We start from the raw sequence: 55,249 nt of genomic DNA on the forward strand, positions 1-55,249 counted from the left end.
CCTGTGAGGGTAGGCCTTTTTCTTTTACCGGAAATATTGGACTTCGTAGTAAATCGCGATGACAAATACGATCACCGTCAAGATCGTTAGTAGCAGATCCATCCGCCTTTCTTGCTTACTTGGCCGCTGCTTCATCAATCAGCCCCTCCATCATCAACACTTGTTTTCGACTTTTTCGCCGTTTCTATTATGGCAAAGTCAATAGCTACTACTGCATTAGTCAAGGCTTGATCGCCCCATGCTGTGCTTAAGTTTTGCCGTTCAGCTTCTTCACGGCAGTTGTTAACAATGCTCTTTGCCCGCTTTAATCTCTCTTCAAAACTCATAGCCATAATTACTATTCCTCTGCGTGCTTTCGTGATTTGTAATAGGCCCACAAGGCTTCGATTTCTGCATCCTCAAAGTCCGCAAGCTGTAGCCCTTGATAGCCATCATCGTCGAACGCTGCATCAGCGCAACGATCTAAGAAATCGCCAAAACCGGTTTTAAGTTTTTGGGTAGCTTCGAAAGCTTGCACAATATCATCATAATCAAGTCGGTAGTATAGCCGCTTGATGTCATCGTTGATCTTTGTCATGTTAAATCTCCTCCACATCCGCCAGTGGCACGTTATACATAACCACCAGTCCATCTTGCATTAAGTCGCAGGTGTCATCGTCCCATGTTCCGGATACGATAAAGCGACCACCCAGATATTTGACTTCTTGGCCGACCAAGAAGATTGATTTTTCGCTTGTCGTCATTGCTATTTCCTCGCTTTCTAGTTGCGCCGCATATCAGGCATGCCGTTGAAAAAAATGGCATGGTTAGGGTCTTGAGTGATCAAGCGCGAGATTGTCCGCTCGGCATAGATCCGGTTAAGTTCCGAGATCTGGTTATTAGACGTGATGATGGTTGAGTGAACCGGCTTCAACAGTCGCTTGCCTGCTTTGCGGGCGGAATCTTGTTCTGCCTTAGTGCCGTTATAGCGGGCATTAGCGACCTTGTACATCCGCTCCTGCATATCGCGGCGCACGCCCTTGAAATCCTTGTCGTTGACTTGAGCGTACGTCCCTACTTCCGATCCCAAGTCGTCCAGCACTAGCACTTCGACCTCCTGCATTGCCCGCAGAGTATCCGCTAGTTTCTCAGCCACGTCAGGGTACTGGATCCGGTCGTTGACTAGATTAGCCAGTTCTTCCGTCGACACAAACATGACACTACGCCCCTGCTTGCGAATCTCGGTCAGCATAGCCAGAGCCAGCGAGGTCTTACCTGTGCCTGCATTGCCCGACATAAACACCGACATGTTAGTACCTGCCGCAATCTCTTGGGCTAGCTTATAGGCCTTGTTGCCAATATTATTGGCTTGGCGCTTGTCGCCATGCTCTTCCGGGTGCCAATCGCTAAACTCAAACGATTCATCACCGGCCCCCAGCAGTGAGTGTGACCAGTACACATCGGCTCGTTGGCGTTTAAGCTGCTCCACCCATGCTTGATGTTGCTGCTTTTTCTTCGCGGCTACTCGCTCAGCAAGCTGTGGGTCATCAATCGGTACGCCCTTGCTGGCAAAGATGGCCCGGCTATTTTCTGGGTCGAATGCTGCTCGGCGTAACGCTGCTGGCATCCTAAAATCAAATTCATCAGCCATTCAGTTCACCCCCTACATGTTCATGCCGTAGATCCGTTGGGCCGGTTGCTGCGGCTGGTTCTTTGGCCGTTCGTTCAAATAGCCTTCAAACTTGGTACCAAACAACGTTTCAGGCCGCATAAAGCCACCAGTCACAAACCATTCGTCCTGATTTTTCTTGTCGATCACAGTCTTAAAGTCGGCTACCGTAAACCCTTCCCGCATTCGTGCTTTGATCTGTTGCTGTGTCTTCGGGGTGGTCGGCTTATAGTGGCTCCCGGTGACTTCGTTTAGGTAGGCCACGATTTCTGCCACGTCACCAGGCACGGACTTGGCGGGCCGTGGCCCGTCTTCCCCCCTCTGGGGGGTTAGGGGGGTATTCTCTTTTGTTTTGTTTAGTTTAGTTTGTGTTTTGTTTTGTTTATATAATGGTGTACCAACTTGTGTACTACCTTGTACACCATCTTGTGTACTGGTATGTGCACTACTTTGTACACCAACTTGTGTACTACCTTGTACACTAGGTTGTGCACCATCTTGTGTACTATCTTGCGTTAGGCTGATCATACGGTATGATGTTGCCTTTCGTCCGTTTGTCTGGAAGTCGATGTACCCTAGCTGCTTTAACTCATTCCGTGCCTTAATGACACCCGAACGTGATAAGCCGCTTCGGAATTCGAGCGTGGAGCTTGCAACCGTAAACCAGGTTTTCCAGCCGGTCAGATTGTTGATGTACATCAGCACATACCAAAGCCGAGCTTGGCCGGGTGAAACTAGGTTAATTTCTTGCAGCTTCTCAAAGCTCAGAATTTCTTGCAGGTAATTCATGACTTCACCTCCCTTGGATTCCGATTCTCTTTAGTGTTGCGTGATCAACTTTGACTCCTAAATTAGTTAAGTGGTACTTATTGCAAAAGACGCTGGACCCGACCTGGTGGAACTCAGTATGGTGTTCCCGGCAAAGGGCCGCTAATCGGAATTGCGTGTGGTCAAGCTGGTTACGATTGCGGCCAGCGCCAATCTCATCGACGTGGTGGATGTCAGCGTGCTGGCCGCAGATTAAACATTTGCGGTGCGCAATACATTGATACTGAAAATGGTTCTCGTCTTTGGGCAGCAAGTACATACCAGCCTTAATTGGCACGTCAAACTCAAAGATAAAGTCCACAACGTCATTAATTAGCTCTGTAGCATCGCTGACGGTGCTTTGACTGGTATCTGCTAGACTAATTGCTTTGCCACCAGTGCGGGCCATGTAGCGGCTGTAAAAGTACGTCTTGAGGTAATCCTCATCTTCGCCGCTCCAGTTCCAGATGTCGTGTAAGAGGGCAAAGAAGAGGGCCCGCTGCTTAGGCCGAACCTTGCGCGGGTCAGTTTCTTCATACTGCACTCGGAACCAATCTGCTTTGCCGTTGTTTAGTGTCTTGATATGCTCAAACCACCCGTCGCCGGGCGGTTGGTCGGGCTTTATGATCAAAAACCCGTCCTGGAAAACTGCGCTCCCACTAAGCATTAGTTGAACGGTAATTGGTCAGCCGTCATGTTAGCAAAGTTGTTTTGTGGTGCTTGCACTGGTGCACCAAATGATGGTTGCGCCGGCCGTGAGGTAGCTTGTTGACGTGGTGATTGTTGGCCCTTACCTTGTGGGCGAGTAATACCATTTGGTTCTGATGCTTGCTTAGCTGGGCCAAATGACTTAACTCGTAAGAAGTAATCGCCGTTTTGGTTTTCCTCCCAATCAACTGTTACTGACAAGACTTTGCCAATGCAAGCCTTGAGTAGCAATTGTAAGCTGGCAATTTCAACCCCATCTTGCGCTCCGGACGCCACTGCTAACGTGTTAAAGCGGCGGATCGATTGCTCGCGGCTTTGTTGGCTGTCGATATTCCAGACCAGATAGTGGTAACGGATTTGACCGCCTTTGTACTTACCATCAGCCACTTCATAGTTCAACACCATCATGTCATTACCAGAAGACTTGGATTGTGTAACTTGTGAGGTTGGTAGAACAGTGACGTTGTAAGTTCCTGCTTCTTCAACCGTTGCGCCCATGATGTTGTTGTGATCTACTTTGAATAACATATTAGTGTTCCTCCTGTTGGATAAGTTCGTTTGCTTTGATTAGTTTTCGATCGTCAATCCGGTTCTTGGCATGGTTGCCTTGTTCCGGATCTAGGTCGATCCAGCGTTGACCGTCCTTAATGTAAATCCGGCCAACCAGATCAAAAGTACTGGTAAATGCGTTAAAAGTTTTCTCGTTCATATCGGCAGCATAGCGTCCTTCTGCCGTTAGACCGTTGGCTCCGTTGTCAACTTGGTGGGCCGTGGCGTAAATACTCTTGCCGCTAGTCCGTAACAACATCGACAATTCCCGGAACCAGAGTTGTAATTTTTGATAGTTCTGCCGGTTGTCTTTGGCTCGATTATCAATGTTTTCAAGCACTAGATTTTGCAAGGCTGATAGATTATCTAAGGCAATTGCTTGATAATCACTAGAAGCGATCGCTCCTTGCACCCAGTACATCACCAGTTCTTGAATTCGTGGTCCGTCACTGCTCTCGATTACCGCTACATCGACTGATTCATCACCAATCAACGGGTTTGTGGAAAGGTCAAAGCTAATTAGCAGCTTACGACCAGGGAATTGCTTAAACAGTGTCGTTTTACCAGTGCCACCGTCGCCATAGACGAAATACATATGCGGGGTTGGCGGAACTCGCCCTTGTTTGTAGAAGCGCATCTAATCATCGCCTTTCGTGGGCTTGATCGTAACGTTAATTACGCTGGTAGCTGTTACGCCTGCAACGACTTCGCCGTCTTCATTGACCACACGGCCATCATCAAGTGGGGTAAGCGTCTTTTTGTAGTCGCCCCATTGCAGCTTCTTAGTGGTCTTGACGTATTCTGCCGGTACGTTGTCGATTAATTGCTGGTCATCGTGCGTCCATTCCACAGATTTGCGCTTGCCTACGCTACCGTTACGGCTCTTGTAGCGATAGTGAGGGTTTGCTTCGTACTGAGTCAGGTAGAAATCCTTAATTCGGCTTTCTACGGCTTCTCGTTCGTCTTGGCGGGTTTTCGTTGCTGGGACATACCAAGCATTCGTTTCGTCCAGTTCCTTTTGCCGTTGCACATCATCGTGAGCCTGTTCTTCATCAAGCTTCCGCAGTCGATACAGTGCTTTGTAAAGGCCTTCTTCATCAGTAATCCGCATATCAGTCATGGATCTTCATCTCCTCGTAAGGTTCTTCCTGTTGGATCTCTTCTAGGTCGTCTTGCATGTCAATGAGTTCGTGCATTGCAATCCCTCCTAGCGGTGTTCTAATTCTGATAAGCCATTCGCCATATTGATTAGGTGGCCGTAGCCATCGATCAGGGCAAACTGCTCATGCAAACGTCGGACGTCTGCAACTGTTAATTCACACAAAGCTGTACGTTCTTGTTTTTGCTTTTTAACAAAGTATTTTGCTAAATCCAAATTCATGGTACAATTACCTCGAAAATTCTTTTAATATTGTGTTTTCACTTGGGACTAACGGTGGCGGCCGTTGGTCCCTTTTTTATCGATAGTTGGGTCAAACCAGGGATCCATCCAAGGCGATAGTGCATCACCAAGGTCGCATGCCGCGACAATGATCCAAATCAACGCTGGTAGCCCAAACCAATCTGTTAGCCCGTTAAACCAGGCGTAGGTCATGCCCCACGCGCTAGTCGTATAGGCGATTGCCTTAATTACCTTCATTTTCATTTTCCTTCCATTTCAGCTTTCAGCATTTCAACAGTAGCGATAATTAATGTTCTTGTATATTTATCGTGTTTAGCTAATTCGTAGATTCCATAACATAAATCTGTGTTATTAATATTGCGGACAATTTGGACCCCATCTTTACTTTTACCAATAAGCGCCCATCCTTCAGAATGACGTCCCTGTGCAACCATTTTCTTTGCTTCAGCGATTAAATCCATCTCAATACCATCCTTTACTTTCTAAATCCAAACTTGCCTTGATCAAGGTACCGTCAAGCGTATGCACTTTTTGGGACCCGATGATCTTTCTCACATCGCTACCTTTGCCTCGATAGGTGCCCTTTGCGATCAGCTTATCGACCCGCTTTTCATACTGCACGGCGTTCTCGCCATAGTAGCGGTCTAACACAATCGTTGTCATCACTGTCCCTCCTATACGTGGCCTCCTCGCACATTAAGCCCCAAAATATCTTGCTTGGACTGATCTGAGCGCCAATCCAAAAATTCTTGCCAGATAGGCTCCACGATAAATGTTTTACGTTTACCATCCGTAATGATCGCTTTACGGAACCTTGGGTTAGCCAAGCATTCTGCGCGACGACGATAAAACGCTGATTTGCTGTATCCATATTCAGCAATGATTTCGTCAACGCGTTTCCAATCGTTCATCATATTCATCACCTCCTAACGTACATATCCAACCGAATTTGTTTAATTTTTGTCATCTGTGTCCTCCCGCAAATCATCTAAACTAACACCCAAGGCGTCAGCAATTTTACATACTTTACTAAAAGTAGGCTCAATGCCATAGTTCTTATAAGCATAGAGGGTATTGTCACTAATTCCAGTTTGCTTGGATAGCCAATACACGCTTTTACCTTGCCTCTTCAATTCATTTTGAATTTGCGACCACATGATATTGTCACTTCTTTCCCACTTGCCACGATATGTTGTGGTAAGATAGTTCTTAGCGTTTACGTTGTCTTACTCCTATGAAAGGAGGTGATTAATTATGGATCGTGAATTAATGAAAATGGCTATTAACCTTGCATCAATCCAAATCAAAGCCAATGCAACCATTGCTACTCAAGATCCTAACTTTGACGGAAAATATTTAGGAATCGATACTCTCCAAGACGTAGTTTCTGAAAACTATGATTGGCTTAAGAAATTTGACGCTGATCCTCATAGCGCCCTTTAGCCCAATTGAAATTGCGCTCAGAATCCTTTGTTACAAGCTCTTTGCCGGCTAACTCGGCAAGGAGTTTTTTTACTTCTTCTGGTGTTCCTGTAATCTTAATTTCCATATTTGTCCCTCTTAAATTCCTTTCGCAGTCCCTCGGGGCTGCTTTTTCTTCTTCCATTGGACTGCATATCGGTGACGCGCAGCTGCTGCGCAAAATCCATAGAAGCCTTGCGCTAGTGGGTCAGATGACCGGAGCGCGTTCTTAATGTTCTTCTCGTAGCGCACCATAATGTGATGCGCCTTTGCTCTTCGTGTGGTCATTAGCACCTCCCATTCTAACAACTATACTTTACTTAAATTCTCATATTATAAAGTTCGATTGTTAAAAACTGCATCAAAAATAACATTGGGCTTTACGCCAAAAAAATCGGCTAATTTTTTAATGTTTTTTCCGCTTGGAATAGAATCACCGCGTTCCCAAGCGGAAATAGTTACTTGGGAAATTCCAATTTGTTTTCCCATTTCCTCTTGATTTAATCCCTTGCGAACCCTCAAAACTTTTAACTCCGTAGCCAAACTGTTACCTCCTTTCGTAGTTCATGAATATATAATATCATGTTTACTTTATAAGTCAATGCTAAATACTGATTTTTTTTATAAGATTCCTAAACTTCTTTAGTTTATACAAAGTTAACTATATAATCTAACTAAATAAGTATATAAGCGGAGGTGTCTGTAATGAATATGGGATCAAAAATTAGAGATCTACGTAAGGAAAAGAGATTATCTCAAACCGAACTTGGTAAATTAATTCATGTATCACAGCAAACAGTAACTGCATGGGAAAATAACAAAGCTGAACCAACAAGTAGTGCTGTAGTTCAGCTTGCAGAAGTATTTAATGTATCTACAGATTATCTTCTCGGACGTCCAGAAAAGCACAAAGAAGATAATTCAGGCCTATCAGAAAATCAAAAGCTGGTGGCCTACTCTATCGATCCGGATATCTCTGACGAAGAACGCAAAGCCATCATTGAAATGGTCGAAGCAGCAAAGAAATTTCGGAGACGAATCTAAGGGGTGACGCTTCATGACCGATTTGGAAAAGCTCGAAGATTTGTATCCAGAGTTACGATTCTGGTCAATTGACGTCCCTAATCCGCATTTTCACGGACAAATTGATGGTCATGACGTATACGTTAATTCCAACGATGATGACCTTACACAGCTTAAGACGATTTTACACGAAATTTATCACCATGAAGTTGATTACGGAGATTTATCCAATAGCAAAAAGACAGTTGTTTTGCGTGAAGAAGGATATGCTACACGTTTCGCTGAGCGGTACTTACCATTAATGCTAAATATATAAAGGAGTTAAACTTATGAATTTTAAATCGAAAGAATGTATGGGTTGTGGTAAGCGGTTAAACTTTTTTACATCAGCCAAAGAAGTCTATTATGAAAACAAGGATAAGAAAGTTATCTGCAGAGAATGCGCCAATAAAGTTTTCCCTGATAACAAAACTAAAAAATTGTTTCTTAATAACAGTGTGAGTTGGTGGCTACGAAACCACTCTTCCATCGAGTTTCTCCACTACTACAACAAAGGTGCCACCCTTTCAATCGACAAGAAAGGCAACGTCACTGGCGAAGAGCTCTTCTGCCCCTTCTGCGGCAGCGAAGACGTAACACCCCTGAGTAAGCACCGCGAAGGCTTCAGTGCGGGCAAAGCAGTCGCTGGGGCGGTGCTGGCCGGTGGTGTTGGTGCACTAGCTGGGTTTGCTGGGGAGAGCAGCAGTAAAGTGGATTGGCTATGCAATGACTGTCATAAGGCGTTTACGAAGTAAATAGTCGTTGGGAGGAATTTGACTTATGAACCTTAAATCAAAGGAATGCTTAGGCTGCGGCAGGAAATTAAACTTTTTCACGATCTTTAAAGAAGTCTACTACGAAAATAAGGATAAGGATGTTATTTGCGGAGAATGCGCAAATGCAGTTTTTCCTGATAATAAAACCAGAAAAACTCTTCATAACAATAAAGTCATTAATTGGTTTCAAGCCCACAATTCCATCGAGTTTCTCCATTACTACAACAAAGGTGCCACCCTCTCAATCGACAAGAAAGGCAACGTAACCGGCGAAGAACTCTTCTGCCCCTTCTGCGGTAGTGAGGACGTAACACCACTGAGTAAGCACCGTGAAGGTTTTAGCGCAGGCAAAGCAGTTGCTGGGGCGGTGCTGGCCGGTGGTGTTGGTGCATTAGCGGGCTTTGCTGGGGAAAGCAGCAGTAAAGTGGATTGGTTATGCAATGACTGCCATAAGGCGTTTACGAAGTAAAAAATCCCGAACAGCAATGAGCTGACGGGAGATGTTTAGTGCTAGTAAATTGTTTGAGAAAAGGTGATGAATGTGAGCGTTGATCCAAACCAAATTAAAGATCTAGAACAGGTAATTCCAAAATCTACATTAGAGTTACTGCTTAATCCTATAGCGCAAGAGATTGGATATAGTCTTGGCGGACTGTATTATGCGATTTTTGGTAAATTAATTCGCTATGGTGCTGTCAAGAAGGCAGAAACAGACGCCCTCATAAAACAAGTTAGCGAAAAATACACCCAAATTCCCGAAGAACGGCGTACTGACGCAAATAAAGGCCTCATTTTTAAGGCATTCGAAGATTCCAGATACTCTCTTTCAAGTGAAGAATTACGAAATCTTTTTGCTAATTTAATCGCGAATTCGACTGATAGCAAATACTTGAATAAAAATTCCCCATACTTTTCTACTGTTCTAAAAAATCTTAGCGTAAATGAAGCTTTATTTTTAAACAAGTTCAAATATACTCAATCAATAGCGATTACAAAAGTTCGATTTACCGATTCGAAAGACCGCCAATTTTTCACTGACTATAAACAAGACTATGTTTTAAATAAGAATGATAACCCTAAAAAAGAAACAGTTAGCATATATTCGAAAGAAATCGATACTTTAGAATCTTTAGGGATTGTTAGAAGAAAATACGGTCAATTTAATAATTCTGAACGCAACGACCTAAGTAAAATTAAAAAACATATAAATAATAAACATCTAGAAAAGAATTTGAACGGTCATTTTGAATTGGATATCAATTCTAAAAAAAGGCCGGAAATCTTTTTAACGCAGCATCAATATGACACTGTTAATATCATTCCGGGAAGCCTTGAATTAACCGAATTAGGTCAATCATTCGTTGAAATTATCTTTGCGTAAATTTTCAATTTTATTTAAAAGTTCTAATTTATTATCATAACGCTCTTCGGTATCGGTAAGTAGTTTTGCCAAAAAATCGGAATATACTTTTAAGACAAATCCAACTATCAACAGTGTTATAACAATGTTGATGGCTATGGAAACAATAATAGCTAAGAACACATTATCACCTCAGTTACTTTTTATTTATTGTATTCCAAAAATTTCCGCCTGTAACTTATTTGGAGAAAATACATGATTTTTAAAAGAATTATTACACTAAGCAGCATACTTATAGTTGGGACTGGTCTTGCTGCTTGTGGACACTCGACTACAAAAGACAGCCATTCTGCATCGTCGAGCAGCTCAAATAAAGTTGTTAAGCATAGTCACAAAAAGAAAACGCAAACTGCAGAAACGTCAGTATCATCATCCGCTTCGGCCAGTCAGAACGTGCAACCAAGTCCTGCGTCTACCCAAACTGCCAATCAAGCTACCGCTCCGAGCCAAGCCTCACAAACTGGTGGCGCTATTACGGAAGATCAGGCACGCGCAATACTCGGCGGTGCCAACGGTGACCTGTAGGCAACGAGAACATCCAACGGCTGGACCTTTTCTGGAGATGGCTACACAGCCACTGTCGGGGACGATGGGAGTGTATCGCATAACTAAAAGGTATCCCCTACTGATACAAGGGATACTAAGTGAATTGATCATTGGTTAAAACTTGATCAAATTGATTATAAAATTTCTAACAATAAAGAGGTAATAGAATGTCATTGTCAATTAATATAAAGTGCATCATTTTATTAATAGTATTTTTGGTTTTCTTTTTTATGATTATATTCGCACTATTTCTTCCTTTAATTCGTTTATTATGGGGATACATTAAAGATTTTTCTACTCCTTCTAAATATTTAGTAAGGAAAATTAAACTACAAAATAATATAGCTAATATTACATGTGAAGCAAGCGAACATAAACTTAGGAATTTAATAGAAAACAATTTACAGCAAGGTATGGTCCTTTCATTAAAAGGAAATAGCAGTAACATCATTTTAATTGAGAAAGAGTACCTTCAATATACGAAACTTCAAGATAAAATTTTTAAGTGGGATAAAAAAATTTACAAACTTATATTTAAACCAAAGTATTAGCTACTGAAAATTAGCCCCTTTGAGGAAATTTCCATTTAAAAATCAAATAAGGAGACGAATTAAAATGAAAGCAAATGTTATTTCAATTTTAAACATGAAAGGTGGCGTTGGTAAAACAACTATTTCTTGTAATTTAGCGATTGAGTTAGCTGCAAGAAATAAAAAAGTTCTATTAATTGATATTGACCCTCAATTTAACTCAACTCAAACTCTGTTTAAATATAGTTATGGAAATTTAGACGAATATCAATTATTGACTAAGGAAAAGAAAACAATTGTTGGTATTTTTAAAAATAGTGAAGATGATCTAGTAGATAGCTATAATGAGGAAAAAAAACATACCCCTTATATTAGTCATCTTTCTTTTGAAATTCCGGAAATCAGTTCATATTCCTCTTCAAGAGAATCTGCTAAAGAGCAAAAAATAAATTTAGATATTATACCTGGAGATCTACATTTAATTATTGATATTAACGCATCAGCAGCAGATAAACTCGGGGCATATTTCTTTGAAAATAGGCTTACCGAAAATTACGATTATATTTTAATAGATTGCCCACCAACGTGGGGCCAATTGACTACCGTTGCTTTATCCCAATCTAATTTTTATATTATCCCAACTAATCTTGACGACTTCTCAACAATGGGTATATCTATACTAGCAACACAGTTAAAGGAAAAAAATAATTCATTGCAAGGAAAGTTAAAAGCTTTAGGGGTAGTATATATGCTTTTAAATCCAACAAAAGCTAACAATGGAATTGCATTAGCACATAGAAAATATAAGGAAGACTTAGAGAAATTCTTGAGTACTAAAATGAATAAACGAGTTCACTCTACTGTTAAACCGTTTGATACAATATTTCATAAGGATAACTTTTTCGTTACTAATTCAGCAATCTATCGTTCAACAGAAGCTCTAAACAAAAGAAGAATTTCAGAATACGCAGCAAAGATGTCAGATTTTACTGAAGAAGTAATAGGTAGGATAGCGGGGATAGCAAATGACAAGTAATAAACTTAATACTCTAATAAAAAGTGGTAATTTATCTTTCATTGAACGAAAAATAATCTTTATTGGCGTCGTAAGCGCAACTATCTTTGATAAATCTATATTTAAAGCTAATGATGACCTGCACCCATATATTAGTTGTTTTGAAAAAGAATTTAATATTATTAATATAAAAACTAAAGAACCTGGCTTTGCAGACTATGTATATCGAAGTCGCCCATTACTCTTTTCACGAATTGCAAAGTATCTTTTTAATCTAGATGATTTTGGAAAATTTAATAAGCTCATTAATCAACATTTCAATTATCTTAACGAATCACAAAAAAACGTTAAAAAAGTTAAAAAGCAAAAAAAGGAATCGTCAATCTTAGCTGATATGGAGTTAAAGAATGGAAAATGATAATTATAAAGTGCCAAAATTAGAAGGCACATTGTCTGATGATATCAACCAAGATTTTCGAAAAGTCATTAATGTATTAAACTCTTCTTTTTTAGCATCTAAAAATGAAACGATTAATGAGCTAAAGAAAATGCACAATGTTTTATATATTTATAGGAGTATATGCAATGATTTATTTATAAATAAAAAGAATGATCAAAAGATCAAGTCTTTACTTGCCCTAAATCAGCATTTATTAATATGCGCTTTAATTTTTGTTCTTAAAAATGATGACTACACGGCTTATTTTTTACTTAGGGGGAGTTTGGAATCCTCAATCAAAATCGTTCAATATGGATACGGTTCTAACCCCACTAATTCTTTTAGTAATAACTTAGAGCAAGTAACTAAAAAAATTAAAGATGATTTTATTCCAAGTACTATATCTGTTCAGCAGAAAAGATTTATTAAATCTCAAATAAACAATTTCACTCAATATGGTAGAAAAAGTCTATATGGTTCTTTATCTGATAAAATTCATATTCGAGAAGATATAAATGTAGCCCCATCTATTTATTTAAATAATTTTTTTAAAACTACATCCTTAATGAACCAACAATTATCATCTTTATTTATCACTACTATTGAGTATGAAACTGTTTTCACTATGCTTAATGCCGAGGCACTTAAGCTAAATAGAATTTCTTATTCTAAAATAGAATACTTTAGGTCGGAATATACTAATTTTGAATATTTAATTAAGACTGTTATGAAGTTACTATAAACATTTTTAATCACCGTCGATCCGATTTTTCGTTTAGATGGCTTTTCTATTTTTCTAACTTAATTTTACAAACGGCGGTATTATATCGCAATTTGTACTAATTCCGGTCAATTTGGCCGGTTTTAAAAACAAATCACCTGAACATATTTTTGAATATATCAAATTAATCAAAAGAAGGTGCAGAAATGGCTATCAAACCCAGAGAAGTCAAACTCAAAGACGGCACTATCCACTACCGCTTTGTTGCATTTTATAAATCTCCTCTAACCGGCCGCAGGCGTAAAGTCTCAGTTACCAAAGATAAACTTACCTCACGAACTGAAAATGCAGCTCACCGCGAACTTGATGAGATCATTCGTCAGCGATTAGCGATCGAAGGAAACAATATCATAGATATTAGTTTAGGCGAATTAGCAGAAAAATTTATCATTGAGCGTGCTCAGCAACTTAAGCAAAATACACTTAGCAATGAAAAGATCTTCGTACGGCAGTTTGTCGATTATTTTGGCTCGCATACACTGGTCACTAAAATATCTACCCCTATGATCAACAAGTATTTCCGTGACCGCTTGTACAGTGACAAGCCAATTAGTAATAGCACAGCACATGATATTAAAGGCCATTTAGTTGCGCTATTTAAATATGCCATCAATTATGGATATCTCACAGCATCACCAATGGAGACTGTCGAAATTCCTTGGAAAAGAGCGATCCCCTACGCTAAAAAGATTGAAAATAAGTACTTAACTAGAGAAGAAAGCAGTGCTCTTATCAACGAGTTTAAGCGTCGTAAGTTATACCATTATAGCGATGCTTTCCGACTACAGTACTTAACAGGGCTGCGTTTCGGCGAACTAGCAGCGCTACAAGTCAAAAATGTTCTTGAAAAAGATGGCCAACGGTTTCTGCAGATTAATAGTACCCTGACTATTTTAAAAAGCCCTATTCGCCGGTTCATTTCTGATTCGCCTAAAACTTCGGCTAGTAATCGTAATGTTGTATTATCGCCAGAAGCAGCAGAGATCGTGAAGCGTCACTGCGTAGGAAAAGATGCTGAGGCACTGCTCTTCTCCTACAATGATGCCACCCATTTTACTGATCAACGACCGCTCGATATTACGGCCGCCAACTCGGCATTGCGTAGGGCCGCTAAACGCCTAGGTATTGATAAGCCAGTCACTACTCACTTTTTCCGGCACACCCATGTCTCGTTGCTGGCTGATCTGGGAGTGCCTCTAAGAGTGATCCAAAAACGAGTTGGACACTCTAAAAGTGACATAACTCGTGAAATTTATCTGCATGTTACCACCGATACACAGCAAAAGTATGACCAACTAATTTCAAAGCTTGAGGATATGTAAAAGCGGGAAGCAACAACTTCCCGCTTTTTGTGTACCTTTTTTGTACCTTTTAGCTAAATAACGTGATTTTGATCGTTATAAAACGTTAATAACTAATTGGCTATTTTCGATACAATCATTAATAGTAAAGCAATTAAGCAATTACTTTTCCGTTGCCTTTTCCAAGGCCTTCATGATTGAAGGGTTCTTGGAGTGGCAGTCCTTCAGCATTTGTAAGTCGGCTGCGGATAATTCAACTACGTACTTGGCCATCGTTTTACCTCCCTTTTCGCTAATGAATTTATCTTACCACAAATTCCGTGCTTTGCTGCGTTAAAGTTCACTGGTCGCAAAGGAACGGCCTTCTAGGGAACGCAATAAGGCATCAACCGTATCCAACGCCGTTAGCAATGGTACGTTGTGTTCAATCGCCGTCTGGCGGATGATAAAGCCATCTGAGGTATGCTCATAATCATGTCCCATTGTATTGATGACCAGGTTCACTTGCCCCGCCTTAATGACATCCAAAATGGTTGGGGCCGCTTGATCATGGACACGCTGGACTTTGGTGACGTGTAAGCCATGTTTCTTCAGGTACTTAGCGGTCCCCTTGGTGGCCAAGATGCGGTAGCCAATCCGGGCAAACCGTTTCGCCAGGGCTTTAACCTGTTTTTTATCGTGGTCTTCCACGGTTAACAGGACCGTCCCGTTGAGCGGCAATTGCATTTTAGCGCCAGCAAAGGCTTTGTATAAGGCTTTGGCAAAGTTGGCATCCGTGCCCATTACTTCCCCGGTCGACTTCATTTCAGGCCCCAAGTAGGCATCGACCGCATCCAGTTTGCTAAAGGAAAAGACGGGGGCTTTCACGTGCACCAAGGGTGAATCAGGGGCTAGTCCACCTTGGTAGCCTTGGTCACTTAGGGATTGCCCTAAAATCACCTTGGTTGCGACCTGGGCCATTTCAATTCCCGTAATTTTACTTAAGAACGGGACGGTCCGACTAGCACGCGGATTGACTTCTAGGACGTAGGCTTCATGGTCGTGGATGATGAACTGAATGTTCATAATGCCAATGCACTTCAAGGCCACCGCTAATTTTTTGGTAGCAGCCACGATTTGCGCTTTGATGTCATCCCCAAAGGATTGGGGCGGATAAACAGCCATTGAATCCCCCGAGTGTACCCCCGCTCTTTCAATGTGTTCCATAATCCCCGGCAAGAGGACGTTGGTTCCATCACAAATCGCGTCGACTTCGCATTCTTTCCCTTCTAAGTACGCATCAACCAAGATCGGGTGATCGACGGCCGCTGGGGCGTTTTGGGCCAGATAATTCTTCAACTCTTGGGGCGAGTTAACAATTTCCATCGCTTTCCCGCCAAGGACATACGAAGGCCGGACCAAAACGGGATAACCAATCTGCGCTGCTGCTGCTAAGACGCCTTCTTTGGTGGTTGCCGTTAAGCCGACTGGTTGCTTTAAGCCCAGGTCTTTAATGACTTGATCAAAGACTTCCCGGTCTTCAGCAGCGTTTAAGTCAGTTACCGTGGTCCCTAAAATTTTAACGCCGTTTTGGGCCAGGCCGTCCGCCAAATTGATCGCTGTTTGGCCACCAAACTGAACAATGACCCCGACCGGCTGTTCAACGTCAATCACGTTTAGCACATCTTCCAGTGTCAATGGTTCAAAGTAGAGTTTGTCAGAAACGGAGAAATCAGTAGAAACGGTTTCGGGATTTGAATTCATGACAATCGCTTCGTAGCCCAATGCTTGAATGGCGCGTACGGAGTGAACGGTAGCATAGTCAAATTCAACCCCTTGCCCAATTCGAATGGGCCCAGAACCAATCACCAAAATTGCAGGTTTATCGCTACGGTGAGATTCATTTTCCGTTTCATAGGTGGAATAAAAGTACGGCGTCGTGGAATCAAATTCGGCTGCACAAGTGTCTACCATTTTATAAACTGGGACTAAGCCTAATTGTTGGCGCTTTTGCCGAAGCTCAGCTGCTGAGGTCCCCCATAATTTAGCGATAGTTTGATCCGCAAAGCCATATTTTTTGGCCGTGCGTAAAAGGGCCTCGTTATTGAGGTGGGTCTTGAGCTGGTGTTCAATCTCCACTAGGTGCTGGATCAGATCCAAGAAGTAGGGTGTGATTTGCGTGAGCGCGTGCACTTCTTCAATCGTCATCCCCCGCCGAAAGGCTTCGGCTAAATAAAACAGGCGGTCGTCTTGCGGCGTTGTTAACTTGGCCTGTAACTGCTTGTCCGAAGCTGCCGCAGCCGCGGGAGAAATGAGATCCGTTTCGTCAATTTCCAGGGAACGCACCGCTTTTTGCAGCGCTTCTTCGGCGGTGCGCCCAATGGCCATTACTTCCCCCGTCGCTTTCATTTGACTCCCCAGTTGGCGGTCCGCTTGGGTGAACTTGTCAAATGGCCAGCGCGGAATTTTGCAGACCACGTAGTCCAAGGCTGGCTCAAATTGAGCCCAAGTCGTTTGGGTGACAGGGTTTTTAATTTCATCCAAGGTTAACCCAACGGCAATCTTAGCGGCTAATTTGGCGATCGGATATCCCGTGGCTTTAGATGCTAAGGCTGAGGAACGCGAAACCCGGGGATTAACCTCAATGACGTTGTAGTGATAAGAATGGGGATCCAAAGCTAATTGAACGTTGCAGCCCCCTTCAATTTTCAAAGCGCGAATCAATTTCAACGCACAATCCCGCAACATTTGATATTCCCGATCCGAAATGGTTTGGTTGGGAGCGAAAACAATTGAGTCCCCGGTATGAATCCCCACCGGGTCAAAGTTTTCCATGCAGCAAACGACCATCGCATTGTCCGCGGCGTCCCGCATGACTTCAAATTCAATTTCTTTGTAGCCGGCGATTGATTTCTCAATTAAGCACTGGGTAACGGGAGAAAGCTCCAGTCCATTGGCAGCAATGGTGGCTAATTCTGCGGGGGTCTGACACATTCCGCCACCAGTCCCACCCATGGTAAAGGCCGGCCGGACAATGACCGGGTAGCCAATTTCTTCGGCAAAGCTCAACGCTTCCTCGACCGTACCAACGGTTTGAGAAGCCGGAATCGGTTCCCCGAGCTGTTGCATCAAGGCTTTAAATTTTTCCCGGTCTTCGGCTTGGTCAATCGCCGTTAATTGGGTCCCTAAGAGTTGAATATCCAGTTCGGCTAAGATGCCGGATTTTGCTAAGGCGACGGCGAGGTTTAACCCAATTTGGCCCCCAAGGGTCGGTAAAATCGCATCCGGGTATTCTTGGCGGATGATGCGGGAAACGGCTTCGACCGTGAGGGGTTCGATGTAAACATGATCGGCAATCTGCTTGTCGGTCATGATCGTGGCGGGATTGGAGTTGATCAACACCGTTTCGTACCCTTCTTCACGTAATGCCAGACAGGCCTGGGTGCCTGAATAATCAAATTCCGCGGCTTGACCAATGATGATCGGGCCTGAACCAATTACTAAAATTTTGTGAATATCCGTCCGCTTAGGCATGAGCTTTTTCCTCCTTTACTGCATCGACTGTGGCAACAAACTGATCAAATAAGCCCGCCGCATCATGGGGGCCCGGGGCCGCGTCCGGGTGAAATTGGACGGAAAAGGCGGGATATTTTTGATGTTTGAGCCCTTCGATTACCCCATCGTTGATTTCCAAGTGCGTGACAGTTAAAGCGGTCTCGCTCAAAGAATCTGGGGCCACGGCATAACCGTGGTTTTGGGAGGTAAAGGTAATTTCCCCCGTGGCTAAGTTTTTCACGGGGTGGTTAAACCCGCGGTGCCCAAATTTCATTTGGAACGTTTGGGCGCCGTTGGCCAGCGCAAAGACTTGATGACCCATGCAGATGCCAAAGACTGGCACATGTTGTTCGATTTCTGCGACCATTTTAATTGCAGCAGTCTGCTCGGTCGGATCCCCGGGGCCGTTTGACAATAAGACACCGTCCGGGTGGTAGTCTAGGACGGCTTGGACGGAGACGTTAGCGGGCAAAACGATGGTATTGCAGTCTCGTTGGGCCAATTCGCGTAAAATACTGTGTTTGAGTCCAAAGTCAATAACCACAATATTCCGCTTACTGCCAGGATTAGGATAAGGCGTTGGGGTTGCTGCCCGCCGGGAAGCGCCAACTGTTGGATGGACCATTTTTAGTTCGGCCACCACCGCTCGCTGCTTATCTAAACTGTCAACCAACTTGCCGCGCAGGGTCCCATGTGCCCGGATTTGTTTCACCAATTGCCGGGTATCGACCCCCATGAGCCCCGGGATTCCCTGGCGTTTTAAGAAGGCTGGCAGGCTTTCTTGCATCCGCCAGTTGCTGGGGTGCCGCGCAACTTGGTGGCAAATTACGCCTTTGATTTGGGGATTCAGGGCTTCGTTGTCGTCAACGTTGATTCCATAATTGCCGATCAAGGGATTGGTAAACACCAAGATCTGATCGGCATAGGATTGATCCGTAATCGCTTCTTGATAGCCCGTCATTCCCGTGGTAAAGACCACTTCGCCAGTTGTGATGGTGGTCGCCCCGAAAGCTTCGCCCGCGTAGGTTGATCCGTCTTCCAGAATTAAATATCTTTGCATATTGTTGCCTCCAATTCGCATGTGCTCAGTTTCCCTGCTCGCGGTCAGGGTTTAAAGTTCGCGTTTCCTTTTTCAGGAAGCGAAAGGGCATTTTAAAAGGTTCTCTCCGCTAAAAGAGACGAACTCTTTTAAAATAAAGGCTGAGAAAGTTTGCTTTTCTCAGCCTTTGAATATTATTCCATGCCCATTAACTTTTTACCAGCTTTAATTTGTTTTTTTACATTTTCAAAGCTGGTACCCCCTAATGACTGTCGACGCGCAACGGCAACTTTCGATTGTAAATCGTGATAAACGTCGACTCCGATTTTGGGCATGATTTTTTGGTATTCAGCGAGGGGGATTTCCTGTAATGTGGTCCCAGTTTGTAATCCTTTGAGGACCAATTCTCCCACAATTGCGTGAGCTTGTCGGAACGGAACGCCTTTTGTTGCCAAGTAGTCAGCCAGTTCGGTCGCATTGGAGAAGTCGCGTTCCGTTGCCGCTGCCATCTGGGTTTTGTTGACCTTGGCGGTGGCTAGCATTCCGGCCATCACGTGTAAACAAGGCAAAATCGTCTTCACTGCATCAAAAACGCCTTCCTTGTCCTCTTGCAGATCCTTATTGTAAGCTAAAGGCAAGGCTTTCATGACGGTTAATAAACCAGTGAGATCGCCGAAAATTCGACCGCTTTTGCCACGAATCAATTCCGCATAATCGGCGTTTTTCTTCTGGGGCATGATCGAGCTGCCAGTTGCGTACTCATCCGCTAACTCCAAGTACCCAAATTCATATGAGGTCCACAAAACGATTTCTTCACCTAAGCGCGAAAGATGGACCATTAAGATTGCGGCGTTACTTAAGAATTCGAGGGCAAAGTCCCGGTCTGAAACTGCGTCCAAGGAATTGGTATACGGTGCGGAAAAGCCTAATTCTTGGGCGGTTAAAGCCCGGTCAATCGGAAAAGTAGTCCCAGCTAACGCCGCTGCTCCAAGCGGCGAAAGATCGGTGTGCTGTTGGTTGAATTCAAACCGTTCCACATCCCGTTGGAACATGGCGAAGTATGCCATTAAATAGTGCCCGTATGAGATCGGTTGCGCGTGCTGAAGATGCGTATAGCCGGGCATGACGGTTTCAAGATTGGCTTCGGCTTGCGTTAGTAAAACGCGTTGTAAGTGTTTGATCGCGGTAATGACTTGTGGCAGGCGTTCCTTAACGTACAGATGAAAATCCGTAGCGACCTGGTCGTTGCGGCTACGAGCCGTATGCAATTTCCCGGCGACGGGCCCGATTTCTTTGGTTAATAAAGCTTCGAGATTCATATGGATATCTTCGTTAGCTAGTGAAAACTCGAGCTTCCCCGCGGCTAATTTAGCTTGCAAGCGTTGCAGCCCAGCGATAATTTGGTCAGCGTCAGTGGCTGATAAGATGTGAGTGGCCTTCAACATTTTCACGTGCGCCAAGGAACCCAACAGATCTTCTTTGGCCATGGCTTGATCGAATTCGATTGAAGCGCCAAAGCGATCGAGGTCGGGAGTCGCCATTGCTTGAAAGCGCCCGCCCCATAATTTATTAGTTGCCATCGGCGGTCCCTTCTATCTTTTGATGAACTTGAGCGTAGACTTGGGTTGGCAAGCCCCAGAGTTTAATAAAGCCGGCGGCGGCTTCTGAGTCAAATTGATCCGCCGCGGTATAAGTAGCCAGTGATTCGTCATATAATGAATTGGTTGATTTCCGGCCTTCGCAGATCACGTTGCCCTTAAATAGCTTCACCCTAACGACCCCATTGACGTCTTTTTGACTTTCCTTGATAAAAGCCTGCAGGCTGTCCATCAAAGTGGTAAACCAAAGACCATTGTAAATTAAATCCGCCATTTGCTTTTCAAGCAAGGGCTTAAAGTGGGCTAAGGACTTTTCTGTTGCGATATCTTCAATGTCCTTATGGGCCGCTAGCAATACCGTAGCGGCGGGACATTCGTAGATTTCCCGGGATTTAATGCCGATCATCCGGTTTTCAACGTGATCAATCCGGCCAATCCCGTGCTTGCCGGCTAATTGATCTAAGGTCATAATTAATTGGGCTAACGACATGGCCTGACCGTTCAAAGCGGTCGGGATTCCCTGGCTAAATGTAATGGTGATAACATCAGGGGTATCCGGGGTATCTTCCAACGCGGTGGTCCGTTCGTAGGCATCGGCAGGGGCCGCCGCCCAAGGATCTTCTAGGATGCCGCATTCATTGGCCCGCCCCCAGAGGTTTTCATCGATTGAGTACGGGCTCTGTTTGGTAATGGGGACTGGAATCCCGTTTTCTTTCGCATAGTCGATTTCATCTTCCCGGGCCCAGTGATTATCCCGGATCGGATCTTCAATCTTCATTTCCGGGGCAAGGGCGTGAATCCCAACTTCAAATCGCACTTGGTCATTTCCCTTACCAGTACAGCCGTGCGCAATTGCGATCGCCCCCTTGGCTTTGGCAATTGCTACCAGATGCTTAACGATTAAGGGCCGGGAAAGTGCCGAGACTAGTGGATATTTATTCTCATACATTGCATGAGATTGCAAAGCCGGCAGTACATAATCTGTGGCAAATTCTTCCTTTGCGTCAATTACGATTGATTCGACGGCGCCGACTTGGCGACCTTTTTGCTGGATCGCGGCCAAATCTTTCCCTTCACCCACGTCAATACACACGGTAATCACGTCATATCCCTTATTCTTCAACCATGCAATTTCAACCGAGGTATCCAAACCACCGGAGTAAGCTAATACAACCTTGTCTTTTGCCATTTTCTTCGCTCCTTTATCATTCATTTTCAATGGATTGTTATGCATTATAGAACTAATTGGATATCCATGCAACCTAAAGGAGATAATTGTTATTTTTATACATTAAAAAGTAAAGTTGTTTGCCGGCTTAAATTAGGATAAAAAGCTGATGGACTAGGCAAATAGTGAGATTTAAGGCGAAAGAAAATGGTTGATTTTATGCAGATATAAATTTTTCAGATTCGATTAACTTAACATAATTTTTAGACTGTATATAAAAAGTGGAGAGCCCCCACAGCTCTCCACTTTATTCGCAATTTTATTATTGTAAGAAACGTTCGTAATCAATCGAGGCGCTGGAAATACCGTCCGGGGCATCGGGGAAGGTAAAGATCACCCCTTCGGCCTCATCGTAATCAATTAAACAATCGTGACTGCCAAAAAACCAAGCATCCGCAAAGTTAATGTGATAATCAATCTCATCTTTGTGGACATGAATGATGGGGCGAACCGGATGATTATCCTTGGCGTACCCTTGCTTATGGGCATGATTAACTGGTTGCCCCGGAACTTGCTTGCCGAAGAAACGGACCCCGTCATCAGCTTGCAGTGCTAATTCCTTAATAATCGCTTGACTGGCTTGATCAGTAATAATTAAGCGCAAAAGCTGATCCCTCCGTTAATCTGCTACTTTGACCGTCGGTTCAGCGGCCGTTAAAACCACATTGTGTACTGGAACAACCCCAAAATACCGTTCGATTTGTTCGGCCAATTGCGTCATAGCCTGGTTGGCCCGGGTTGCTTGGTCCGGAGTTACCGATTCGATGACCGCAACGATATTTTGTGAAGTTTCATCCAGCATCGTTCGTTGGGCATCCCGCCAGTTGAGGCACCGGCAAACGGCACCTTGCTCATCATACCAAGCCATCTCCCCAGCTAAGGTTGGTTCATCTTTATCGGCACCGACAGGTTGGAATGGCAACCCTTCTTCAACCAATCCCAAGTGCATAGTGCCCTGGATTTTATCCCGGTCTTCAATTCCGACGGGAACCCCATTGGTAATGGAAACGCAGTTATAAATATCGACCAGCGGATCGATTGGGGTTAACTCCTTACCTTGGTCAATTCGCTTTAGCAGGGCTTCAATCGAGGCCCGGGCCCCTTTCTTCTTTTTGAAAGCTTGGTAGGCGGTCCGCCATTCGGCTACCACGGGGTTTTTACTGAACTGCGCGGCACCTAAAAAGCTTTCGGCTTGATCCATGGCCGTTTGCAACATCTTGCGCCGTTCAGCCTCACTCAGGGTGGCGTTGTGGTTGTCAATGCCATTGGCAATCAAGATATTAACTTGCGCGCCAGGGAAAGTGTCAAAAAAACTTTGGTCAATCGTTACTGCTTCTAACATTGCTTACCTTCCTTTATGATTCCTGTTGTTGCAAAAATTGGGCTAGCGCGACGGTTTGCCGAGCGACCTTGTCAATTCGGTGCTTTGTCGCGTCTTCAATAATTTCTGTTCGGTAAATCTCACGGGCTTCAACAAAAGCGCAATTACTGATTACTTCGGCTTTCATCGCCGTCAGCACCGGTTTTAGTTGGTATTCGGCAGCCAAAAAGAAGCGCGGTGATCCCGCGTTGACTACCGTCCCAATCACTTTACCCCGAAAGCCATCTTCCGGTAATAAGTCAAAGACATTTTTTAGCGCCCCTGGAATTGACCCTTGAAAAATGGGTGTCCCCACAATGATTGCATCAGCCGCTGCCAACGTGGTTGCGACTTGGTAGGTATCACCATCATACTCATGGAAATCACGTCCATCGCTAGCTTGAAGCTGATAATCGCGTAAATCTAACATTTTAAAGTTAACTTCTGTCCCGTAGGTCCGGCCAATTTCTTTTTCGACTTCGCGCATGGTGGTGATTGTTTGGGACCCCGCGACCGAACCTGATAAACCTACGACCTTTAACATTTCTTCCTTATTCTCTCCTCTTTTATTGCTAGTACTGCCGGTGTTCACCGGCTTTAACCCGGTCCCAGTCGGCACTGATATTTTCAACGACCCGGGCTAATAGTTGGGTTAACTGTTGACTTTCGGTTGGCGAAAGCCCTTGGCGGGCAATTTGTTCCGAGTATGCGTTTTCCCGTTGGATAAACACCGCTTGTTGCGCCCCCAGTTCAGTAACATAGAGATGCTTTACTTTTTGGTTGTCTGGAGCAGTTTGCCGATCCACCAAGCCACATTGGACAAGCTTGGCGATGGCCCGGGAAACCGTTGCCCGATCAACTTTTAACATTTTTGACAATTGTTCGGCAATAATACCAGGGTGCTCGGCAATTCGGACCAAGTAAAGGTACTGCCCCCGGGCCAACTGGTGCTGTTTGAATTCCACGTTTGCAATGGAATCCAGCGCTCTGGCAATCGTTCCAATCTGTCGTACAATGGTTGCCATCTCATCCCCCCTTCAGTACTAGTTTACCGCAAATAGTTGCATTTGCAACAAAAATCAAAAAAGTTCCTTTAGTAATAAGTCATCACATTGTTCGTGGTCCCCCATCCAAAAGCAATGAGTGCTGACCGGCTGAAAGCCGTACCGCGCGTAAAAATGCTGGGCCCGCTCATTTTTTTGCCATACTCCCAACCAAATTTGGTTAAAATGGTGCGTCCGAGCGTACGTAAGCGCAAAATCCATCAAATGGTGGCCCAACCCCTGCCCCCAAACGGCTGGCAAGAGGTAAATGCGCTGAATTTCAATGGCCCCCGGAAAATTCGGTTCAGTTTGGGTTGGACCCCAGTTTAGCTTCAGGTAACCAAGCGGTTGGCCGTTTCCTTCTAAGAAAAACGTGGCGGAGGTTGGCGCAGTTACTTCGGCTTGTAAAGTCGGCAACTGGTAATTATTGACGACGTACTCGGTAATGCTGCGGACATCGTTATAGGGAGCGAAAGTTGCCGTAAAGCTTTCGGCAGCAATAGCTTGGAGTGTTGTGAGATCAGTATGGCTGGCAGTGACGGGCCGGATGGTAATTTGGGTTGTTGCTAAAATTTGCCAGGTTGACGTTACTGTTGGGGTTTGGGTCGTGGTATTCATACGAAGCCCTCCGTTTCCATTATTTATTAAACCGTTTTCATACCTTTATTTTAGCAACCTTACGCAAGCGATTCAATTACAAAAATCATACACAATTATAGCATAATTAATCGCTGGTTGTGTCGAAACGTCGCTAATTCGTATAATCATTCAATTGATTGAAAAGAACGGCGGCATTTTTTTGAACTGCCCTGAAAACATGATAGAATGAACGAAAACCCATGAAAGAAGTGATAAGATGGAAGCTGATCGCTATCGGAAATTAATCCAGCAAGAATTAGCGGCCCTGCCCGATTACGTAATGGCTTACTACCGGGGGACCAATTTGGCGATGACAACCACTTACCAATATTTAACCGAATTCCGCCGCTTTTTTAATTGGCTGCGTGCCAACCAGATCAGTCATGCGACGGATAATCAACGGATTGCGACCACTGAGTTGGCCCATTTGCGTCGGGAAGACATCATGCTATACATTGATGATTTAAAGCATACCAAGAACGCCCAAGGACGCGCCAATTCGGCAACTTCAATCAACCGTTCTTTAAATGCGCTACGGTCCCTATTTAAGTTTCTGACGATCACGGCTGACAATAATGATGGGGAACCGTATTTTGAGCGGAACGTAATGCTAAAAATTCCGTCGCTCAATAGTACGCAGACCTTAAATTACCGGGCCCACGCGTTAGCTTCGCATATGTATCGGGGCGAGTTAAAGTTTGATTTTTTGACCTTTATTGCCCAGGAATATCCCCAAAAATGTGATAAACGCGCACAAGCTTCCTTTATGATTAATCAAGAACGCGACCTGGCGATTATTGCTTTAATTTTGGGAACGGGAATTCGCGTGTCGGAAGCGGCCAACGTTAACTTAGCGGACCTAAACTGGCAACAAAAAATGCTGGATGTCACCCGGAAAGGGGGGCAAAAGGACAGTATTCCGATCGCACCGTGGGTAATGCCCTACTTAACCCAATATCAACAAATCCGGGCAGCACGCTACCACGCGCTTAAAAAGGACGTGGCCTTCTTTTTAACGAATTATCATGGCGAGACCCGCCGGATCAGTGCCAACTCAATTGAACGCTTGGTTAAAAAATATTCGACTGCGTTTGGCCGCCCGTTAACGCCCCATAAGCTGCGCCATACCTTGGCGTCGGAATTATATGAAGTTACCAAGGATCAAGTTTTAGTTGCACAACAATTAGGTCAAAAAGGCACGTCAGCCACCGATTTGTATACCCACGTTGATCAGTCTGTGCAAAAAGCGGCCTTGGCTAAAATCAGTAAACCAGAGGAAGAAGGATAATATGTGTACTGCAATTACTTATCAGGATCGCCAAGATAACGCTTATTTTGGGCGGACCATGGATTTCCCCCTCAAAGCCACCCCTTGGCGCTTAACTTACGTCCCGGCCGGTTTTGCATGGCAAGTTCGGCCTAGTGAACAATTTCTTACCAGCAAATATGCGGTATTGGGCGGGATGCGCCTGGCCGATGGGCACTACCTGATTGGGGATGGGGTTAACGAGGCCGGGTTAGCGTGTGCCGAATTGTACTTTCCGGGCCAAGTTCAGTATTATGAAACGCCCCAATTTTACCGGTTGAACCTGACCCCCCAAGATGTAATTACCTGGCTGCTCACCCAACACCAATCAGTAGCTGAAGTGGCAGACAATTTGGACCGGCTGGCGATTATTGCCCAGCAATGGTACGATCATGATATTATCCATCCCTTCCATTGGATTTTAAGTGATGATACTGGTACCTATTTAATTGAACCTACCAATGAGCAATTAAGCCTTAAAAAGGCGCCCCTGGGCATTTTAACCAATGCGCCTGCAATCGAACAACATCAAGCCAAGTTGACGCACCTCGTGGGGGGCGAACCAACTAAGGAACGCTTGGCAGCTTTTCCTAAACGTCTGCCGGTTACCCGGACGCCTTCAAACCGCTACTTACGAACAGCGTTAACTTTAGCTAAACAACCGCTGCCTGATCACCGGGATGGGATTTTATTAGGCCGGAAAATTCTCGAACGAGTTCAAACGGAGCCACTGGAAGGGCATGACGACTATACCCACTATATTGGGGTGATTGACCGAACCCACCTCACCTATGATTTTAACGATCTTGAATTTGAGCATCATCACCGGGCCTCGCTTCGTCATCTAATGAAGAAGTATCACAAACCGGTGACCTTTCACTAATTAAGGTAAACAACGATCTGGTCGTTAGCGGATCGTTGTTTTTTTTAGCTGTTTAAGTTTACATAATAATGTAAAGGTAAAATTAATATGACTTACCGCCCCGCTATTGTCCCACAAAATTGGTCGGGTAACTAAATTCGCGTTCAGCTGCAGCTAGCTGACCAACTCCCCGACTAGTCAAATGAAAATGCAGCTGAGCGTAAAATCAGAATAGGGCCACCTTTTGACGCCGGTAATGACAATTAACTCACTTACGAAGTGTTATTTCTATAAAATAACACTTCGTAATCCCTATTAAATCAAGGCTTGATTTGGCGCCAAAATCATGATGTGTTATTATTGTAAATATCGATAAAATAACACTATCAAAAAGGGGGCGATTTTACCCATGAAACAACTCGTTTTACCGATCAAAAGTGAAGAAGTCCTCGCGCAAGTCCAAGATACCCTGCTCCATAATTTTAAGGCCGGCCAGCGCAACTATACGATTTTTCAAGTTGGCAAAGCGACCCTCTTACGGGTCAGTGACGTTTTACGGCTCAAGCAAGCGGATGTTTTTGACGACTACGGGGCCATTCGCGAACGGGCCTACATTACTGACAAAAAAACTGGCAAACAAAATACCCTGTATTTAAAACCAGTTATGAATGACCTGGTCATTTACCAGCAATGGTTGAAGCGACAACGCTTAGAAAACCAAACGCCGTGGTTGTTTCCTTCGACCACCCGCCCGCAAAAGCATATTGATGAACGCCAGTTTTACCAAATTATGGCCAAGGTTGGGCGCTTGTTGGATCTAAATTACTTAGGGACCCATACCATGCGCAAAACCGGTGCTTACCGGGTGTACGTCCAATCTAATTACAACATTGGTTTGGTAATGCAATTATTGAATCATTCCAGCGAAGCCATGACGTTAGCTTACCTCGGCTTAGACCAAGTCAGTCGAGAACATATGCTAGATAAGATCGATTTTGGATAACACTCCGGAAATTATGTAAACACAAAATCGTTAAAACTCCTATCGTTTTTTGAACAACGAACATTTTGTGTGCTTTTAAGTTTAAAGTTGGTTTTAACCGCTGGATTGGGTTATAATTGTAAAAAATCACTTGGAGGGAACCCCAAATGAAGAACATTTATTTTAATCACGATGGAAACGTTGATGATTTAATTTCCTTATTGTTGTTACTACAAGCCCCTGATGTCAAACTATTAGGGGTCGGGGTTGTTGATGCCGACGGCTATTTAGAACCGGCGGTCGAAGCTTCTCGGAAAATCATTGATCGGTTTAACCGCCGGGGCGACTAATTAAGCGTTGCCAAGTCAGTTGCCCGGGCGCATCATCAATTCCCAAAGGAGTGGCGCTTAAGTTCGTTTGCCTTTAACCACTTCCCCATCTTAAATGAACCCGGCGTCATTAGAACGCCAGAGGCCCCATTGCCAGCCCACTTAGACATGATTGAAAAAATTCAGGCGGCAGATGGTCCAGTGACTTTAATCATGACGGGGCCAATTTCTGATTTAGCCTTGGCCCTAGATGCTGATCCATCAATCGAAACCAAAATTGAGAAACTCTACTGGATGGGCGGCTCACTGGATGGACATGGGAATGTGTTGGAACCCGGCTTTGATGGAACCGCCGAATGGAATGCCTTTTGGGATCCTGAAGCGGTAGCCCGGGTTTGGCAATCAAAATTGGATATTCAAATGGTCGGTTTAGAAAGTACCGAAGAAATCCCCCTTACGCAAGAATTACAAATGTACTGGGCGTCTCGCCGGCAAGAACCTGCCTTTGACTTAATCGGCCAAGGTTATTCTTTGGTCTTGTCTTACGAAGCCAACTCGGTTTACTATCTTTGGGATGTGTTGACGACGTTATCAGCGCTCAAACCAGAATTGGTAGAAACGGAAAAGACCGCTTCGATTGCGCGAGTTGACGGCCCAGCCGCTGGGCGGACCGAACGTGATCCCCAAGGGACGCCGATGACGTTGGTGACGAAGGCGGATAAGGAAGCATTCTTCCACTTCTTTGATGAATTGGCGGCTAGTGCAGTGCTTAAATAACGGCCTTAAAATTATGTAAAGTTAATAAAAAAGCAACGGTCCGCTGTTTCTAAAAGCTCGCTCATTCCGAACGAGTAGTTCACGTTGGACCGTTGCTTTTTAGTAATTAGTTGACATAATTTTGAGATCGTTAATCGCGCTTGAAGAAGCGGCCAAACAACCCCATTTTCTTGGTTCGGTGATGAGCAAGTTCCGCCAAAATTTGATCATACTTTTCTTGACGTTTAGCTTCTTCAGTGGCACGACGGGCCGCTTCGGCCTCCTGGAGAGCGATCAACCGGGTCACCGCATCCTGTTGATGCTCGGCTTTATGAGCTTGTTGATAATAGTTTCTGACTAAGGGTTCGCCAATGAATTGGTCAAATTTATCAATGTCGAGAATCATCCCGATATCATTTTGCACAATCCCAATCCCCATTTCCCGGGGCAACATATTGAAGTAATTATCGAGGGTTTCATTGTTATTTTGGTACAGGTTGGATTTTAAATCGTTGAAAATCGCTTTTGAGATGGTCATCCTCAGCCGTAAAATAGACATTCTTAAAGTTGTTTTCTGCTAATAACATCCGCCAAATGGTTTTATTTTGGTCTTGTTTATAATCATACCGCTTGGCCAACAAGGGAACTAAGCGATGATTTAACCCATATTGTGCCAATAAGTCGCTCAGGATTTCTTTGGTTAAACTCAGATAATCCTTGATTAATTTACTCTCGTCTTCCCCGGAGAGGTTGTTTAAACGTTGATTTAGTCGATAGACAACGGTTTTGTATAGATGGTCATTGACGTTGTTAACCAAAATCCGGTAATCGATGGTTTGTTCATCTTCTGGTAACCAACCAGATTCAAACGATAAGTAATAAACCCGCTTGGTAATCTCTTCTAAATTATTGATCCCTTTATTGGAGGCGTTGTGATTCATAGCAAAAATATTGACGTTATGAATGTCTTCGAGGGTATTGGACCATTGCTTAATCGCATTGGTCGCGACCTTTGAGTGGAGGAAATTCTCGTAGAGTTCATCAATCACCTTGGGCGAAATAAAACGTTGTGATTTTAAATAGTGATCCAAAAAGGCAACTGCCCGATCACTGCGGGCGCTAGTGGAGTTATTGATTTCCGAATACTGAACGCTAGCTGAGATATCACCAGTGAAAGGCTTGAAGTAGTCGTGAACCAATAAGGTCTTGCCCGTGGTCCCCCGCCCAATCAGCACCATTGATAGTGGTACTTGGTCCGCTGACCGACTAAAGTTGGATTCGCGATAGATTTGACGAATTTTCTAAATTAGCGGCGCCGTCATCAAGTATAGAAAGGCTGAGAGGGCCTGCAAACTTTCATCGCGAACCTTATTCGTGTGAAAGCTTTCAATAATGTTGACGAAGTTCTCCAAATCTGCGCGTCTTAACGGGCTAGCCTGCAATGGTTCATACCGATCAGTAACAGGATTTTGCACCAATACCTGCCCCTCTGTTTCATCATAAGTCCACATCGGGACCGGGTAGAGTTCATTTTCGGGGATTACCCGGTGTTCATCTTGGGTAAAGGCTTGGTAATATAAGACTTTCGCGTTTGCCTGCGCGGCAGCTTGATCACGTTTTTTGTTTCCCTTTGCCGTATAGACGGCTTGAACCGCCTTTACCCACTGGGGGGCCACCACTTTTTCGCGTTGTTGTTGGTCGGTAATCGCCGCAATTTCTTCTTTTTGTAAAGTGATCGCCGTGGTCGTTTCTTGAGCGACATGGTCCGTTAAGATCGCGGTGATTTCTTGCCGGGATTTTCCTTTTATTTGCTGAATCAGCTTCCGGTTCACGTAATCGGTACTATCAACTTCAAAGTTCTGTTTAAACAGGGCTAGATGGGCTTGATAAATAGCTTGGTCTTGGGGAACCGCTTTTTCGCCCCGGTAGCACCACACTAATTCATAATTTTGAGTCATGGCTTGCTTGGTTAAGTTCATCGAGCCGTTAAAAATAATGAACTGCGTCTCATTTTCCAGCAAGAAATATTTACTGTGAAACAAGGCTTGTTTGGTAGACTTTAACTGCAAACTGCCCGCTTCAATTCGTTGTAAGAACGTATCACTGGCATTCACCAGTTCCTCGACCCGCCGCGGGACATTGAAGATTTGCTCCATTTTTTGGCCGGTTTGCCGATCCTCCATCCCTAAAATCAACTTGACCTGTTGAAAGCGCGGCAATAATTCTTGCTCGATGACCTTAAATGAGCCCACAAATGAAACGCCGCGAAAACTGACGAAGCCCTCAGTTAATTTCCAAAAATCCGGTTTGGTTAGCATTTGCTGATTTTTTAAATCGTAGATCCTTAACATATTCGAACCTCGTTTCACTATTTAGTTGCCATGGACGTGGTTTTGCCAATTCCGGTACTGAGAAAGATACGAATCATCAACCGGCCGGTGATTGGCAAGATAAAAGTCTCGATTTTGCCGCATAATATACCCAATTAAAGCATTTTTATCATTAATTGGCAATTGCTCCCGCGGCTGCTTAACTGTCAAAACCCGCACTTGGGTGGGCCGGGTTAAATGATAGTCCAGTTGCCGATGTTCAAAGTGTCCTTTTTCGTATCTAGCGACGCGCGCTTTAAAGGTCACCAGGCTGCAACTCTCCTAAACTTAAAAAGTTTTTACCATAATTTAGCCACAGGTGATCAGTCATGAATTGGTCTTCACACCACAAATCGACCAATAAAAGTGTTGGTTGATAAATGGGGTGACTCTGACTATGATAGGTATTTTTAAAGCCAGTGCGTTTAAAAGTACCCGTAAATTGATAACGTTGCTGACTGCCTAACTGGCGTAACTTGGTCCGCATGCCTAAGTCCTCCTTTCTATCGTCCCTCTCTTTGCGAATGTAATATCATCAAATTCACATTTAGTAAAAATATTTTCGTTTAAAATCGAAAAAAAACAGGATAACGATGAATTGTTCTCCTGCAAGAATTTTATGACCACCATAGTTTGACCAGTGCTTGCGTCCCTTCCTCGCCCAAGCCGCGTTGATCAACTAAGGCTTCGTATAATTGTTCAGCCGCCTGCGTGCTAGGCAGATTAAGCTGTTGGCGTTGAGCTTCATCGAGGGCGATCCGCAAGTCTTTTAAGAAATGCTTCGCGAAGAAACCGGGGGTATAATCACCCTTTAAAATCCGGGGGCCGTAACTTTGCAGGCTAAAGTTAGCGGCCGCGCCGCCTTGTAAAGTCGTCATGACTTGCTTTAGATCTAGTCCCGTAGCACGGGCATAGACCAAGGCTTCGGTCAAACCGGTCATCGTACCGGCAACCATAATCTGATTCGCCATTTTCGCGTGTTGACCAGCCCCAAAGCCGCCAAAGTGATTAATTTCCTTACTGAAATGACGCAAAAGCGGGGTCACGGCGGTTAAAGTCTGTGCATCCCCACCGACCATAACGGTTAAGGTCCCGGCCTTTGCTCCGATATCCCCGCCTGAGACAGGAGCATCCAGGACGGCAATCTCTTTTTCGCGGGCTTGTTCCCCAATTTGTTGCGCCAAGCTGGGGCGACTGGTCGTCATATCAACCAAGATTTGTCCGGGACGGGCATGGGCTAATAAACCAGCTGGCCCCAAGTACACAGCTTCGACATCCTGGGGAAAGCCCACCATGGTGAAAACCACATCGACTTTATCGACCAAAGCTGCGGGGGAGGCCGCCCAGCTAGCTCCATTGGCCAAGACCGCTTTGGCATGGGCTGGCGTACGGTTAAAAACCGTTACTTGCTCCCCGGCGCGAAGTAGATTATTAATAATTCCGGTGCCCATAACGCCGGTTCCAATAAAGCCAATTCTCATGAAAGCCACCTCTTTTCTACATTAATTATACGCAAATTATACGCAGAAATTACAATTGTGCCAAAGCCTGCTTTAAATCGGCAATCAAATCAGCTTCATCCTCTAAACCAACCGATAGACGAATCAATTCATCCTTAATCCCATTAGCCAGCCGGGTTGCGCGAGGGATCGCCCCATGGGTCATAACGGCTGGTACTTCAATCAGACTTTCAATCCCGCCCAAACTTTCCGCGAGGGTAATGACTTGTAGGCTTTCAACAAAACGTTTAGCACTCAAACCCGGCTGTAATTCAAAGGAGACCATGGCCCCAAAACCGCGCATTTGTTGAGTGGCAACAGCGTGCCCAGCAAAATCAGGCAAGCCCGGGTACAAAACCCGCGCAATACGGTCATCATGAGTGAGAAAATCAACCACCGCGGCGGCATTTTCTTGGTGAACGCGCATCCGGGCCCCGAGGGTCTTGATCCCCCGTTGCAAGAGCCAAGCATCATCCGGCCCCAAGACTGCACCAATGGAATTTTGCAAAAAGGCCAGTTGGTCAGCTAACGCGGGATCATTGGTGACCGCAATCCCAGCCACGACATCAGAGTGGCCCCCTAAATATTTGGTTGCCGAATGGACGACAATGTCGGCACCAAGTTGCAAGGGATTTTGGTTGTACGGGGTCGCAAAGGTATTATCGACAATCGTTTTTAACCCATGCCGTTTGGCCAATTGTGCTAACGCGGCGATATCCGCAATTTGTAAGAGCGGATTAGTTGGGGTCTCTAGGTAAATCGCCACGGTATTGGGTTGGATCGCTGCTTCAACTGCCGCTAATTGTCGCATGTCGACAACCGTAAACTCCAGGCCAAAGCGTTTTAATAATTTGTTGATCAAACGGAAGGTTCCACCGTAAACATCGGACCCGACGATCAGATGGTCTCCCGCAGAGTAAAGCGAAAAGACCGTATGAATAGCGGCAGACCCGGAAGCAAAGGCAAAGCCGGCGCTGCCGCCTTCAATTTCGGCCATTAATTGTTCCAAGGCCGCCCGGGTCGGATTACCAGTACGGGCGTATTCCCACTTGGGGTGACCGCCTAATTCGGTCTGCCGGAAGGTTGAAGACCGATAGATGGGAGTTGAAACAGCGCCAGTTGCGGGATCTTCGCTTAAACGACTATGAATTAAACGCGTGTTGAATTTCATGGTAAGACGTCCTTTCTTAATCAGCTCAAATTAAAGTGCTTCCTTACGGAGGTACAAAAAAAGCGCCAACGGAATTTCCGTTCGCGCCAATTAAGTTCCCGAAATTTGCTTAGCTCAAAATTCCGGTTCCCCAATCGGCAAACCGGTCACAACAACGCTTGGCATTGCGAGCTAAGATAACCATGCAAATTTCCTCCGTTTAATTAGTTGATCACAGTTTACCGGCTGGCGGTCAGCTTGTCAATCTTTTTTACTGATTTTTTGTTAGCTAACCTTTTAAACAATTTTTTGTCTGATGTATAATAATCACTATTCTAATGGAATTACGGAGGAAATGAAGATGCTCTACAATGCAGCCCTGGTTCTCGAAGGTGGTGCCATGCGCGGTCAGTATTCCGCTGGGGTTACCGACGCCTTTTTAAAGCACGGGATTGAATTTCGCAGTGTGATTGGCGTTTCCGCAGGGGCCCTGTGCGGGGCCCAATTTGTGGCAAAACAATACGGGCGGATGATTCACGTTAATACTACTTATCGTCATGATCCCAATTATATTTCCTTACGCCGGGCGCTAAAACGCCAACCGGTGCTCAACTTGGACTTTTTATTTGAAGACCATGGTTGGGATTGGCACAATTTTGATGAACGTGCCTACCGGCGGTCGGTCTCCCATTTTACCATTGTGGCGACAGCCCTGGCCACTGGTACCGCGGTGACCTTCACTGACCCGGTGGGTGAAGAACTTGAAGTTGCTTTGAAAGCTTCCAGCTCGATGCCCTTTTTTACCACCCCGCAAATGACCGCCCAAGGCTTGTGTCTCGATGGGGGCTTGGCAAACTCGATTCCCTTTAACATTGCTCAACAACAAGGCTATGATAAAATCGTGGTGGTGCGGACCCGACCAAGTGATTATCGCAAGAAGCCAAGTGGCAAGCTAGTTGCCCAGATGTTTAAGCATACCTTTGCTGACTACCCGGCCTTTGTGAAAACCGCCTTGGCGCGCCCAACAATGTACAATGAGCAAGTGGCAAAGTTAAATGCACTCACCGCTGCTGGTCAGATCTTTTGTCTGGCCCCTGAACAAGCCGTAAAGGTCGGGCGCTTGGAAGGCAATACCAAAAAATTGACGCAGCTGTACCAGCAGGGCTTGGCCCAAGCAGAAGCGACCCTCCCGGCTCTTTTGGCGTACTTAACTAGGTAAACCATTTGACCTCTTTGGTGGCCTTTTGTACAATTTGGTTTGGAATGATTAATAAGTGAGGTCAAAATTATGAAACGTGTGGCAATTGTGGGGGCAGCTCGGACCCCGATTGGCAAATTGGGTGGGGCCTTAGCAACCCTTTCGGCCGTTGAACTTGGGACCATCGCCATTCAAGCGGCTTTGCAGCGCGCCCAAGTCGCCGTCAACCAAGTAAATGAAGTTTACATGGGGATGGCAATTCAAGCGGGCCAAGGCCAGAATCCGGCGCGGCAAGCGGCCATGCACGCCGGGCTACCTGAATCCGTCCCGGCAATGACTGTCAATGTCTTGTGTGGCTCGGGAATGCAGGCCATTTCCTTAGCTGCTAAGCAAATTCGGCTGGGCGATGCGCAAGTGATGGTTGCCGGGGGAATGGAAAGTATGTCCAATGCCCCTTATTTACTACCCAACGGCCGCTTTGGCTACCGTTATGGCAACGGTGAACTATTGGACAGTTTAACCCAGGATGGGTTGACTGATGCTTTTTATCACTACCCGATGGGGATGACCGCTGAAAACCTATTGGCTAAGTACCCAGTATCGCGGCACGACCTCGATGCGTTTGCTTTAGCCAGTCAAGAAAAGGCCCGGGCCGCCCAACAAGCCCAGCGGTTTGCTGATGAAATTGTGCCAGTGACGGTGCCGACCAAACATGGCGAGGTGACCGTTGCCGCTGACGAAGCAATTCGTGACACCTCCATGGCGGCATTGGCTAAGCTGCCCCCGGTCTTCAAAAAGGATGGTGACGTCACCGCCGGAAATTCATCGGGGCTCAACGATGGGGCCGCAGCTGTCGTCTTGATGGATGCCGACTTAGCCCAAGCAACGGGGGCGCCGATTCTGGGCTATTGGCTGGACGGTAACCTGGTCGGGGTTGATCCGGCCATCATGGGGATTGGTCCCCTGCAAGCTTCCCAACAATTAATGGCCAAGCATGCGTTAACCGTGGCTGATTTTGATCTGGTCGAATTAAACGAAGCGTTTGCGGCGCAATCAGTTGTCACGATTCGTGAATTAGGCCTCGATGAAACCAAAGTCAACGTTAATGGGGGCGCAATTGCCCTTGGCCACCCGCTCGGTGATTCGGGGGCGCGCATTATTGTGACGCTCTTGTATGAAATGCAAAAGCAAAACAGTCACCGGGGGTTAGCTGCCCTGTGCATTGGTGGCGGCATGGGGGCTGCGACCATTATTGAACGCAACTAAAAAGCCGGTTTTCCACGTTGGATGGAAAACCGGCTTTTGTGATTGGCTGGAAATTAGTTAGTAAAATTAAAGAGATCGGTTGACAGGTAGCGGTCACCACCGTCTGGCGCTACTGTGATCACTTTTTTTCCGGCCCCTAACTGCTTAGCAAGTTCAATCGCACCGTGAATATTGGCCCCTGCCGAAATCCCTGGTAAGAAGCCTTCCTGGTGGGCAACTTGTTGCGCCGTCGCAATGGCGTCATCACTAGCGACTTCAATTACGCCGTCGTAAACTTCTTGGTCTAAGGTTGCTGGAATAAAGCCCGCGGAGATCCCTTGAATCTTGTGCTTGCCCGCCTGCCCTTCTTTAAGGAGGGGGGATTCAGCTGGTTCGAGCGCGTAAACCTTTGCGTTCGGGTTGGCCGCTTTCAAAGCTTTGCCGACCCCGGTCAAGGTACCACCAGTTCCGACCCCGGCAACGAAGGCATCCGGGAGCTGCTCGGTCCCAAAGGCATTGATAATTTCTTGCCCCGTGGTGGCTTCGTGAATTGCGGGGTTAGCTGGGTTTTCAAACTGCATCGGCATGAAGTAGCCCTTGGTTTGGACCAGTTCTTCCGCTTTCGCAATGGACCCCTTCATCCCGTCAGCCCCAGGCGTCAGGATTAATTCCGCCCCGTAGCCTTGCATCAGCTTGCGGCGTTCCACACTCATCGTTTCGGGCATCACAATTACCAGGTGGTAACCCTTAGCGGCTGCGACCATGGCCAGGCCGATCCCGGTATTCCCAGACGTTGGTTCGACAATCGTGCCGCCGGGTTGCAATTGGCCAGCTTTTTCAGCTTGTTCAATCATCGCCAACGCAATCCGGTCCTTAACGGAACCGGCGGGATTGAAGAATTCCAACTTGACGTAAACATCCGCGGCCCCCGCCGGAACCACCCGGTTTAACTTGACGATTGGGGTTTGGCCAATTAGTTCTGTTACAGAGTTATAAAGCTTGGTCATGGTAAATCCTCCTTGTGAGCTGCTGCTTTATGCTGTGCGATTTGCGTTACCCAATTATTAAAGAAGTGCCGTTGGGTCGTTTCCCATTTAAACTGGGGAGCTTGCATGGTTAATGGATCAGCAAAGTAATGTTGCGGCTGGCGATACTCCCGTTCTGGGTGCGCGGTTATTTCGCGTTGGTATTCGGCCAAGAGGGCCTCGCGTTCATACTCTAAATGCGCGTACAAAAACAACTGTTGGGCCCTAGGATTTGAGACCAACATCAACCGGTGGTCCACCGATTCCGCATTTAATTGCAAGGCGGGGTGAGCCAGAATTTGGCGCCGGTTCATTTCGGCATAACGCGCGTGTGGCGCCCAGAATGTCGGTGGCAGTCCCGTTAAGACCGGGTGAGATTGATAAATTTGGTTGGCATAGACCCCAAAGTACTTCTGCGGCAAGGCGACCTTGTCAATCCCATACAAGTGATGCAAAGCCGCCATCGCGCCCCAACAAACGTAAAGTTGGGGCAGTGAATGCGCAACCAGCTGGTCGATTAACGTTTGTAATTCCGCCCAATAATCAACCTGGCAAAACGCCAAGTGCTCAATCGGTGCCCCGGTAATGATAAAGCCGTCCAACTTTGCCAATTCAATTTCACTTAACGGCGCGGCCAGGGCTTGCACACTAACCGGCACGGCGCGCTGACGGTAGTGCGAAACCGGGTAGAAAAATTCGGTTTGCACAGCAATGTTGGCCTGCTGTAAGACATACTCAAACCGGGACCGCGTAGCCGCGCGATCGTGCATTAAGTTTAAAATCCCAATTCGTAATGGTGGGTAAGCCACCCGCGGCACCTCCTTTTGGTTAGCTCTTATTGTAACTGATTCCCGCTTTACTTACAAATAAGAAGGATGAATTTTAAGCGTACCGGTGGGCAATTTTACCGCACACAGCAGCGATAATCGCACCTAATAGGTCATCGATAAAAGTATTGACGTGGTTGGCATCGGTATCATATTTCTTGATAATGCCGGATTTGACCCGGTCAACATAACCAAAATTTGTAGCGCCAATAGTGCCGTAAATATTTGCAATTTGCAAGGCCAGGGCTTCATCCACGCCAAAAACACCGAGATCGTGGGTAATAATGGATTGCAACGGTTCTTGAATTAAACCGGCTTCCGTCAACCGGTCTAATTCTAACGCTACCATCGCGTTGTTTAACAATTCCCGCTTGTGCAAAACGGTCAGCAGTTCTTCATAACAATCCGCTACGGTCAGGTCCGGCAAAAATTCTTTTTGCAGTTCATAGGCGTCGTTGGCTAATTCGTAGAGGTCAACCCCCCGCTTGGCTAAGGCTGTAGTGACGAATTCAAAAGCTTTGGTATCTGGGTACTTGTAAGTTTTACTGTCCATACTTAACTCCTTTAACTAGTGAACCCCCACAACCGAAGCTGCAGGGGCCAATGCTACTTTACAAACATCTTAAATTCTAAAAACAGGTCGTTGTACTCTTGGTTTACTTTCTTCGGCAAGTCCCGGTAAACTTCCAGATGTTTCATCGTTTGCGCATCTGGATAGAAAGCTTGGTTGTGCGTGACGGCCTTTGGCAAGTACTTGCGCGCCGCTTGGTTGGGGGTCGCATAGCCAACGTAGTCTGCATTCTGGGCCGCATTCTTTGGTTCCAGCATAAAGTTCATGAAGGCGTACGCCCCTTTTAGATTCTTCGCTGATTTGGGGATGACAAAATTGTCAAACCAAATATTGGAACCTTCGGTCGGCACGACATAGTGCAAATGAGGATTGACGTCCATCATTTCAGCGGCATCCCCCGAGTAAGCAATCCCAATCGCCGCTTCGTCTTGCTTGAGATACATCTTCATTTCATCGGCCACCACGGCCCGGGTATTTTGGCTTAACCCTTGCAGTTTGCGTTCCGCGGCTTGGAGTTCCCCATAATTGGTGGTGTTGACGGAGTGGCCCTGAGTGATCAAGGCAATCGCCATCATATCCCGGGCACTGTCATAAACCATGACTTGATTGCGGTATTGTGGATCCCAAAGTTGCTCCCAGTGCTTTAGGGGGTGCGCAACCAATTTATCGTTATAGACAATGCCTAATGTCCCCCAGAAATACGGCACCGAATATTGGTTGCCAGGATCAAAACTTTGGTTTAAAAAGCGGGGCGCCAAGTACTTCAAATTCGGCAGTTGGCGGTGGTCCAATTTTCGCAGTAAATGCTCTTTTTGCATCCGTTGGACCGTGTATTCACTAGGCACCACTAAGTCATACCGGGTGCCCCCCTGCTGGATTTTTGTTAGCATGGCTTCATTGGAATCAAACGTTTCATAATCCACCTTGTAGCCGGTCTGCTTCTCAAATTTTTTAATTAAGTTGGGATCAATATAGTCCCCCCAGTTATAAATTACCAGGGTTTTGCTGCCGGTCGCCCCGGCACTTTGTTTGGCCATTAATTGGTGATTCCAAACCAACAGGCCCGCAATGACCAAGCCTAGGGTCACTAACGCCGCGACTAATTTTTTCATTTGACGACGCCCCCTTTTGAACTTGGCTTAACGGAAAAACGATAATAAACATAAACCAATAACAATGAAACCAAAAACATCACTGTTGATAAGGCGTTGATTTCCAAATCAATCCCCTGCCGCGCGCGGGAATAGATTTCCACGGACAAGGTGGAAAAGCCGTTCCCGGTAACAAAAAAGGTAACTGCAAAATCATCCAGCGAATAGGTCAACGCCATGAAAAAACCGGCCTTAATCCCATCCATAATGCCGGGGATCGTCACTTGAGAAAAGGCCTGCCAACGGGTGGCGCCCAGGTCATAGGCCGCGTCCGTCAAGGATTGGGGTAATTCTTTAACCTTGGGCAACACCATCAAAACCACGATGGGAATACAAAAGGCAATGTGGGATAACAACACCGACCAAAAGCCCAGTTTAATCCCCAGGAAGGTGAAGAAAATTAAGAAACTCGCCCCGATAATAACATCGGGTGACACCATCAAAATGTTGTTTAGAACCAAGACATTTTGCCGCAAAGCGCGCCGTTTAATGCGTTCAATCAATAAGGCGCCACTAGTGCCGATCGCCGTCGCCAAGGTGGCGGCCAATAAGGCAATAATGATGGTGTTTAAAACAATACTGATCATTCGCGTATCAGCAAAGAGGGCCTGATAGTGGGTCCAAGAGAAATGGCGGAACCCATCCATCGTATCCCCCGAGCTGAAGGAGTAGTAAATCAAGTAAAAAATTGGCAAATACATGACCAGCAAGATTACGGTCAAGTACAACTTGCTCAAGGCTGGGGTCTTTTTCACTTTGCCCGCCCTCCCTTCTTAGAATCATCGGTTAAGAGCATGACAATTAGCATGGCCACCACTAAGACCACCCCGATCGTCGACCCCATTCCCCAATTTTGGGTGGTTAAAAAGTGCTCTTCAATGGCCGTCCCCAGGGTAATGACCCGGTTTCCACCAATTAAGCGCGTAATCATAAAGAGGGACAGAGAAGGAATAAAGACGGCTTGGATGCCGGCAGCCACCCCGTTTTTAGTCAGCGGCCAAATCACCCGTCGGAAAGTCTGGAAGCGACTGGCGCCTAAATCCAAACTGGCATTAATCAGCGACGGCTTAATTGCCACAATGGCGTTGTAGATGGGCAGGATCATAAAGGGCAGTTCAATGTAAGCGGCCACCAAGATAAAACTGGCGTCCGTAAACAACAATTGATGGCTGCCCAATCCAATGAACCGCAGAAAAGTGTTGATCGACCCCTTTTCACCTAAAATGCCAATAAAAGCGTAGGTTTTCAATAGGAGGTTAATCCAGGTAGGCAAAATTACCAACGCCAACCAAAAGTCGCGACTCTTAAACTGAGCGATGATATAGGCGACTGGATAGGCAATGATTAAGGTCAGCCCGGTAATTAAAAACGCGTACCAAACCGAGTTAAAGGTCATTTTTAAGTAAACGCTGGATTGGGCAAAATCCAGGTAGTTTTGGACCGTAAATTGCCCGTGGAGATTTAAAAAGGATTGATAAAAGATCAAGACCAGGGGAGCAATCACAAAGAGGGCCAGCCAAAGGTAGTATGGCAAAGCAAAAAAGAGGTGCTTTTTTTCACTCATGCTTCCACCCCCTGGTAAGATTCCAACCGCGCGTCAAACTCGGCTTGGGTTTCATTCTTCCGCATCACGTGGATGTCTTCAGGATCAAAGGTAATCCCAATTTGTTTGCCGACGGTCGTTTTGTGAATCGAATTGATTTTCCATTCATGCCCATCCGTATCATGGACCATAATTTGATAATCAACCCCGCGGAAGAGTTGGGAATCAACCGTGGCGGTTAACTTGCCCTTTTCAACGGTCGTGATATCCAAATCCTCCGGACGTAAAACCACTTCAACTTGCTCGCCGGGGGTAATTCCCGCATCCACACAAATAAATTCTTTGCCGTTGATAGCCACCGCAAAGTCGCGCACCATGGTTGCGGGGATGATATTAGACTCACCAATAAAGTCAGCTACAAAGTGATTGAGCGGCTCATCATAGATATCAACCGGACTCCCCGATTGTTCAATCAGGCCCTCATTGATGATCATGATTTGATCACTCATGGCCAAGGCTTCTTCTTGATCGTGGGTCACGAAAATAAAGGTAATCCCCAATTGCCGTTGCAACTGGCGCAATTCGCTTTGCATTTCTTTGCGGAGCTTGTGGTCCAAAGCCGAAAGAGCTTCGTCTAGCAACAAAACTTTTGGCCGGTTGACAATCGCCCGGGCAATCGCCACTCGTTGCTTTTGCCCTCCGGATAATTCATCCAGTTCACGGTGGGCATAGCCAGCAAGGTGGACCAATGCTAAGGCTTCTTGGACCCGGAGTTGAATTTCTTTTTTCTTCATGCGCTTGAGCCGTAAGCCAAAGGCGATGTTTTCAAACACGTTTAAATTGGGGAACAGTGCGTAATCCTGAAAGACCGTGTTGACTTGGCGCTGGTTGGCCGGTAATTGATTGATTTGTTTGCCAGCGAAATAGATTGACCCGCCATTGGGGTAATCAAAGCCCGCAATCAACCGTAAAATGGTGGTTTTTCCCGACCCGGAAGGGCCTAGAATGGTATAAAACTTGCCTTCCTCAATTTCAAAATTGATATCTTTTAAGATCACGTTGTCCCCGAACTGCTTTTTAACCCCTTCAAACTTAAGAATCGCCAATCGTATCACTCTCCTTTGCAAACATTGTTCAAATCAATTTTAGTATAACAATTTTTCCCCTTGGTCCCCACTAAAGTGGTGTTTCAGGCGCCTGGTCCACCGCTTGCAACAACTGGGCCAATTGGGCGCGCTGGGCCGCGGTGAGGTTAGTCAACGCCCCAGCCAAAACATCCGTGTGATTTTTTAACATAAACGCTAATAAATCTTGGATTTGGCGTTGACTGCTGGTCAAAGCAAAGTCACTGTCACCGCTTTCGACTGCCAATTGGCGTTCCGCTTTGATTAAGGCTTCGCTAAACAAGCGCATATCCGCCTTTTCGTTGTGCCACAAGACCGCGCTGGCAAAGCGGCCAAACTGTTTGACGGCTTCTAAGGCGAGCTTAACTTCTTGCTCATCATTGGCATACGGTCCGTTAAGCAAGAAATCAGCCGGCATGGTTAAATCGCTGACTGGCGTTAAAGGATGGATCGCCAACAAATAATCATTGACGTAGTTATTAATAACCCCGACTAAAGCGTATGCCGGATCGGAATCCAAGCCGACTTGAGTTTCTAAATAGGCTTGAAAGGCCTTCAACATGAGCTCATTATCACTTCTTAACTGAGCAACGATCTTGGCAAAGGCAGGCTCACCAGCCGTTAACAAGCGGTACTGATCATAGCGTGCGTACGCTTGCCGCAAAGCCGTTGAATCTTCTTTCAGGCTGGCCGGCAAGATAAATTCCGTCATTACCGCATCTGAAAGGTCCATTAAAGGATTGCCCTGGGTGGGCGTCGTTACTTGCTGGGCCAGTTCGACCGAGCATTGACTTAGATTTTCAATCAAGTTTTCTTGTTCGTCTTCATCCAGTAAGCCGCCGTCGAAATCAGCAATCATCGCTTGATACTCCCGCGTAATGCGTTCAAGACGAAAATCGTCAGTAATTTCAGGTGCCCCTTGAATAGTTGCGACCACTTCATTGGTGTAATGATGAATCTTGGTGGTGGCGAATTGAAAACCACCTAAAACCATTTGCAAGACGTGGGCAAACACCACCGGCGGCGCCACCCGTAAGTAGGTTGGCCCGGGAATTAAAATGGGCATCAACGAACGTTCATTAATGAACAACAACATTTCAATTTCCCCGAGGCGCGCCGGTTTGACATACCAATTTAACGCTGCCTGAGTGGGATGATTCCCAGTTGGTTTTGTGAGGGTAAATGCATTTTGATAGCTCTGACAGATCCTGAGCATTCACCATCCCCCCTTCCTTTATCTCAACTTACTAACTCTATCACACTTTCCCTATCAACGGGGGAATTCCCCTAAAAATCTGTTAGTAAAAATAAACCGCCGGGGATTTTTTCGCCCCCAGCGGTTTATTTGTTCAATTGGTTTGCTAGGCTCAATTGAATCAACTGTTTAGCCGCAGCGGCCACCGATTGGTCAGTTGCGGCCGCATAGCTTTTCAGCGCGGCGTATGTTTGCAAATCGGTCGGGCCCCGCCAGATGATTCCGGTTACTTGGCCAGGTTCTTTGTGGACTGATGCTTGGGTCATTTTTAACCGTTTCCTTTCCCCCACAGGACTTGGCAAATTTGCCGCAAAATCGTGGGCTTTTGGTGTAACTGAAGATGATTAGTCGCTGGAAAAATGCGTTGGTGGTAATGAACGTGCTTGTTTTTAATCAAGGAACGCAACATCTCTGATTGCACAATTGGGACCTCGCCGTCCGTGCCAGGTTGGGTTTGCCCCATCCAATTATAAAGGTAATCATCACTCCCTAAATGGGCGGATTGAATCTGGTGGGTCAACTTTAAAAATTCTGGATCCACCGACCGTTTAAAAAGCGTTTGGGTGTACTTCGTTTTTGCCCCAAAGCTTTCATCAGTGGGCACGCCCAGCAAGATGACCCGGTGAAAATTAAGCTGGCGTTGCAGCTGGGGATTGGCAATGTACGCATGCAACCACTCAGTACCGCCATACGAGTGGGCCACCACGTTTAGATCATGAACCTGATAATCACGCGCCAACAGCAACAAGACCCGGGTCAGTTGTTTAACCTGTCCTTGGTAAGTGGGAGTGTAATTCCACGTATACAATAATTGGATCAGCGGATTTTTAACCCCTTGGACGTGCCCCTTCACCGTTACTTTACCACTGGGAGCGACCCAGATCGTCATGGTGGCGCGCAGCGTAATCGATGAAGCGTTGGTAAGTCCAGGTATTGCCACCCCACCCGGGAATCAGCAAGGTCGGCACCTTTGTGGTTTGGACTGTGGGGGCAAACGTGGTGACGTTTGTAAACCGGCTGCCCCGCAACAAATAAGCTTGCACTGCCAAAGCGATCACTAAGATACTGATCCCGACCCGCCGGGCCATTTTTAACCATTGTCGTTGCATAATCTCGCTTCCTTAACGAGCGGGCTGGGGTGACTAACCAAATAAGCGCGCCCAAAAACCTTTTTTCTTTTTCTTTTCGGTTGGCGCCGGGGTTGCTGGTGTCGCTGGGGTGGGTTCTGCCGCCGGCTTAAGGTGTGGATCATCAATCCCAATCCACTTATAAAACGCCGGGGACTTAATTTCAACAAATTTGCCAGTTTTTCCGTTGATGCCATCAACACAAAGCTCGACCGGCAAGGCATTTCGGTATTCTTCAACGGCATCGTTGCTAAAGCCGTTAAAGCTGTTTAACTTGGTAATATCAAAAATCAAACTATTCTTTTCGGCCCGGAAGCGGAATTCTTCTTCCTTGGCCAAGTACAGTTTGGCCCATTTGGCGCGGGTGTTTTCGCCAAAGTCATCGCACAAGCCGTCCGCAAAGTAAGCCGGTAGCGGCAAATCCGCTAACTTATAGTAATCTCGGAACAGCTTTCGCGTCATTGCTAGGAAGTCTAGTTGTCCAGTTTTGGCATCAAACATTCGCCATGGCGTCCCATCATCTTCTAGTAGGCTGGCCATCCGGACCACGAAGTCTTTAAACAAAACGTTATCCAGATCTTGACGGACCCCAAAAATGTATTTAGCGGCCGCCGCTTTCTTTTCCCCGTCAATGACCTTATCCAATTGCAAATAGTAGGTCCGCCGGGCCGTTTCCCGTTGCATGGTAAAGCCCGAATTGTAGTTGGTAGTCCCAATCAGGGGCGCCACGGGTTTAGGACTGTTTACCAATTGATTCATCGTGTCCACGATCAGCCGCCGACTGTACTGGTGTTGTTGGAAGAAGTAGGGTTCAATTTCATCGATTAGCACCGGATAGGTACTGCCCTGTTTCATGTAACTTTCCAAGGCCTGGACGGTTTTGGCCTTGCGTTGGTTAGCGTTCATTGGGTAAATGGTCCCAAAGTCGATCATCGACTTATCGGTCCCCCAGGTTAATTGATTAATGATCCGGAGTAACGTTGACTTGCCGGAGCCAGCACTGGCCCCCAGAATCAGGAAATTGGGGATGTCATTACCATCCTCAGGGTTCAAACTGGCCTTTTCCCGAATCTCCCACAAAAATGGCGCCGTAAACGCATACAGGATTGCTTCATAGAAGCGTTTACCGTATTCCGGCGTATAGTCAACCACAAATTGAGCGTAGCCTTCCATTACGGCTTCGATTTGCTGCAGGCTGTGCTTGATTTGAGCAATCGTTGCCAACTGGCCAAACGGAATCGGATAACTACCCGTATCATTGGGGGTATATAATCCCGTATGGTTATGGGTAATGTTGCGTTCCAAGGGCCGATCATATAAGAAAGTGGTGTATTTCTTCTCGACGGCCAAGTCTTGGGGCGACACGGCTGCTTTCATTTCATCTTGGATCTGCTTGGCGATTTGGGCACGCTCCTTGATCTTAGGCCGCGCTGCCCGGGGTGAAACGGCTTGCTTTTGCAGTTTCAAGACGATATCGCGTTGCTTAATGGCTTGCTCAGCCTGTTCTTGGTCCCGCGACCGATTCAAGGTGACGTTCCGCATACCCAGGGTGGTATCAGCCCGTAGTAATTGCCGGTCCAATTGGTGTTGTAAATCAGTGACCAATAAATCAGTCATTTCTTTTTCAACCAGCTGATCAGTCGCCTCATTGGCCAAAATGATCACACTATCTTGCTTAGCATCCGGATCCGCTTGCTTGCGTTCCTTCAGCTGATTTTCAGCCATGGTCAGGAGGTGATTGGAGAAATAAGAAACCAGAACTGGGCGCAAGTCCAACTTAAAGTGTTGCAATAAGTTGTCATACAGGGGATCGTTGTCAAACACCAGAATTTCTTCAAACCGGTTGTAATTGGGGTCAAAAGACGGCTCCGTTAAATCAATCGATCCTAAGACCACCCGGGTTTGGCCGGTTTGCGGATTGGCCAGGAGGTAAAAACGGGAGTGCACCGCTTGGGCGGGCGCCATTTCCACTTTTAATACTCCCGCCAAGGCCATCACCTGTAATTGACTGGACAGTTGTAAAAATAGGCGGGTCGCCTCTTTATTGGCCACCGCAAGCATTGCCGTAGCCAAGGCATCCTTGGTAATGGTTTCCATTGAAGTATAGTGATGCGGCGATGAAGGTGACCCTAAGGCAATTTCCAGCTGCACAAACTCATTTAAATAGCGATTTAAAAACGCCGCACTCAACTGCCCCGTCACAGCCGTTAGTTGCGGGTAAGTCTGCGCATCAAAGATCTCGGAAATACTCATTGTTTGATTTTGGTGGTTATGTACCACGTGAATCCGTTTGTTTGCGGATGAAGTTTCAATTTCGGTTGCCATCACAACGCCGCTCCAATCATGATTTTTTACGTAAGCTATTACTTTAACTTTACTACATTTACCGGCGGGGCTCAACGTTTCGCCGCTGATGGCGGAGGTAAAAGAAAAAAGCGTGACCAAAAAGTCACGCCCGTAAAAGATTAATCCGACTGGTTTGCTAAACTGACTGCCCCAGTTGCGTAATTGATGCGAATGTTGCGTTGCACGTTCGGGACGAAAACATTAAATTGCAGGCTGCCGTCCTTACTTTTGGCTTCTAAATGCGCGCCCGCGGGTACTTTATTATTGCCATCATAGATATTCGTTACCCGGTAACGGACTTGTTTGCCCCGGTCCAGCGCTTGGCGAACCAATCCTTCGTAGTAGTTTTGCCCCGTGGCCGTTTGACTGCGGGCTTCATTGGCCCACGCCGTTTGGGTCGCAATATTTTTTGGATTGGCCTCCGAGGCATCGAAACCGCGGAGCCCCCCGACCAAGGCATACCCCAAGAGGTGGCCCCGATCATAAGCATGGCTGGGCCCATTGGTTAAATGGGTCGCCTGTAAGAAGCCAGCGGGCTTCCAATCGGTAGCGCCATTGCCAGTGTCACTGCGGTTCCGGTACTGCCGCGTGGTTTTGTTAAGCCACGCGTCTCCCTGCCAAGCACGACCAAGTTGGTCTAAGCGATTCACGGCGTAGGGTGCACTGGTAATGTTAGCCTTCAGTTTGGTTTGGTTATTATTGACAATAAACGCCCCATGGCCGTTCCAAGTTAATTCACCGCCCACTTGCTGCCGGACGGTTGGCGTTAAGACCGAACTAGCCAAGGTCTGGTTCGGCGGCGTCATCGAATTGCTGGTGGTTTGACTCGAACGTTGGTGCCAGCCCGTCGAAAAATTATTGATCAGCGCGGTTAGTCTATTCGAACTAGCCTGGGTTGTCGACTGGTTGCTGGTTGCCGCGTGATCTGTTGGCTGTTCAAACGCGGCCGCCACCGCGAACAAAATTGCGAAGACCGCGAGCCAATGCCAAAATTTGCGGAATTTTCGTTTCATGTACTTTCTCCTTTTGCCTTTCTTATTAACATTTTATCATAGCTAGGGGCCTTTGGAACGTTCATTCGCAAAAGAAAAAAGTGCCTTCCACTGGGGAACGACACTTTAAAAAATATTAAGCTTGGGCCTTGTGATTATGGCGTGCGAAGAACAAGGCGATAATCACGGCTAAGAAGATTACCCCGACCGAAACGGAAACGCGGGTATCCGGATTGATAAACATAAAGAGCACAATCACGGTTAAGGCCAACAAGGCAAAGTAATTGTAGTACGGGAACAGCGGAACTTTGAAGGGGTGGTCGACCAAATCCTGCGGGTTTTGCTGGCGGTATTTTAATTCTGCCAATAAGATTACAAACCACGGCACCATCCCGGGCAAGACACTGGATGAGTAAACAATTACGAACAGGTTGGAAGAAGCCGAGTTAATTGAAGTTAAGACAAAGTTGACTACAAAGCCCACGAAGATCCAGAACGAAATCGTTAAGATCGCGACGTTTGGCACCACCCGTTTCGACAACTTGCTGAAGAAGGCCGGCACTTCTTTGTCAACGGAGAGCTTAAACAGCATCCGGCTGGCGGAGTAAATCCCCGAGTTTGCCCCGGATAAGGCGGCCGTCAATACGACGAAGTTAATGATCCCAGCGGCCCCCGTAATCCCAACCTTCGTAAAGGTTTCTACGAATGGTGAGCCAACGGCCGTTAATTGATTCCATGGGTAGATCGAAACAATTACAAAGATCGCGCCAATGTAGAAGATCAAAATCCGCCACAACACGGACTTAACCGATTTAACAATGGCATGGCGGGGTGAAGCTGATTCACCGGCCGTAATCCCCAGCAGTTCAACCCCTTGATACGAACCCGCAATCACGGCCATGGCAAAGACAAAGCCCTTTAAGCCATTCGGGAAGAAGCCTCCATGCGTCCAAAGATTACTAATACCAACGGGGTGCCAATGGTTACCCAACCCGACGGTGATCACTAACAAACCAACAATGATCATGAAGATGATCGTGACCACCTTGATCATGGCAAACCAGAATTCCAAGCGGCCGTACGTTTTGGCTGAGGCAAGGTTAGCCAAGGTCAAAATGACAATCATCACAATTCCGGAGATCCAATCCGGTAAATTCGGCCACCAATAATTAAGGTACTGACTCATTGCAATAATGTCAGAAATCCCCACAATGATAAATTGGAAAATATTGCTCCACTTGACCACGTAACCTGCCACCGGGTGAATATACTCAGCCCCGTAATCGGCAAACGAACCCGTTCCCGGCTTCAGGTAAACCAGCTCCCCTAAGGCCCGCATCACACCATATAAGACCATGCCGACAAAGGCGTAGGCCAGCAGTACCGATGGACCGGCCCATTTGATCGTGGACGTGGCCCCCATGAACAACCCGGACCCAATCGTCCCCCCGATCGCAATCATTTCCATTTGCCCAGGCGTCATGGAACGCTTAAGCTGTTTTCCTTGCTTATCCATCAAAATCCCCTCGTTTCTTCTCTTGACGCTAAAAAGCCAGATCTTCCACCTCTTTGAAAACAATCGGCTGAAAGATCTGGCTTGGTTTGATTAACGCTATTTAATCCACCGCAAAATCCCTCAACCCACAAGTGTTGTTGTGGTTGAGGTGGAAGTAGTTTGGCTCGCAACAAATAAACTGACGTGACGTGACATGGCTACTTCCTCCTTTGGTGGTAATTTACGATTATTAGGATACCATTAGAAAGAACTCTTGACAAGTAAAAATGATAACTTTCTCAGAATTCCGTTTTTCGTTACATTGAATGCAACACCCGCTCGATATCATCAACAATTTGTTCCGGCGTCAAGTGGTACCATTCGGCCAACACTTCCGTAGGCACATTATCCGCAAATTCACGGGGCGCGCCGAAGTTAAGGGTTTTAATATTGGTAGCCCCGAAGTAGCGGGCAATCATTTCGCCAAAGCCACCGCTTAAGTTGCCATCCTCCAAGGTGACCACTAAGTCGTGTTGTTCTTGCAAATAATGCAGGTCTTCACGGTCAATATTGGTTAATGATTTTGGATTGATCAGACTGGCATCAATGTTTAACTTGCGCTTTAATTGTGCCACAACTTCTTCACCCAGCGTCCAGAAATCACCCACGGCCATGACCGCGACTTCGCTGCCCTGGTGGGCAATTTCGTAATCAATGTTGCTGTAATCGGTTTGCGTCGCCGGACGGTGTAAGACCGCTTTTTCCGGTTGGCGGATGACAACGGGAACTTCGGTTTGCGCAATCGCCCACCGCAACATCGAGAGCATTTCTTCTACGCTGGTCGGGGCCAAGTACTCAATGTTTGGCAGACTGCTAAGGTAAGAAATGTCAAAGCTGCCTTGGTGCGTTGCAGAGCCGGCACTAATCGTTCCCCCCCGCACAATCATAACCACGGGGACACTGTTTAAAGCCATGTCGTGCACCAATTGGTCGTATGCCCGCTGCAGGAAGGTACTGCTTTCAAACACGACTGGCCGAATCCCCGCTTGGGCCATTGCCACCGCTGAGGTCACCGACATTTGCTCGGCAATCCCGACGTCAAAATAATGGGTCGGGTATTGCTTTTCAAACCGGTGAAGGTCAAAGGCGCCCGGGATCCCCGCCGTAATGGCCGCAATTGGGACCCCCGCTTCGACTTGCTTGAGTAATTCGTCAATAATCGCTGCAGAATAGGATTCTTGCGGTGCGGCTTGCCGATCTTCCCCACTGGTCAGATCAAACGGGGCGCGCCAGTGATAACGTTCGGGTGCTGCTTCAGCGGGGGCATAGCCAGCCCCTTTTTGGGTGACCACGTGCAAGACAATCGGGTGGTCAATGTCTTTAACGGCCCGGAAAGTTTCAATCATGGTGGCCAAGTCATTTCCGTCAGCCACGTAGCGGTAGTCTAGCCCCATAAATTTAAATAAGTTATTGGCACTTTGCCCGGCTGTTTTCCGCAACTCAGCCAACCCTTCGTACAGGCCCCCTTGGTTGGGGGCAATGGAATTCTGGTTGTCATTGACAACGATAATCAAGTTGGAATGGAGTTTAGCGGCGTTATTAAGGCCTTCAAAGGCCAGGCCCCCACTTAAGGAACCATCGCCAATCACGGCCACCAGATTTTCCTGTTTGCCCCGCATATCCCGGGCCTGGGCCATTCCGACGGCTAACGCCACTGACGTCGAAGTGTGGCCAATTTCAAAGAAGTCATGGTCACTTTCTTCTGGTGCGGTAAAGCCGGTCACATCGCCGTAATGGTCAGGATCCAAGAAACCTAATTTCCGCCCCGTCAACATCTTGTGGGGGTAAGACTGATGGGAGACATCCCAAATTACTTTATCGTGGGGGGAATCAAACACGTAGTGAAAAGCCAGGGTGACTTCCATAATGCCCAGATTTGGCCCTACGTGACCACCAATTGCACTGTCCCGCTCCAAGACCAATTGGCGCATTTCCGTGGCCAGTTGTTGCAGCTGCGTTAAGTTTAGCTGCTTTAAATCTTGCGGTTCATTGATGTCATTTAATAAATAATCCGGGTGCAGATTCATATCGTCGTCTCCTTTATTTCCCTCCCCAGCAAATTAAAGACTGGGCAGTCAATTCTCAAACGAAACTTCATTAAAATCATTTTACAGCAATTTACGGATGAATGCGAAATCATTTTCCACGTGTGCTACACTGACTATAAATTGATCGAAAGAAGGACGTCTAATGGTATTATTTAAAGACCGCAACTGAGAAGCTATCCCCAACACTGCCGCTAACGCCGGAGCAAGCCCAACTGATTAAGCAGGCCCAAGCATTCATCCAACAGCATCTAACCACGGGGCAAACCCCGGCGGTCTTAGTCATTGAAGGGGAAGCCGGGACCGGCAAAAGCGTTGTTTTGACGCACCTCTTTAATGACTTGCAGGTGGCCGCCCGTACCCAACCGGCCAGTGCGGTTTACCAAACCCAAAACCGCTTTTTAGTAAATCACCCCGAGGTCTTAAAAGTCTACCGTCAATTGGCTGGGACACAACCACACCTTTTGAAAAAAGATTTTCAGCGCCCGACCACCATGATTAACCAGCTCGAAAAGCACGATCAGCAATTAGATGTGGTTTTAATTGATGAAGCCCACCTTTTACTGTCAAAGCCGGATCACTATAATAACTTCTATCATGAGAATCAATTGTTGGAATTGATCAAGCGCAGTCAAGTGGTAGTGCTGGTAATCGATTTCCGTCAGGTCCTACGCATGAAGAGCCTCTGGACTCCCCGGCGCCTACAAAAATTGCTGGCCCCATATCCCCACTTGACCTTACGGTTGCAACAACAGCTGCGTATGCAGGCCCCAGCTTCCTTGGTAGACTGGATCAATCAATTTACTGACGGCAAAATTCAGCCGCTGCCCCCGCTAAACCAGACGACGTACGACTTTCGCATTTTTGATGACGCCGAAGCGATGCGGCAATTGATTGTTAAACAAAACCAACGGGTCGGCCTAGCGCGAATGTTAGCAACCTCCGGGTACCCTTCAACGCTGGATGGCGGCAAACACTATATCGAAGAAGGAGCATTTCGCCTGCCTTGGGATCAATATAATTTTACCAGCACGCCGTGGGCAGAATTACCAGCCAGCATTGATGAGGTTGGGTCCATCTATACCTGTCAAGGCTTCGACCTTAATTACGCCGGGATTATCATCGGGCCCATTTTTTATCAGGATCCCCAAACGGGCCAGCTGGCCGTTGACCTCAGTAAATATACTGACGTTGAAGCGTTTAAACGGCGGGCAGACTTAACCAATCCGCGCGAAATCAAACAGTTAAAGTTAACCATGGTGCGTAATGCACTCAACGTGATCTTAAAACGCGGCGTGATGGGTACCTATGTTTATGCCCACGACCCGCGCTTGCGGCGCACATTAATGGCCTTGTCGGCCGAAAGGAGTTAGATTAATGCATCCAACCAAATTCGATAAACGATTGTTAATGGGGCTGGGGCTTGGCCTGAGTTTTTTGTTTGTGGTGGCTTTACTGCATGATTTTGGCCCGGAAGTACACTTGTTATTGCACTATCATGCCGCAGACCGACCAGAGTTGATCAAGTTGGTACGGGCCCATGGTGCCCAAGATTTGATCTTCTTTTTGCTGTTAATTGGTTTATTGAACGCGGTTCCCGGGGCTTCCAATTCCTTAGTTTGTATTTTAGTGGGACTTTGCTACGGACCAGCAATTGGCTTGGCAGTTAATTGGTTAGGTAATGTCGGTGGCAATGTGGCTTGTTTTGGGCTGATTAAGCACCTCAGTTTCTCTAAGCACTTCCAGCAAAACCGCATCTTAACCAACCTAATGCAACATAAGCACCCGTTAGTTGGGTTGACCTTAGGCTATATGATTCCCATCGTGCCCAGTGTGTTGGTCAATTATGCTTGTGGCCAATTAAAGGTGTCGCGGCTACAGTTTTTGTTGATGGTCGCAATTGGTATGCTCCCCACCTCCGTCTTGTATGCTTTTGGGGGCGATGCAATTATGCACGGCGATTTAAAACGCTTTGGCGTAATCGGAATTTTGATCGTTGGGTTAGTGGCGCTACGCCAAGTTTTGGGGTGGAAACGGCATCGGAGTGCCAACTGAAGTGACTGCTGATAATTAGTGGCTGCTTTTTTATTTTAGGTCTAGTTAAAGTAAATATTTGTTTTATACTTAGTCCCTAAAAAAAAGAACGTTACCCGCGTGGATAACGCTCAGTTTATGCTTGTTATTACCGCTGACCCGTTTCGATCACTGGCTGACTGCCCCGCTCACTAACAATTGCTACTAATAAGTTGTTAATGATGGTTAAGCGTTGTTCCGGGCTCAACTGCAAGTCCGTTTCCCTGGTTAACTGTTGCAAAGCGTCCTCAACAATTGACACGGCTCCGGCCACAATCGTCTGACGCGCCGCTAAGATGGCGGCCGACTGCTGCTTTTGCAACATGGCCGAAGCAATCTCGGTCGCGTACGCCAAATGCGTCAGCCGGGTCTCAATGACTTTTACCCCGGCCACTGCCAACCGGGCTTGTAACTCCGCGGTCAATTTGGCTGAGACTTCATTGGGATTACCCCGTAAGGTTAATGCCGCTTCATCTTCAAAGGTGTCATAAGGATATTCACTAGCCACATGGCGAATTGCTGATTCGGCCTGAATTTCGACAAAGGCTTCGTAATCATCAACTGCGTACAAAGCTTGGGCGGTATCCACCACTTTAAAGACGATCACGGCCGCAATTTCAATCGGATTCCCCTTTAAATCATTGACCTTGAGGACCTGGCTGTTAAAATTACGGACCCGTAACGAAACCGGTTCTTTATTGGTTAAGGGAATCGTTAAAAAGAGGCCGGCATCGCGAATCGTCCCCACGTAGCTACCAAAAAAGGTTAGCACTTTGGCTGTATTCGGTTGGACAATCGTCAGCGACGACCCTGCCAACAAGGCAATGAGGATCAACAAGGCCCCCAAGAAATAGTGGCCCTGGTAAATCCCCCAGCCACCCCCAACCAAAAGCAGCAAGGCAACCAAAAGTCCTAGGTAACCATTAACGTGAAAGACGCGTTTTTCTTCCATGTTTGTCCCCCCTTTTTTCAATCGTGACTAAACAACTGGGCCGCTTGAATCGCCCGCTGCCAGCCCGCGTACAATTGCTCG

68 protein-coding genes and 1 pseudogene (1 of these 69 only partly in view) are annotated in these 55,249 nt (G+C 46.3%); 19 read left to right on the forward strand and 50 right to left on the reverse strand.

Annotation, left to right across the window (positions count from 1 at the left end; all coding sequences use genetic code 11):
* Nucleotides 1-134: 134 nt before the first annotated feature.
* The 15 genes from BN54_RS01985 to BN54_RS02050 all read right to left on the reverse strand — a co-directional run bounded on the left by BN54_RS01985 (nt 135) and on the right by BN54_RS02050 (nt 6,271).
* Nucleotides 135-332 carry a hypothetical protein gene (locus BN54_RS01985; RefSeq protein WP_019205455.1) on the reverse strand — a complete coding sequence of 66 codons (198 nt, stop codon included), beginning with the start codon at nt 330-332 and terminating at the stop codon, nt 135-137.
* A gap of 5 nt (nt 333-337) precedes the next feature.
* Nucleotides 338-577 (reverse strand): hypothetical protein, encoded by a 240-nt coding sequence (locus BN54_RS01990; RefSeq protein WP_019205456.1) that lies wholly within the window; start codon nt 575-577, stop codon nt 338-340.
* 1 nt (nt 578) lies between these two features.
* Nucleotides 579-743, reverse strand: a complete 165-nt coding sequence (locus BN54_RS10140) for a hypothetical protein (RefSeq protein WP_019205457.1) — start codon at nt 741-743, stop codon at nt 579-581.
* Between the two features lie 17 nt (nt 744-760).
* Nucleotides 761-1,630: an ATP-binding protein gene (locus BN54_RS01995; RefSeq protein ID WP_019205458.1), complete on the reverse strand. Its 870-nt coding sequence runs from the start codon at nt 1,628-1,630 to the stop codon at nt 761-763.
* Between the two features lie 12 nt (nt 1,631-1,642).
* Nucleotides 1,643-2,437 (reverse strand): conserved phage C-terminal domain-containing protein, encoded by a 795-nt coding sequence (locus BN54_RS09755; protein WP_019205459.1) that lies wholly within the window; start codon nt 2,435-2,437, stop codon nt 1,643-1,645.
* A gap of 4 nt (nt 2,438-2,441) precedes the next feature.
* Nucleotides 2,442-3,122, reverse strand: a complete 681-nt coding sequence (locus BN54_RS02010; RefSeq protein ID WP_019205460.1) for a putative HNHc nuclease — start codon at nt 3,120-3,122, stop codon at nt 2,442-2,444.
* Nucleotides 3,122-3,691: a DUF669 domain-containing protein gene (locus BN54_RS02015; RefSeq protein ID WP_019205461.1), complete on the reverse strand. Its 570-nt coding sequence runs from the start codon at nt 3,689-3,691 to the stop codon at nt 3,122-3,124. The genes BN54_RS02010 and BN54_RS02015 overlap by 1 nt, the downstream gene beginning before the upstream one ends.
* 1 nt (nt 3,692) lies before the next feature.
* Nucleotides 3,693-4,349 carry an AAA family ATPase gene (locus tag BN54_RS02020; protein ID WP_019205462.1) on the reverse strand — a complete coding sequence of 219 codons (657 nt, stop codon included), beginning with the start codon at nt 4,347-4,349 and terminating at the stop codon, nt 3,693-3,695.
* Nucleotides 4,350-4,832, reverse strand: coding sequence for a host-nuclease inhibitor Gam family protein (locus BN54_RS02025; RefSeq protein ID WP_019205463.1), 483 nt, complete (start codon nt 4,830-4,832; stop codon nt 4,350-4,352). It abuts the gene before it with no gap.
* Between the two features lie 87 nt (nt 4,833-4,919).
* A complete protein-coding gene (locus BN54_RS10145) occupies nt 4,920-5,093 on the reverse strand; it encodes a hypothetical protein (RefSeq protein WP_019205464.1) in 174 nt (57 codons plus the stop codon).
* 48 nt (nt 5,094-5,141) lie between these two features.
* Nucleotides 5,142-5,351, reverse strand: coding sequence for a hypothetical protein (locus BN54_RS02030; RefSeq protein WP_019205465.1), 210 nt, complete (start codon nt 5,349-5,351; stop codon nt 5,142-5,144).
* 2 nt (nt 5,352-5,353) lie between these two features.
* Nucleotides 5,354-5,575 carry a hypothetical protein gene (locus BN54_RS02035; RefSeq protein ID WP_019205466.1) on the reverse strand — a complete coding sequence of 74 codons (222 nt, stop codon included), beginning with the start codon at nt 5,573-5,575 and terminating at the stop codon, nt 5,354-5,356.
* A 1-nt stretch (nt 5,576) separates the two neighbouring features.
* The gene (locus BN54_RS02040) at nt 5,577-5,777 is read right to left on the reverse strand and encodes a hypothetical protein (protein WP_019205467.1); all 201 of its coding nucleotides are present in this window, start codon (nt 5,775-5,777) and stop codon (nt 5,577-5,579) included.
* An 11-nt stretch (nt 5,778-5,788) separates the two neighbouring features.
* Nucleotides 5,789-6,028: a hypothetical protein gene (locus tag BN54_RS02045; RefSeq protein WP_019205468.1), complete on the reverse strand. Its 240-nt coding sequence runs from the start codon at nt 6,026-6,028 to the stop codon at nt 5,789-5,791.
* Between the two features lie 39 nt (nt 6,029-6,067).
* Nucleotides 6,068-6,271 (reverse strand): helix-turn-helix domain-containing protein, encoded by a 204-nt coding sequence (locus tag BN54_RS02050; RefSeq protein ID WP_019205469.1) that lies wholly within the window; start codon nt 6,269-6,271, stop codon nt 6,068-6,070.
* Between the two features lie 97 nt (nt 6,272-6,368).
* Here BN54_RS02050 and BN54_RS02055 point away from each other — a divergent pair, with 97 nt between their 5' ends.
* Nucleotides 6,369-6,557 carry a hypothetical protein gene (locus BN54_RS02055; protein WP_019205470.1) on the forward strand — a complete coding sequence of 63 codons (189 nt, stop codon included), beginning with the start codon at nt 6,369-6,371 and terminating at the stop codon, nt 6,555-6,557.
* Here the strand turns inward: BN54_RS02055 and BN54_RS10150 are convergent.
* Together BN54_RS10150 and BN54_RS02060 are read right to left on the reverse strand one after the other, a co-directional pair.
* Nucleotides 6,520-6,663: a hypothetical protein gene (locus tag BN54_RS10150; RefSeq protein WP_155818233.1), complete on the reverse strand. Its 144-nt coding sequence runs from the start codon at nt 6,661-6,663 to the stop codon at nt 6,520-6,522. The two genes, BN54_RS02055 and BN54_RS10150, sit on opposite strands and share 38 nt — an antisense overlap.
* Before the next feature lie 245 nt (nt 6,664-6,908).
* Nucleotides 6,909-7,118 (reverse strand): helix-turn-helix transcriptional regulator, encoded by a 210-nt coding sequence (locus BN54_RS02060; RefSeq protein WP_019205472.1) that lies wholly within the window; start codon nt 7,116-7,118, stop codon nt 6,909-6,911.
* 162 nt (nt 7,119-7,280) lie between these two features.
* Here BN54_RS02060 and BN54_RS02065 point away from each other — a divergent pair, with 162 nt between their 5' ends.
* From BN54_RS02065 to BN54_RS02110, 10 genes are all read left to right on the forward strand, one after another.
* Nucleotides 7,281-7,619 (forward strand): helix-turn-helix domain-containing protein, encoded by a 339-nt coding sequence (locus tag BN54_RS02065; RefSeq protein WP_019205473.1) that lies wholly within the window; start codon nt 7,281-7,283, stop codon nt 7,617-7,619.
* A gap of 13 nt (nt 7,620-7,632) precedes the next feature.
* On the forward strand, nt 7,633-7,914 hold the full coding sequence (locus BN54_RS02070) for a M78 family metallopeptidase domain-containing protein (RefSeq protein WP_019205474.1): 282 nt from the start codon (nt 7,633-7,635) through the stop codon (nt 7,912-7,914).
* Between the two features lie 13 nt (nt 7,915-7,927).
* Nucleotides 7,928-8,392: a glycine zipper 2TM domain-containing protein gene (locus BN54_RS10390; protein WP_019205475.1), complete on the forward strand. Its 465-nt coding sequence runs from the start codon at nt 7,928-7,930 to the stop codon at nt 8,390-8,392.
* A 25-nt stretch (nt 8,393-8,417) separates the two neighbouring features.
* Nucleotides 8,418-8,882 carry a hypothetical protein gene (locus BN54_RS10395; protein WP_019205476.1) on the forward strand — a complete coding sequence of 155 codons (465 nt, stop codon included), beginning with the start codon at nt 8,418-8,420 and terminating at the stop codon, nt 8,880-8,882.
* Nucleotides 8,883-8,954: 72 nt separating this feature from the next.
* Nucleotides 8,955-9,794 carry an Abi-alpha family protein gene (locus BN54_RS02085; protein ID WP_019205477.1) on the forward strand — a complete coding sequence of 280 codons (840 nt, stop codon included), beginning with the start codon at nt 8,955-8,957 and terminating at the stop codon, nt 9,792-9,794.
* A 752-nt stretch (nt 9,795-10,546) separates the two neighbouring features.
* Complete coding sequence (locus BN54_RS02090; protein ID WP_019205478.1) at nt 10,547-10,930, forward strand: hypothetical protein; 384 nt, start codon at nt 10,547-10,549, stop codon at nt 10,928-10,930.
* Nucleotides 10,931-10,994: 64 nt separating this feature from the next.
* Nucleotides 10,995-11,945 (forward strand): ParA family protein, encoded by a 951-nt coding sequence (locus tag BN54_RS02095; protein WP_019205479.1) that lies wholly within the window; start codon nt 10,995-10,997, stop codon nt 11,943-11,945.
* Entirely contained in the window at nt 11,935-12,342 is a 408-nt protein-coding gene (locus tag BN54_RS02100; RefSeq protein WP_019205480.1) for a hypothetical protein, read from the forward strand. Before BN54_RS02095 ends, BN54_RS02100 begins: the two co-directional genes overlap by 11 nt.
* Entirely contained in the window at nt 12,332-13,105 is a 774-nt protein-coding gene (locus BN54_RS02105) for a hypothetical protein (RefSeq protein WP_019205481.1), read from the forward strand. Before BN54_RS02100 ends, BN54_RS02105 begins: the two co-directional genes overlap by 11 nt.
* A 185-nt stretch (nt 13,106-13,290) precedes the next feature.
* Nucleotides 13,291-14,466: a tyrosine-type recombinase/integrase gene (locus BN54_RS02110; RefSeq protein WP_019205482.1), complete on the forward strand. Its 1,176-nt coding sequence runs from the start codon at nt 13,291-13,293 to the stop codon at nt 14,464-14,466.
* A 312-nt stretch (nt 14,467-14,778) separates the two neighbouring features.
* Here BN54_RS02110 and carB read toward each other — a convergent pair whose 3' ends face one another.
* The 9 genes from carB to BN54_RS02155 form a co-directional block, all read right to left on the reverse strand.
* Nucleotides 14,779-17,958 (reverse strand): carbamoyl-phosphate synthase large subunit, encoded by a 3,180-nt coding sequence (gene carB / locus BN54_RS02115; protein ID WP_019205484.1) that lies wholly within the window; start codon nt 17,956-17,958, stop codon nt 14,779-14,781.
* A complete protein-coding gene (locus BN54_RS02120) occupies nt 17,951-19,039 on the reverse strand; it encodes a carbamoyl phosphate synthase small subunit (protein ID WP_019205485.1) in 1,089 nt (362 codons plus the stop codon). Before BN54_RS02120 ends, carB begins: the two co-directional genes overlap by 8 nt.
* A gap of 173 nt (nt 19,040-19,212) precedes the next feature.
* Nucleotides 19,213-20,598, reverse strand: a complete 1,386-nt coding sequence (gene argH / locus BN54_RS02125; protein ID WP_019205486.1) for an argininosuccinate lyase — start codon at nt 20,596-20,598, stop codon at nt 19,213-19,215.
* Nucleotides 20,588-21,805 (reverse strand): argininosuccinate synthase, encoded by a 1,218-nt coding sequence (locus tag BN54_RS02130; protein WP_019205487.1) that lies wholly within the window; start codon nt 21,803-21,805, stop codon nt 20,588-20,590. The genes argH and BN54_RS02130 overlap by 11 nt, the downstream gene beginning before the upstream one ends.
* A 301-nt stretch (nt 21,806-22,106) precedes the next feature.
* The gene (locus tag BN54_RS02135) at nt 22,107-22,448 is read right to left on the reverse strand and encodes a HesB/YadR/YfhF family protein (RefSeq protein WP_019205488.1); all 342 of its coding nucleotides are present in this window, start codon (nt 22,446-22,448) and stop codon (nt 22,107-22,109) included.
* Nucleotides 22,449-22,463: 15 nt separating this feature from the next.
* Complete coding sequence (locus BN54_RS02140; protein ID WP_019205489.1) at nt 22,464-23,186, reverse strand: B3/B4 domain-containing protein; 723 nt, start codon at nt 23,184-23,186, stop codon at nt 22,464-22,466.
* A gap of 13 nt (nt 23,187-23,199) precedes the next feature.
* The gene (locus tag BN54_RS02145) at nt 23,200-23,748 is read right to left on the reverse strand and encodes an NADPH-dependent FMN reductase (protein ID WP_019205490.1); all 549 of its coding nucleotides are present in this window, start codon (nt 23,746-23,748) and stop codon (nt 23,200-23,202) included.
* Between the two features lie 28 nt (nt 23,749-23,776).
* The gene (locus tag BN54_RS02150; protein ID WP_019205491.1) at nt 23,777-24,229 is read right to left on the reverse strand and encodes a MarR family winged helix-turn-helix transcriptional regulator; all 453 of its coding nucleotides are present in this window, start codon (nt 24,227-24,229) and stop codon (nt 23,777-23,779) included.
* Between the two features lie 54 nt (nt 24,230-24,283).
* Nucleotides 24,284-24,865, reverse strand: a complete 582-nt coding sequence (locus tag BN54_RS02155; RefSeq protein ID WP_019205492.1) for a GNAT family N-acetyltransferase — start codon at nt 24,863-24,865, stop codon at nt 24,284-24,286.
* 238 nt (nt 24,866-25,103) lie between these two features.
* On the opposite strand from BN54_RS02155, the gene xerS reads away from it, so the two are divergent.
* The 4 genes and pseudogenes from xerS to BN54_RS02175 all read left to right on the forward strand — a co-directional run bounded on the left by xerS (nt 25,104) and on the right by BN54_RS02175 (nt 29,142).
* Nucleotides 25,104-26,174 carry a tyrosine recombinase XerS gene (gene xerS / locus BN54_RS02160; RefSeq protein ID WP_019205493.1) on the forward strand — a complete coding sequence of 357 codons (1,071 nt, stop codon included), beginning with the start codon at nt 25,104-25,106 and terminating at the stop codon, nt 26,172-26,174.
* 1 nt (nt 26,175) lies between these two features.
* A complete protein-coding gene (locus BN54_RS02165; RefSeq protein WP_019205494.1) occupies nt 26,176-27,075 on the forward strand; it encodes a linear amide C-N hydrolase in 900 nt (299 codons plus the stop codon).
* Between the two features lie 388 nt (nt 27,076-27,463).
* Nucleotides 27,464-28,057: a site-specific integrase gene (locus BN54_RS02170; protein ID WP_019205495.1), complete on the forward strand. Its 594-nt coding sequence runs from the start codon at nt 27,464-27,466 to the stop codon at nt 28,055-28,057.
* Between the two features lie 146 nt (nt 28,058-28,203).
* Nucleotides 28,204-29,142 (forward strand): annotated as a pseudogene (locus BN54_RS02175) (nucleoside hydrolase).
* Between the two features lie 130 nt (nt 29,143-29,272).
* Here the strand turns inward: BN54_RS02175 and BN54_RS10160 are convergent.
* The 7 genes from BN54_RS10160 to BN54_RS02195 form a co-directional block, all read right to left on the reverse strand.
* Entirely contained in the window at nt 29,273-29,659 is a 387-nt protein-coding gene (locus BN54_RS10160) for a hypothetical protein (RefSeq protein WP_051014592.1), read from the reverse strand.
* Nucleotides 29,604-30,359: an Aq_aa27 family P-loop NTPase gene (locus BN54_RS10165; protein ID WP_051014593.1), complete on the reverse strand. Its 756-nt coding sequence runs from the start codon at nt 30,357-30,359 to the stop codon at nt 29,604-29,606. Before BN54_RS10165 ends, BN54_RS10160 begins: the two co-directional genes overlap by 56 nt.
* A 63-nt stretch (nt 30,360-30,422) precedes the next feature.
* Nucleotides 30,423-31,472, reverse strand: a complete 1,050-nt coding sequence (locus BN54_RS10170) for a phospholipase D family protein (RefSeq protein WP_051014594.1) — start codon at nt 31,470-31,472, stop codon at nt 30,423-30,425.
* 21 nt (nt 31,473-31,493) lie between these two features.
* Nucleotides 31,494-31,757: a hypothetical protein gene (locus BN54_RS09775; protein WP_051014595.1), complete on the reverse strand. Its 264-nt coding sequence runs from the start codon at nt 31,755-31,757 to the stop codon at nt 31,494-31,496.
* Nucleotides 31,747-31,977 (reverse strand): hypothetical protein, encoded by a 231-nt coding sequence (locus tag BN54_RS09780; protein ID WP_051014596.1) that lies wholly within the window; start codon nt 31,975-31,977, stop codon nt 31,747-31,749. Before BN54_RS09780 ends, BN54_RS09775 begins: the two co-directional genes overlap by 11 nt.
* Before the next feature lie 130 nt (nt 31,978-32,107).
* Nucleotides 32,108-32,971: an NAD(P)-dependent oxidoreductase gene (locus tag BN54_RS02190; RefSeq protein WP_019205498.1), complete on the reverse strand. Its 864-nt coding sequence runs from the start codon at nt 32,969-32,971 to the stop codon at nt 32,108-32,110.
* 49 nt (nt 32,972-33,020) lie between these two features.
* Nucleotides 33,021-34,160 carry a trans-sulfuration enzyme family protein gene (locus tag BN54_RS02195; RefSeq protein WP_019205499.1) on the reverse strand — a complete coding sequence of 380 codons (1,140 nt, stop codon included), beginning with the start codon at nt 34,158-34,160 and terminating at the stop codon, nt 33,021-33,023.
* A 340-nt stretch (nt 34,161-34,500) separates the two neighbouring features.
* Between BN54_RS02195 and BN54_RS02200 the strand changes: the two genes are divergently transcribed.
* The gene (locus BN54_RS02200) at nt 34,501-35,358 is read left to right on the forward strand and encodes a patatin-like phospholipase family protein (RefSeq protein WP_019205500.1); all 858 of its coding nucleotides are present in this window, start codon (nt 34,501-34,503) and stop codon (nt 35,356-35,358) included.
* Nucleotides 35,359-35,427: 69 nt separating this feature from the next.
* A complete protein-coding gene (locus tag BN54_RS02205) occupies nt 35,428-36,603 on the forward strand; it encodes a thiolase family protein (protein ID WP_019205501.1) in 1,176 nt (391 codons plus the stop codon).
* Between the two features lie 53 nt (nt 36,604-36,656).
* On the opposite strand, the gene cysK is transcribed toward BN54_RS02205, so the two are convergent.
* The 15 genes from cysK to BN54_RS02275 all read right to left on the reverse strand — a co-directional run bounded on the left by cysK (nt 36,657) and on the right by BN54_RS02275 (nt 52,125).
* Entirely contained in the window at nt 36,657-37,589 is a 933-nt protein-coding gene (cysK, locus tag BN54_RS02210) for a cysteine synthase A (protein ID WP_019205502.1), read from the reverse strand.
* The gene (locus BN54_RS02215) at nt 37,586-38,446 is read right to left on the reverse strand and encodes a homoserine O-acetyltransferase/O-succinyltransferase family protein (RefSeq protein WP_268869339.1); all 861 of its coding nucleotides are present in this window, start codon (nt 38,444-38,446) and stop codon (nt 37,586-37,588) included. Before BN54_RS02215 ends, cysK begins: the two co-directional genes overlap by 4 nt.
* A 43-nt stretch (nt 38,447-38,489) precedes the next feature.
* Entirely contained in the window at nt 38,490-38,987 is a 498-nt protein-coding gene (locus BN54_RS02220; protein WP_019205504.1) for a phosphatidylglycerophosphatase A family protein, read from the reverse strand.
* A 53-nt stretch (nt 38,988-39,040) separates the two neighbouring features.
* Complete coding sequence (locus BN54_RS02225; RefSeq protein ID WP_019205505.1) at nt 39,041-40,117, reverse strand: ABC transporter substrate-binding protein; 1,077 nt, start codon at nt 40,115-40,117, stop codon at nt 39,041-39,043.
* Nucleotides 40,114-40,857 carry an ABC transporter permease gene (locus BN54_RS02230; RefSeq protein WP_051014605.1) on the reverse strand — a complete coding sequence of 248 codons (744 nt, stop codon included), beginning with the start codon at nt 40,855-40,857 and terminating at the stop codon, nt 40,114-40,116. Before BN54_RS02230 ends, BN54_RS02225 begins: the two co-directional genes overlap by 4 nt.
* A gap of 50 nt (nt 40,858-40,907) precedes the next feature.
* The gene (locus BN54_RS02235; protein ID WP_019205507.1) at nt 40,908-41,720 is read right to left on the reverse strand and encodes an ABC transporter permease; all 813 of its coding nucleotides are present in this window, start codon (nt 41,718-41,720) and stop codon (nt 40,908-40,910) included.
* Complete coding sequence (locus tag BN54_RS02240; protein ID WP_040469854.1) at nt 41,717-42,811, reverse strand: ABC transporter ATP-binding protein; 1,095 nt, start codon at nt 42,809-42,811, stop codon at nt 41,717-41,719. The genes BN54_RS02235 and BN54_RS02240 overlap by 4 nt, the downstream gene beginning before the upstream one ends.
* Nucleotides 42,812-42,875: 64 nt before the next feature.
* A complete protein-coding gene (locus BN54_RS02245) occupies nt 42,876-44,039 on the reverse strand; it encodes a hypothetical protein (protein WP_019205509.1) in 1,164 nt (387 codons plus the stop codon).
* A gap of 125 nt (nt 44,040-44,164) precedes the next feature.
* A complete protein-coding gene (locus BN54_RS02250) occupies nt 44,165-44,344 on the reverse strand; it encodes a hypothetical protein (RefSeq protein ID WP_019205510.1) in 180 nt (59 codons plus the stop codon).
* Between the two features lie 2 nt (nt 44,345-44,346).
* Complete coding sequence (locus BN54_RS02255; RefSeq protein WP_235720469.1) at nt 44,347-44,967, reverse strand: alpha/beta hydrolase; 621 nt, start codon at nt 44,965-44,967, stop codon at nt 44,347-44,349.
* Nucleotides 44,939-45,187, reverse strand: coding sequence for a hypothetical protein (locus tag BN54_RS10400; RefSeq protein ID WP_235720470.1), 249 nt, complete (start codon nt 45,185-45,187; stop codon nt 44,939-44,941). Before BN54_RS10400 ends, BN54_RS02255 begins: the two co-directional genes overlap by 29 nt.
* Before the next feature lie 33 nt (nt 45,188-45,220).
* Nucleotides 45,221-47,530 (reverse strand): Aq_aa27 family P-loop NTPase, encoded by a 2,310-nt coding sequence (locus BN54_RS02260; protein WP_019205511.1) that lies wholly within the window; start codon nt 47,528-47,530, stop codon nt 45,221-45,223.
* Between the two features lie 140 nt (nt 47,531-47,670).
* On the reverse strand, nt 47,671-48,564 hold the full coding sequence (locus BN54_RS02265; protein WP_019205512.1) for a DNA/RNA non-specific endonuclease: 894 nt from the start codon (nt 48,562-48,564) through the stop codon (nt 47,671-47,673).
* 115 nt (nt 48,565-48,679) lie between these two features.
* Nucleotides 48,680-50,059: an amino acid permease gene (locus BN54_RS02270; protein WP_019205513.1), complete on the reverse strand. Its 1,380-nt coding sequence runs from the start codon at nt 50,057-50,059 to the stop codon at nt 48,680-48,682.
* 296 nt (nt 50,060-50,355) lie between these two features.
* Nucleotides 50,356-52,125 carry a 1-deoxy-D-xylulose-5-phosphate synthase gene (locus BN54_RS02275; RefSeq protein ID WP_019205514.1) on the reverse strand — a complete coding sequence of 590 codons (1,770 nt, stop codon included), beginning with the start codon at nt 52,123-52,125 and terminating at the stop codon, nt 50,356-50,358.
* A gap of 206 nt (nt 52,126-52,331) precedes the next feature.
* Between BN54_RS02275 and BN54_RS02280 the strand changes: the two genes are divergently transcribed.
* Together BN54_RS02280 and BN54_RS02285 are read left to right on the forward strand one after the other, a co-directional pair.
* Nucleotides 52,332-53,516 (forward strand): DUF2075 domain-containing protein, encoded by a 1,185-nt coding sequence (locus BN54_RS02280; protein ID WP_040469696.1) that lies wholly within the window; start codon nt 52,332-52,334, stop codon nt 53,514-53,516.
* A 4-nt stretch (nt 53,517-53,520) separates the two neighbouring features.
* A complete protein-coding gene (locus BN54_RS02285) occupies nt 53,521-54,198 on the forward strand; it encodes a TVP38/TMEM64 family protein (protein WP_019205516.1) in 678 nt (225 codons plus the stop codon).
* Between the two features lie 127 nt (nt 54,199-54,325).
* Here BN54_RS02285 and BN54_RS02290 read toward each other — a convergent pair whose 3' ends face one another.
* Nucleotides 54,326-55,168, reverse strand: a complete 843-nt coding sequence (locus tag BN54_RS02290; protein ID WP_019205517.1) for an SPFH domain-containing protein — start codon at nt 55,166-55,168, stop codon at nt 54,326-54,328.
* A 17-nt stretch (nt 55,169-55,185) separates the two neighbouring features.
* A protein-coding gene (gene glpK / locus BN54_RS02295; protein ID WP_019205518.1) for a glycerol kinase GlpK crosses the window boundary here: on the reverse strand, nt 55,186-55,249 show its final stretch. The gene runs 1,439 nt beyond the window's last position; only the last 64 of its 1,503 coding nucleotides appear in the window; the start codon falls outside the window, past its right edge; the stop codon is at nt 55,186-55,188.

The sequence above is a fragment of the Limosilactobacillus ingluviei str. Autruche 4 genome, from assembly GCF_000312405.1.
In the GTDB taxonomy this organism is placed as follows: domain Bacteria; phylum Bacillota; class Bacilli; order Lactobacillales; family Lactobacillaceae; genus Limosilactobacillus; species Limosilactobacillus ingluviei.

Bases quoted from the DNA above. Each gene is read 5' to 3' on its own strand.
- BN54_RS01985 (WP_019205455.1), bottom strand. From the start codon at position 332: ATGGCTATGAGTTTTGAAGAGAGATTAAAGCGGGCAAAGAGCATTGTT.
- BN54_RS01990 (WP_019205456.1), bottom strand. From the start codon at position 577: ATGACAAAGATCAACGATGACATCAAGCGGCTATACTACCGACTTGAT.
- BN54_RS10140 (WP_019205457.1), bottom strand. From the start codon at position 743: ATGACGACAAGCGAAAAATCAATCTTCTTGGTCGGCCAAGAAGTCAAA.
- BN54_RS01995 (WP_019205458.1), bottom strand. From the start codon at position 1,630: ATGGCTGATGAATTTGATTTTAGGATGCCAGCAGCGTTACGCCGAGCA.
- BN54_RS09755 (WP_019205459.1), bottom strand. From the start codon at position 2,437: ATGAATTACCTGCAAGAAATTCTGAGCTTTGAGAAGCTGCAAGAAATT.
- BN54_RS02010 (WP_019205460.1), bottom strand. From the start codon at position 3,122: ATGCTTAGTGGGAGCGCAGTTTTCCAGGACGGGTTTTTGATCATAAAG.
- BN54_RS02015 (WP_019205461.1), bottom strand. From the start codon at position 3,691: ATGTTATTCAAAGTAGATCACAACAACATCATGGGCGCAACGGTTGAA.
- BN54_RS02020 (WP_019205462.1), bottom strand. From the start codon at position 4,349: ATGCGCTTCTACAAACAAGGGCGAGTTCCGCCAACCCCGCATATGTAT.
- BN54_RS02025 (WP_019205463.1), bottom strand. From the start codon at position 4,832: ATGACTGATATGCGGATTACTGATGAAGAAGGCCTTTACAAAGCACTG.
- BN54_RS10145 (WP_019205464.1), bottom strand. From the start codon at position 5,093: ATGAATTTGGATTTAGCAAAATACTTTGTTAAAAAGCAAAAACAAGAA.
- BN54_RS02030 (WP_019205465.1), bottom strand. From the start codon at position 5,351: ATGAAGGTAATTAAGGCAATCGCCTATACGACTAGCGCGTGGGGCATG.
- BN54_RS02035 (WP_019205466.1), bottom strand. From the start codon at position 5,575: ATGGATTTAATCGCTGAAGCAAAGAAAATGGTTGCACAGGGACGTCAT.
- BN54_RS02040 (WP_019205467.1), bottom strand. From the start codon at position 5,777: ATGACAACGATTGTGTTAGACCGCTACTATGGCGAGAACGCCGTGCAG.
- BN54_RS02045 (WP_019205468.1), bottom strand. From the start codon at position 6,028: ATGATGAACGATTGGAAACGCGTTGACGAAATCATTGCTGAATATGGA.
- BN54_RS02050 (WP_019205469.1), bottom strand. From the start codon at position 6,271: ATGTGGTCGCAAATTCAAAATGAATTGAAGAGGCAAGGTAAAAGCGTG.
- BN54_RS02055 (WP_019205470.1), top strand. From the start codon at position 6,369: ATGGATCGTGAATTAATGAAAATGGCTATTAACCTTGCATCAATCCAA.
- BN54_RS10150 (WP_155818233.1), bottom strand. From the start codon at position 6,663: ATGGAAATTAAGATTACAGGAACACCAGAAGAAGTAAAAAAACTCCTT.
- BN54_RS02065 (WP_019205473.1), top strand. From the start codon at position 7,281: ATGAATATGGGATCAAAAATTAGAGATCTACGTAAGGAAAAGAGATTA.
- BN54_RS02070 (WP_019205474.1), top strand. From the start codon at position 7,633: ATGACCGATTTGGAAAAGCTCGAAGATTTGTATCCAGAGTTACGATTC.
- BN54_RS10390 (WP_019205475.1), top strand. From the start codon at position 7,928: ATGAATTTTAAATCGAAAGAATGTATGGGTTGTGGTAAGCGGTTAAAC.
- BN54_RS10395 (WP_019205476.1), top strand. From the start codon at position 8,418: ATGAACCTTAAATCAAAGGAATGCTTAGGCTGCGGCAGGAAATTAAAC.
- BN54_RS02090 (WP_019205478.1), top strand. From the start codon at position 10,547: ATGTCATTGTCAATTAATATAAAGTGCATCATTTTATTAATAGTATTT.
- BN54_RS02095 (WP_019205479.1), top strand. From the start codon at position 10,995: ATGAAAGCAAATGTTATTTCAATTTTAAACATGAAAGGTGGCGTTGGT.
- BN54_RS02100 (WP_019205480.1), top strand. From the start codon at position 11,935: ATGACAAGTAATAAACTTAATACTCTAATAAAAAGTGGTAATTTATCT.
- BN54_RS02105 (WP_019205481.1), top strand. From the start codon at position 12,332: ATGGAAAATGATAATTATAAAGTGCCAAAATTAGAAGGCACATTGTCT.
- BN54_RS02110 (WP_019205482.1), top strand. From the start codon at position 13,291: ATGGCTATCAAACCCAGAGAAGTCAAACTCAAAGACGGCACTATCCAC.
- carB (WP_019205484.1), bottom strand. From the start codon at position 17,958: ATGCCTAAGCGGACGGATATTCACAAAATTTTAGTAATTGGTTCAGGC.
- BN54_RS02120 (WP_019205485.1), bottom strand. From the start codon at position 19,039: ATGCAAAGATATTTAATTCTGGAAGACGGATCAACCTACGCGGGCGAA.
- argH (WP_019205486.1), bottom strand. From the start codon at position 20,598: ATGGCAACTAATAAATTATGGGGCGGGCGCTTTCAAGCAATGGCGACT.
- BN54_RS02130 (WP_019205487.1), bottom strand. From the start codon at position 21,805: ATGGCAAAAGACAAGGTTGTATTAGCTTACTCCGGTGGTTTGGATACC.
- BN54_RS02140 (WP_019205489.1), bottom strand. From the start codon at position 23,186: ATGTTAGAAGCAGTAACGATTGACCAAAGTTTTTTTGACACTTTCCCT.
- BN54_RS02145 (WP_019205490.1), bottom strand. From the start codon at position 23,748: ATGTTAAAGGTCGTAGGTTTATCAGGTTCGGTCGCGGGGTCCCAAACA.
- BN54_RS02150 (WP_019205491.1), bottom strand. From the start codon at position 24,229: ATGGCAACCATTGTACGACAGATTGGAACGATTGCCAGAGCGCTGGAT.
- BN54_RS02155 (WP_019205492.1), bottom strand. From the start codon at position 24,865: ATGAATACCACGACCCAAACCCCAACAGTAACGTCAACCTGGCAAATT.
- xerS (WP_019205493.1), top strand. From the start codon at position 25,104: ATGGAAGCTGATCGCTATCGGAAATTAATCCAGCAAGAATTAGCGGCC.
- BN54_RS02165 (WP_019205494.1), top strand. From the start codon at position 26,176: ATGTGTACTGCAATTACTTATCAGGATCGCCAAGATAACGCTTATTTT.
- BN54_RS02170 (WP_019205495.1), top strand. From the start codon at position 27,464: ATGAAACAACTCGTTTTACCGATCAAAAGTGAAGAAGTCCTCGCGCAA.
- BN54_RS10160 (WP_051014592.1), bottom strand. From the start codon at position 29,659: ATGACCATCTCAAAAGCGATTTTCAACGATTTAAAATCCAACCTGTAC.
- BN54_RS10165 (WP_051014593.1), bottom strand. From the start codon at position 30,359: ATGGTGCTGATTGGGCGGGGGACCACGGGCAAGACCTTATTGGTTCAC.
- BN54_RS10170 (WP_051014594.1), bottom strand. From the start codon at position 31,472: ATGTTAAGGATCTACGATTTAAAAAATCAGCAAATGCTAACCAAACCG.
- BN54_RS09780 (WP_051014596.1), bottom strand. From the start codon at position 31,977: ATGCGGACCAAGTTACGCCAGTTAGGCAGTCAGCAACGTTATCAATTT.
- BN54_RS02190 (WP_019205498.1), bottom strand. From the start codon at position 32,971: ATGAGAATTGGCTTTATTGGAACCGGCGTTATGGGCACCGGAATTATT.
- BN54_RS02195 (WP_019205499.1), bottom strand. From the start codon at position 34,160: ATGAAATTCAACACGCGTTTAATTCATAGTCGTTTAAGCGAAGATCCC.
- BN54_RS02200 (WP_019205500.1), top strand. From the start codon at position 34,501: ATGCTCTACAATGCAGCCCTGGTTCTCGAAGGTGGTGCCATGCGCGGT.
- BN54_RS02205 (WP_019205501.1), top strand. From the start codon at position 35,428: ATGAAACGTGTGGCAATTGTGGGGGCAGCTCGGACCCCGATTGGCAAA.
- cysK (WP_019205502.1), bottom strand. From the start codon at position 37,589: ATGACCAAGCTTTATAACTCTGTAACAGAACTAATTGGCCAAACCCCA.
- BN54_RS02220 (WP_019205504.1), bottom strand. From the start codon at position 38,987: ATGGACAGTAAAACTTACAAGTACCCAGATACCAAAGCTTTTGAATTC.
- BN54_RS02225 (WP_019205505.1), bottom strand. From the start codon at position 40,117: ATGAAAAAATTAGTCGCGGCGTTAGTGACCCTAGGCTTGGTCATTGCG.
- BN54_RS02230 (WP_051014605.1), bottom strand. From the start codon at position 40,857: ATGTATTTGCCAATTTTTTACTTGATTTACTACTCCTTCAGCTCGGGG.
- BN54_RS02235 (WP_019205507.1), bottom strand. From the start codon at position 41,720: ATGAGTGAAAAAAAGCACCTCTTTTTTGCTTTGCCATACTACCTTTGG.
- BN54_RS02245 (WP_019205509.1), bottom strand. From the start codon at position 44,039: ATGCTCAGGATCTGTCAGAGCTATCAAAATGCATTTACCCTCACAAAA.
- BN54_RS02250 (WP_019205510.1), bottom strand. From the start codon at position 44,344: ATGACCCAAGCATCAGTCCACAAAGAACCTGGCCAAGTAACCGGAATC.
- BN54_RS02255 (WP_235720469.1), bottom strand. From the start codon at position 44,967: ATGACGATCTGGGTCGCTCCCAGTGGTAAAGTAACGGTGAAGGGGCAC.
- BN54_RS10400 (WP_235720470.1), bottom strand. From the start codon at position 45,187: ATGCAACGACAATGGTTAAAAATGGCCCGGCGGGTCGGGATCAGTATC.
- BN54_RS02260 (WP_019205511.1), bottom strand. From the start codon at position 47,530: ATGGCAACCGAAATTGAAACTTCATCCGCAAACAAACGGATTCACGTG.
- BN54_RS02265 (WP_019205512.1), bottom strand. From the start codon at position 48,564: ATGAAACGAAAATTCCGCAAATTTTGGCATTGGCTCGCGGTCTTCGCA.
- BN54_RS02270 (WP_019205513.1), bottom strand. From the start codon at position 50,059: ATGGATAAGCAAGGAAAACAGCTTAAGCGTTCCATGACGCCTGGGCAA.
- BN54_RS02275 (WP_019205514.1), bottom strand. From the start codon at position 52,125: ATGAATCTGCACCCGGATTATTTATTAAATGACATCAATGAACCGCAA.
- BN54_RS02285 (WP_019205516.1), top strand. From the start codon at position 53,521: ATGCATCCAACCAAATTCGATAAACGATTGTTAATGGGGCTGGGGCTT.
- BN54_RS02290 (WP_019205517.1), bottom strand. From the start codon at position 55,168: ATGGAAGAAAAACGCGTCTTTCACGTTAATGGTTACCTAGGACTTTTG.